The sequence below is a fragment of the Clostridium sp. NkU-1 genome (assembly GCA_001312405.1).
In genome coordinates this window covers 169932-226295 of the sequence record BBDR01000002.1, presented here as the reverse complement: position 1 = coordinate 226295, position 56364 = coordinate 169932, and the positions used below count along the sequence as shown (strand labels likewise).

Genomic DNA, 56364 nt, shown 5'->3' with positions numbered 1-56364 from the left:
TGAGTCAGCAGCAATCCGATGGGGATAGCCAGACCGATTCCGTATTCTGCCCCCTGACCCGAAATAATGGCATAAGCGGTACCCATAATCGCTCCTGATAAGTAGTCCGGAACCGTGGCACCTCCATAAGTAGCAACTCCCAATGTCATGAGCTGCAATGTTGCACCAACGATCAGACCTGTTGGCAAATCCCCCAATAATGCCCCGGTAATCACAGCTGCGAACAACGGGGTATACAATCCGCATTGAATAGAAATCTGATCAACCACAGCAATCACGGTATACAGAATCAATCCAATAATAACCAGCAAAGAAACTCCCTGCATGTTTTACCTCCTTTTCCTGCCTTATGCTTTTCACTCCATAGGCAATGTGTATGGTTTTTTATAGTATAAGCACTTATATTTAGTATTATAGCATATATGTAATCATTTTACAATAAGTTTTAAAAATAAGTTCTAAATGTAATCTAATTACATTATTAATTAAAGTTATTTGTTCATTAAGGGAATAAAAGGGCTTATTCAGGCGTCCTTTCCAGGGCAAAATAAAATAAAATGTTTAGTGCACTACCGTGTGAGAAGTATTAAAAAAGGTATCGTCCGGCTGGACCAATACCGTTTTTAACTGTCATATTGAAATGAAATGATTTTTTATTGTATCTAACCGGTCAAGAATCAGGTTTTTCAAGCTGTCCGGCCTGACAGAGAAAATCATTTCACCGTAAATAGTGAAATAATTGGCAATAAACGGTTCTTCTCCTTTGTTATAAAAACCTCTTACATAATATTTCCCGTTTTCCTGACAAAGCTCCATTGATGGATAATGCTCTTTATAGAATACATCCACGCCTTTAGCAGAAACACCCACCTCAAAGTCAATGGAATCATTTTCCCGAAACATGTCTTTCGGGGAAATAAGAAATTCAGAAAGCGGCTTTGCCATATATTTATCGCAGGACTGTACAAAATGAATTTTATCACAGCGGAATACTTGGGGCTTTTTTTGTCTGGAAATTGTACGCCGTTGCATACCACTGTCCATAGGCAGAGGTAATATCAAAGAACTGAACATAATACTGCTTCTTAAGTTCTCCCTTTGTATAGTGGACTTCACACACATTTTCATCAACTGCCATGTGCAGAATATCCTGCAGGCAGTTACATTCATTCTTGTTTTTGTAACTCCCCAGGCTAAAAATCAATTCCATTTTCCGCAGCTTTTTTATCCGTTCTTCTGATATACACCCTTCAAATTTTTGCTTTAGCTTTTGGACGTTCAAATGAAAAGGTGTGGATTGATAGGCGTTAAGCGTTTGCATGGAAAAATACAACGCGTGAACCTCGTCAATCGTAAAGACAATCGGGGATAATAATCGATTGGGGAGTATACCATAGCATCCGTTCCGTCCGGACTTGGAGTAAATCGGCATGCCGATTTCTTCTAAGGACTGAATATCCCGAAGTGCTGTACTTTTGGAGATAGAATATCTGTCCATTATGCTTTTGAGACTGAAAAACTTTTTATCATTTAAATATATCATCATATCATTGAGCCGTTCTGATTTTTTCATGGTTTTTTCCTCTTTCTGATTAAATGGTTCCACTATATGAAACCATTATGCATTATACTGCAAACATAGTAATAAATAAAGCAAAGGAGATTTTAATCATGAATACAAAACAAGAATTCACCCGATTGATCAACACACAAACTGAAATTGCTCTGGCTACTTGTACTGACGGCCAGCCCAATGTGAGGATTGTAAATTTCTGCTTTGACGAAGCCGCCAAAGTAATGCTCTTTACCACGTTTGGGGATAATGAGAAAGTAAAGGAATTGGAACACAATAATAAAGTAGCATTTACAACCATTCCCCACGCAGGCAATGAGCATATCAAGGCCAAAGGCACGGTTAAAAAAAGCAGCAGCACTGTATTTGAAGCAGCGGATCAATTCATTAAAAAAATTCCTGGCTACAAAGATATGATAGAACAAGCTGGAGATTACCTGGTTCTCTATGAAATTTCCTTTGAATCAGCCATTGTCACCTTAGATTTCGAGAACATAGAAACATACAATTTAGCTGACTGATAAGGAACATAAATACAGAAAGAATGGCGCAGCCTCCCAGCTGCGCCATTCTTTCTATCATTTATTCTATCCTGTCTTTTAAGACCTTCTTTTCAAAAGTCCTGAATAAGCCACTTTTAATATCTTAAGCATAGGCTGATACATTTCCTTTATCTTACAGCTCTTCTCCATTGGTTTCTATCACCTTTTTATACCAGTAGAAGGAATCCTTTCTGGACCGGTTTAACGTACCATTTCCCTCATCATCCTGATCCACATAGATGAAACCATACCGTTTCGTCATTTCTGATGTACCGCAGCTGATCAGATCAATGCAGCCCCACGTAGTATAACCCATTAAATCCACGCCGTCTGTTACCGCCTCCTTCATCTGCTTTATGTGCTCACGGATATAATCAATCCGGTAATCATCATGAATGCTTCCGTCTGCTTCCACCTTATCCCTGGCTCCCAGTCCATTTTCAACCAGGAAAAGAGGTTTTTTATAACGGTCATACATTTTATTCAGTGTAATGCGCAGTCCGATGGGATCAATGGGCCAGCCCCACTCCGTCAGCTTTAAATAAGGATTCTTGATCGGACTGTCCAGTTTTCCGGCCAGTTCATTTGCATCCGGCCTGTCTTCCGTAACATGGGTCATGTAATAGCTGAAGGCGATGAAATCCACCGTATAATCCCTGATGATCTGAAAATCTTCCGGTTCTGTTTCCAGTTTTATGTTCTTTTCATTGAAATACCGTAACATGTAGGAAGGATATTCTCCTCTTGCCTGTACCTCCGGATAAAAGAGGTTGATCTGGTCAGCCTTTAGTGCCTGCAGCTGGTCCTCCGGCTTGCAGGTCTTTGCATAGGACTCAATCCGGTTGATCATACAGCCGATTTTTGCATCCGGCATAATTTCCTTTCCCGCCTTCACTGCCAGAGAGCTGGCCACAAACTGGTAATGAGATGCCTGGTAAGCCGCCTCTTCCAGATGATCCACTTTGTCCGGGAAGCTTCCTGCCCCGGTGTAAAGGCTGTTTAAGTTCATATTCATTTCGTTAAATGTGATCCAGTACTTCACATCATCCTTATAACGTTTAAAGCATGCATTCGCGAACCGGACAAAGCACTGGATCAGTTCCCGCTCTGCCAGCCGTTATATTTTTCTGACAGAACTATGGGCATTTCATAATGGGACAATGTAATGAGAGGTTCAATGTTATACTTTTTCAGCTCGGCGATCACCTTATCATAAAAAGCAAATCCGGCTTCATTTGGCTCTGTTTCCAGCCCTGTTGGAAAAATCCTTGCCCAGGAAATAGAGAACCGGAACACCTTAAATCCCATTTCCGCAAACAATGCAATATCCTCCGTATAGCGATGGTAAAAATCGATTCCCCAGCGCTTTGGAAATTTATATTTTTCCTCGTGGGTCCGGTACTCTTCCAGCTCCTTTGAGGTCACATTGAAGGTAAAATTATTCACTTCTCCCGTTGCATAGGGATCTTTATAGGCAGCATAATCCGATGTGGACATTCCTTTTCCATCTTCCTGATAAGCTCCCTCGATCTGGTTGGCAGCAGTTGCCCCTCCCCATAAAAAGCCTTTTGGAAATCCGTATTTTACTTCCTGGTTCATAATTATTCTCCTTTTTTTGAATATTTTTAATAGTATAAATTGCTTGTTTTTATCGAAATATTACTGGAATACAATCAAAACTTCACTGGTTCCCGCCTGAGCCTGTTCCATCGGAAAATCCAGCACATTCACATATTCATCTGAGTTAGTAACAATCATTGAAGTGATGGGATTTAAGTAATTTTCCTTAATAAGTTCCAGATCCACCTTCATCAAAGGTTCTCCCTGATCCACCCACTGGTCTTCCTTCACCAGGATTTCAAAGCCCTTTCCCTGAAGATTCACCGTGTCAATTCCGATATGGATCACCACATTTACCCCCCGGTCGGAAATCAGGCCGATCGCATGCTTTGTAGGTGCGATCATTTTTACCTGTCCCTGAAAGGGTGCTTTCACTGTCCCTTCATCCGGTATGATCGCAATCCCTTTTCCAAGTATGCCCTCCGCAAACATCTTATCAGGAACCTGGGCAAGTCCCACTGCCTTTCCCGTCATTGGGGCGGCAACCAGTATTTTTGTGATGTGCCCTTCCTGGTTCTGGCTGACTGCTTCAGCCTCCTTCTCTTTATCCTTTGTCTTCTCTTTTTCTTCCAGGGGAAGAGCGATAGTCAGGATAAATGCAGTTAAAAATGAAGCAAGAACACCGGCACAGGCCAAGATAAAGTTATTTAATTCCCCTTCTTTTAAATAAGTAGGCAAAGCGGTAATTCCCGGAATGCTGAATGCATAGGCCTTAACCTGAAAGATGCCGTAAATGGCTCCGCCCACCGCTCCGCCTGTCAACGCGGCATAAAAGGGTTTTTTGTATTTTAAGTTCACCCCATATATGGCCGGCTCCGTAATGCCGAACAAGGCAGAAAGGCACTGGAAAATGCAATGGTTTTCATTTTCCTGTCCTTTATTTTAAAGGCCGCTCCCAGAACGGCGCCGCACTGGGCCATATTGCTTACAATACTCATGGGAAGCAGTAAAATGTCGTAGCCAACACCGCCCAGTCCATCAAAGGTGGACGGGAAAAATGCATAATGCATGCCGGTTATAACGATGACCGACATAAGCCCTCCCATCAGTAAGCCGGCCACAGGTCCCGCTACTCCAAACAGGGAAATGAAAAAGGCCGCCACATATTTGCCAACATAGCTTCCCAGAGGAGCGATGAATACAAGAACCACAGGGGCTGTTATCAGAAGGGAAACCACAGGCGTCACGATCAGCTTTAAAAAGCCGGGCACAAAACGGTCTATGAATTTGTATACAATACTTAGCAGCAATACACCCAGAATAATGGGGATCACCGTGGAATTGTAATCCATTACGGGAATATTTAAAAACAGGAATTTCACCGTACTGATCCCCTGTCCGCTTAAATTCACAAACGCGGGATACATGATGATTCCGGCAAGGGTAGCAGACAGATGTTCATTCACCCCGAATTTCTTTCCCGCTGAAAAAGCAACCAGAAAAGGCAGGAAGTAAAAGGTGGCATTGGAGATCATATCTAAAATAAAATAATTGTCTGACTCCGGATTCAGCATTTTAAGAAATATCAGCAGAGCCAGAATCCCTTTTATAATTCCGGCCCCTGTTATTGCAGGTAAAATGGGGTTGAAGATGCCCGAGATCACACCGAAAACAACGTTGATCGGATTTTCCCTTTTTTTATTCTTCCCAGGCTTTTCTTCCGAAGAAACCACAAGATCTCCCAGCTCTTTCTTTACCCCTTCAAATACTTTTAATACCTCATTTCCGATAATCACCTGAAACTGATCCCCCTGAAACTGGGCTCCTAAGACACCGGTTAAAGTCTGTATGGCCTTCACATCTGCCTTTTCCCTGTCCTTCAGATGAAAACGCAGCCTGGTAATGCAGTTCCACGCCTGGGTAATATTATCCTTTCCGCCGCAATACTGGATAATTTCCTGAGCTAATTTTAAATGTTCCATACACAAAGTCTCCTATTCATTTAATTTTTAGTGGTCAAGCGGATATTCACAATCCGTGACTCTACTTGATTCGGTCAAAATAAACCCTGGTTCGCAGACAATGCCTAATTGAATAGTAACACTCTTGTTTTAATCACTTGTTTGTGACATTTGTTATTCTTTCGATATGAAGCAGTAAATAAATGATTTCATCCTTGGAAACCTCCCAGGAATAGGCGTCAAACAGATATTTTGCAATCTTTACGGCACATTGGTAGCTTTTTTTATAACGGATTTTTACCGTTTCCAGTAAATCTTCGTCGTTTAATCCAATCGTATCCTTCATATGAGTTTTCTGACGTATAATAAAATACCGCAGATGGACAATAAACCTGGAGTAGTATAATGAATCTTCATCCAATATCAATTGAAAATGGTAGCTGACAATATCCAGGATCCGGCTTATGATCTCTGTAATCTTTAAGGTATCACTCATATCCTGACTTTCAAATTGTGCATTTACAAAATGAAGGGCAATAAAGGATGCCTCTTGTGGCGGCAGTTTTACCTGAAGACGTTCCTCAATTAAGTTCACCCCCTTTACTCCGATTTCATATTCCCTTGGATATAAGTGAGGGACTTCCCATTGCAGCGGATTATTTACATTCTGGCTTTTCTTCGCCCGCTCAATAGCAAAATACAGATGATCGGCAAGTATGATCAGGATAGAGGCATGAAGCTGCTTTTCCAATATCCTGGAGCCATATTGAATGATTTCTTCCGTGGCGGAAACAATGTCTTCCGACAGGTTCTGAACCATGGGAGCCAGACGTTTATTGCTGTCATTGATGAAAAGCTTGCTGACAGAAGATTCTGAAACCATATCTCCCTTCTTCCGGTTGAAACCGATCCCGTTTCCAAACAGCACGACTTCGTTATGATTCTCGTCGTAGGCAAGAGCAATGTTGTTATTCAGTGATTTAACAAACTCGAACATAAAACACCTCCTTTCTCGCTAAAAATTATTCTATTAAATTAGTTTCAGGCAGCAATCATTAAAAAAGGGTAAAAAAAATCACCAAATACTGATATCCCCTATTATGCGGACATTTGTATTTGATGATGCCTGATCGAGTCAGTAACACTCACTATTAACTTGTCTTCAATATAGCATTTTTCCGTCATATTGTCAAGATAATGATTCTAAAGTTTAAATAGACCTGACAAAACGTTATCTGTAAAATTATAGGACCTGCAATATTATTGCAGTTTTACCGAAATCTTCCCACTAAACAGCCCTCCTGCAAAATATGCCCCTGCATAGCAGCCAATACATCCCGCTTTCTGGATTTGCCTGGCAGGTCCAACAGACAGTCCAGCGCACATACATTAAATTGATAGAGGTGCGGCCAGTTGAAAGGCGGTTTCGGCCCGCGGTATTTCCTTTGCAAAGGCTTGAAACGATGAACTAACCTGCATTCAATTACCTCCCCCTAATTAATTACTGAAATATTCCTTCCATGCAGGAAGCTTTTTCATGCTGCTTTCGGCCATTTGGGCCGCAGCCTTTTGATCAAATCCCTGTGTCTTGATGATAAAGTTTATCATACCTGCCTTTTTTTCTTCAAACGACTGCATGGAGCCGTCAGGGCGGGCGCAGTGTACACAATAGTCTTTTGTTGTGTCACCGCAGGCAAATTCAGAAGGCTCTGCCATCGGCATACCGCAAGCAATACAAACTTTCATGTTGTATCCTCCTTTTATTTTTTTTAATCAATTCTAAAAAAAGTTTCCGTAAGTTCTGAACCATACCGCTCTAAAACCGGCGTATCCGGTGAAAACAAATCTTTGTTTAACAGATAATAATGGATCAATCCCATCCATGTATTAAACAACAGGTGAACCGGAAGGTTCTTTATTGTGTTGTTTTCGCGTTCAAATACCTTGTTAAAGTGGTAGGCAACAATGGATTGAATATTTGAATATGTTAATCTTGCATCCTCCGGCAATAAACTTCTTTCAGCGATCAGCCGGATATAAAATTTCTCATGGCAGGCTAAAATATCCAAATGTGCCTTCAACAGCTCCTCAATATTATCTTTTGTTTCCGCCAGACGGTGTATCTCCGATCCCAAAGCATCACCGAAATCCTGTATCAGACAGCAAAGCAGTTCATCCAGTGATGAGAAATGGACGAATATTGTGCCGTGAGATACGCCCGCTTCCTTTGCAATAACAGCCGTTGTAGCCGAAAAACCTTGTTCGGAATAAATCTGATATGCTGTTTCAAGTATCTTTTTTTCGCGTATTTTCTTTTTGCAGCTGCCTTTTTGATTTCAAATAATGACCTCCAACTCAATGAGCATGCACTCATTATATTTTATTTTTTTATGAAGTGTCAAGATATGATTTTTAAAGGCTCCTGCAAAATGTTTTCTAATGGCCAATCCCGAATTCTGATTTTAATTTTTCATACCTTGCTTTCTCATGTTCCTTAACATCAAAAAGAGGATTATATAAGCAATGCTGTAAAACATCAGCATCTTTTAATACTTCATCAAAGGGTGATTGTGTTATTCCCTTGCTGCTGTGGTTATATATGGCACTGCAAATAATATCAACTTCATTCTCAGTAAAAACCTCTAAATCAGTCGGAATTTCTCTCGCCATAACCGAGCCTTTATGTGAATGTTCTTTTGTATCCATAGCTCCATAGGAATAAATATCATGCAGCATACCAGCGATTGCTGCCAGTTCCGTATTTTCATTTCTTTTTAATGCTATAAGTACGCAAGCCTGTGAAACTCCATACAGGTGCAGATAGCCACATCTTCTTTCCGTGGTATCAGTCATAGTTAAAAGTACATTATCAACATATTCACGAATTTTTTTCGATTCGATTCACGCCTTCTCCTCCCTGCTCAACCATAGATAATTACAAATCAATACTTAATCCCTCACTTAATTTTAACATCAACCTATTTGATCTTTGTAGTTTTCTCTTGCAGTGATACGTAATGACAAGGATATGAAAACACCTGACAAACCTGTAACTCCACCGCAAATATATATTTGTTTTGAATATTCTACCATATTAATGATCCCGCTGTGTGAATAACCAGTTAAAAGAAATTCCTTCTTTCTTATTAAATGCCAAGGTAGAATCATCAAAGACAAAATCATCCTCTTAAAGAATATCGTATATTTTTGAATTCTTCCACCTTAACATTACAAATTAGTTATATATAATTTTAATTATATAACAAAACAATCATCAAGTATTACATTAAACCATACACACTCCCATAATAATACTTGTCTAAGTACACCATTCCGGCTTCTATGCCATAGTTTTGCATAATGTCAGAATAAAACCTCCCAGGTTGTACATTGAATATTCTGTTCCAGCTGCTCTGCAGTAGAAACTCCCCCAATAATAAAAGTAACCTCCATCTCCTGCCTCAACCAGTTAAAACCAACCTCATTCATTGGTTTTCTATATGCTTCTGCAATCTTCTTAATCTGCTCTGCGCCATTAAAATACTGTGAGAATACTTCACTTATTTACTCATTTTATGGAAGCTGCATCATAAGGTATAATCCCTGCTGCTTTCTCTTATTCCATATATCCCTATAATGCTGTCTTATCAGATGTTGACTCCATGCTGCAGAAGATTTCTATAAATGTTTGTGCTGCTGTGGATATGGGCATTCCCCTTTTTGTTGCTGCCACTAAGTGTCTTGGAGGAATCTTTTCTATTAAAGGAAGTTCAAAAAGCTGTTTACTCTGCAATTTCTTTTGCACATAATCTTTTGCCACACAGGCAATTCCCAATCCATTTACGGCAAATTCCACCATTAAGTCTAAATTACTTAATTCAATTCCCGGAACCAGCTCGGCTCCTTTCGAATGGAAATATTCCTCAATGTATTTTCTCGTACTGCCGCCTTTTTGCAGCATGATAAGGGAATATTCCTTAGCAAGCTTCCGTATGCCTATGGGCTTTTGGCAGAGACTTTCATAAGCTTTACCGGCAACAAAGCAGTCCTGCACCTGAATGTCTTTTATGACATCCATATTATTTTCGTCCAAATTGTGATGATTCAGAATGCCTATATCAATTTCCCCCATGTCCAATAATCTTGCTATTTCTTTACTGGATTCATCCTTTATATCTATTTTGATATTAGGATACCTTTGATGATATTCACTGATTGCTCCCAATAATTCGTATTTGCATACAGCACTGCAAACTGAAATCCGCAAATGCCCTGCATTCATTTGCTTTAATTCGTAAAATTTGCGTTCAGCAGTCAGCATCAGCCATATCCCTGTTCAATATACCGGAATAGGACTTCACCCTCAGCGGTTAGGGTAACCCCTCGTGCATTCCTGTAAAACAACTGTCCACCCAGCTTTTCCTCCAGCTGTTTTATGGACTGGCTGATTGCCGGCTGTGATGTGAACAGCTCAGCCGCAGTCTTTGAGAAACTCCCTGATTTTGCAGTAATGTAAAATATCCGATAAAGCTCTAAATTAATATTCATATAAAATTTTAGTATACCTCCTGCCAAAAATTATTATTTTACTTATACCATTTTCCCAATTATAATGATTTCACAGTAAATGGTCAATGGTTTTATGAGGAGGTGAAGAATATGTCATTACTGTATTATCTGCTATCATTCCTGTCGGGAATTGCGTTGACCTTACAGGCCGGTATTAATGGACAACTCCGGGAAAAAGTAGGAAGCCCCATACTTTCCTCCCTGATCAGCTTCGCCGTTGGCATGTTAAGTTTGGCAATCGTGTTTGCAAATATGTTCAGCGTTGTTTTACTGGTTTCAGGTGTTTATATCATTGAGAAATTTTAACTTATATTTAAGGAGATCTTTGCTATGAAAAGAATATGTGTATACTCCGGTTCAAATGTAGGAAACAGGCCGGAATACAGAGAAGCTGCTATTCAGCTTAGTGATGTCTTTATAAAAAAATGACTTTGAGCTTGTGTATGGCGGCTCCAAGGTTGGGCTAATGGGTGAAATTGCAAACCAAATGTTAGAAAATGGGGCAAAAGTAACTGGTGTAATGCCCAAAGGCCTCTTCCCGGAAGAAATTGTTCATAACCGGCTCAGCAGGTTGATTGAAGTGCAGGATATGCATGAACGGAAAAAAACAATGGCAGATCTGTCCGACGGTTTTATCGCTCTGCCGGGCGGAATTGGTACATTTGAAGAACTTTTTGAAGCGCTCAGCTGGGCACAGCTTGGCATCCATCAAAAGCCTATCGGTGTTCTGAATGCGGCTGGTTTTTTTGAGCCTGCCCTGTCCTTACTGCAAAACACTGTACAGGAAGGCTTTATGAACCAGTCTAATCTGAAACTTCTCCTGGTATCTGCTGATCCAAAAGAACTTGTGAATATGATGAAAAATTATGTTCCTCCTGTTCTGGATACAAAATGGCGTCAGTTAAAAATGAATATTTAATAACTTTTTTATATCAAATGTTATTAACTTCAAAACCTAATTATTTTCTGCCCTGCAGCGTTTTTTTATTGCCGCAGGGCAGATGAAATTATTCAGAATATTTTTACCGTTTCTCTATGTCAATGACCCTTTGTGCCCAGTCCTGATAAAATGCTTCTTCATGTGAAACCAGCAGAACAGTCCCCGGAAATTCCGACAAGGCTGTTTTTAAGGAGTCTTTTGCCTGAACGTCTAAGTGATTTGTCGGCTCATCCATAATCAGAAAATTGCATGGCATTAATGTCAATAGACACATTTTCACCTTTGCCTGTTCTCCGCCGCTTAATGTCCCGATTGATTGCATGGCGTGCTTGCTTGAAATACCGCATCTGGCTAAATTTTTTTCTAACGTCTTTTACTGCCAGATGGGGATAGGCATCTGAAACAATCTGAATGGGTGTTCTTGTTTCATCAGGCCATGACAAATCCTGTTCAAAATATCCAAGAGTTACTTGCTCAGAATATTTATATAAACCTTTCATGGACGGAATCTGCCCGACCAGAGTTTTTAGCAGCGTTGACTTTCCAATTCCGTTAAACCCGGTAATCACTGCCTTTTGTCCGCCTTTTATACTAAAATCAATATCAGACAGCACAGGGTAATGGTAGCCAACTGCTAAGTGCTTAACTGCTAAATGCTCTGTATTGGTCAACGGTAATTCTGGAAAATGAAAATATGGCTTTATTTCCTTCTGCTCTAAGGCTTCTATTTTTTTCCATGCGGTCGAGCTGCTTCTGGCGGCCTCTTGCCATTTTTGACTTTCGCCCGGCAATATTTTTTTCTTATAAACTCCTCTGTCTTTTTGATTTCCTTTTGCTGTGATGAATATTGCCTGATATAATCTTCCCGCAACAGAGTTTTCTTTTTCAAAAATTCCGAATAGGAGCCATAATATTTTGTAATGGTATCATTCTCTATATCACAAATACGATTTGTGATTTTATCTAAAAAGGCAAAATCATGTGACACGATCATAAAAGCATTTTCCAATCTGGATAAATAATCGGCAAGCCATGAAACGTGTTCTTTATCCAAAAAGTTTGTTGGTTCATCAAGCAAAAGAACATCTGGTTTTTCCAGAAGTAATTTTGCCAAAATTACCTTTGCACGCTGGCCGCCGCTCATTTGCTCAATCAGGCGGTCAAGACCGATAGCAAGCAATCCTAATCCGTTTGCCACCTGTTCGATATGTGTATCAATGGAATAAAAATCATGTCTTTCAAGTTCTTCCTGAAGTTTAGCTGCCCGTTCCAGGTATTTCATATCCCCCTTTGCGGCCATCTCATAGAATGCGCCCATTTCATTTTCAATCTCATATAGTCTTGAAAAGGCTGTCTTCAAAAATTCTTTCATAGTTAAGCCATGGTCTATTTCTGCATACTGATCCAGATAACCAACAGAAATATTGGACTGCCAGATAATTCGTCCAGCATCCGGCATCACCTGTTCGGTGCAAATTTTAATCAAGGTGCTTTTTCCAGTTCCGTTCTGTCCAACGATACCAATATGTTCGCCTTTGTTAAGGGTCAATTCCCCATTTTTGTAAAGCAGATTATCTCCAAAAGAATGGGATAATCCGTTAATTTCCAGTAAGCTCATGTTAATCAAAATCCTTTCTTTTATGTTGTTAAATAAGCAGCCATGTGTAAAAACGCAAAAAGGCAGAAGACAATACACACAAGTGTATTTGCCTTCTGCCTTTCAGTTCTATAAAAACTGATATTTTAAAAGCAAAAGGCTACGGACAAAACATTGTCCATAGCCTTTTTATACGCTAAATTTACACACGGAAAGAAGCAATAGCATACCAACAGTATCAGTATGAATATTGCCCTGCTTTCCGATGAAATCTTAATGCGTCATCTATACGCTATACTCTGTACAATGTTTCATCGGCATGAATTGTACAGAGTTGAGTTTCTTAACAAGTTGATTGGTCAAATAGAAGTTCATAGTATTTTCTCCTTTACTGAAACGCAATCATTATAGCACAGCATTTTGGCGCTGTCAATTTTCGGTCTGCTGCAACAGGAAAATCAAACGGATATTTGTAATGACCAATGGGGCAGACCCTATCAAAGGTACTTTTAACACAAGGCCGCTGCTCCCTGGTAATGGCTTACCTGGTCTTGCAGCGGCCTTTGAAAATGATTCCCTGTTTTTATAAATTCCTATAAAGCTGCCGCAAGTCTCATGAACAGAAATACAGCCTGTATCACTACGCACAGAACTGATACGCCCAGGCAGGACGGCAATGGGTTTCCAGGTTTCGGGGAAATCGATCTTTTAATAACAAACGCGCCTCCCAAGGTACCAACTAAGATTCCAAACAAACCGCTTAGGATCCAGCCGATTATGATAATAGCAGCTGTGAATATATAAGCCCAGCGGGGTATTTCATTAAGGGGGACGTATGGCTTCTTTGAATTTAAGTATACATCATCCACAGCCAGATCCACTTTGGAACCGATTGATGTAAGATGAAGTGTTTTTCCCTCCAGCTCGATCGGCTCATCAAATACCCTGATAAATATGCTTTTACTTTTTACAGGCGCAGAAACACCATCCACGATCTTTTTTTCCGCGAAAGGCACCGGATTTAAACATAATCTCATGCTCTTTGCCCTCAATCATTACATTCCATTTGTTTTTCATATCTATGACCTCCAAAATCTATTTAATATTTTTTTAGACCAGATCCCTGGATCCCATTACCGGATGCCGGCCGCAACCAGCTGAAGCTTTGAAGCTGTCTGCCCATCCAGATCGGCGGTGTAATCAAGTTCACTGGGAGACTGATCGTATAACACCTGATACAAAACGCATGCCGCCAGATAAGTTCCTGCCGGCGAAGGATGGTTCCCGTCTTCATCCCAGAGTTCAATTTCCGGATAATGGGACGCACAGCGCATAAATGCGATACCGGCCGGTGCCAGCAGCGCATCCAGCTCATTTGCAATGTTCATGTAATTCTGAGCCATTTGAGTCTGCATTTCTTCTCTTGTATTTTTCAATTCCAACCCTAATAAATCAAAAGAAAAACCTTCTTTATAAGCCCATGTCATAAGAAACACAGATTCTCCCTTTGCTTCCCGGATCATACTGTCAAGCGTTCTTGCGGCAGGATACATGTTCTCTTCTGCCTGTATTGTGGAAACACCGCTTTGTTCCTGCAAAATTACGTAATCCCAATCATAATTCTTCAGTGCATCACACGCCTGTGCCCCAACTTCATCCGTTTCATCCGCAAAATATTCAAGACGGTATGAACCTTCCGTCAATTCGTATACCTCCGGTTCGAACCCTCCGCTCTGGCTTAAATTCAAAAATACCGTTGGAAGATCATTAAAATAGGTCATGCTGTTTCCCAGAAACAGAATGGCCGGGTCAGTTTTTACCTGTGCCGGTTTTCTTAAATTCAGCTCCTGGTCAAAATCCATCACCTGGATCTTTTCACCCTTTAATGCGCTGGAGAGTAAAAAAATACCCGGCCAAAAAAACAATAATCAAAACTGCTAAAATTCCAATTACTATCTTTACTAATCTTGATCGCTTCATACTCCTACCTTTCCCTTTGTTATTCATGACATATATCGGTCAAAGTTGGTAATAAAATAGGTTTTATTATACTATTTTTTTAAATTTCAGTAACTGTATACAAAATTCAACCTTATTTTTGTGCTTTATGGTAAAATTTGGATAACCTATAATTTCAATCTGTATAGTGCCCAATGGAAAGGCGGCTAGAGTCAAAAGCATACCAAAACAAAATAATGTGGCAAAATTGTGGTCTAAAAAAAAGAGACCTGACATTTTTCAGATCTCTTTCACTGGTATTGCCTTTCCTTCATTTACACCACTTTCAACGCAAGTTCTGACAGCTTGCTAAAATTCCAATCCCCGCACCCTGTCTCCGCCGCATATCCCACGGCCGCCGTCTTCATGCCGCAGGCGAGAGCCGCTTCAATTCCGCCTTCGAATCTTCCACCACGATACAGTTCTCCGGCAGGACTCCCAGACGCTTTGCCGCCAATTCAAACACTTCCGGGTCCGGCTTGGAGCGTTTGATATCATTGCCATCCACAATCGTATCAAAAAAGGCACCGTAGCCGATCCGGTTCAGAATAAAACGTGCATTTTTACTGGAAGAACCAATGGCTAACAATAATCCCTGCTTACGGAGACAAGACAGGGCATTTACCGTGTCCTCTGTGATGGAATCGGGACTTAAATTTTCCAGATACTCTTTATAGTAGCCGTTTTTCTTATCCGTCAGCTGTAATTTATCCATTTCGGGCACATGGCGGCCTGGCGGGATAATATAATGTTTAAGCTTTCCAAGCGGCTGACCCCCCGCAGGGCGGAATTTATATTTCTGTCAAAATACAGCCCTGTTTCGTCAGCCAAACGTTTCCAGGCAAGGTAGTGGTATTCATCCGTGGAAACAATTACGCCGTCCAGATCAAAGATAACAGCTTTTATCAAATTCAAATTCTCCATTTCACCCTCCAAAATGTTCTTTCATCCACTCATGGTCAAAATGCCAGCGGCACATCGGAAGTCTTTTCACAAGACCTTCCTCATGTGCCGCTGCTGATAATTGTTAATTTTTATACAATCTCACATCGTCAATGTGTACCGTGGTTCCGCCGCTGGAAGAACAATAAAATCCAATGTCAATGGTACCGTTTGTAACCTGAACATTGCTGGCCTCTATTTTGTGCCACCCGCTTCCAGACTTTGGCATATCCACGTAAACCTCATTGCCCCCGTAGTTTGTGATCTCCATGCGTCCCACGCCCGGAGAGGTATTTACCACCTTTACAAAGGCTTCCACCCGATAGCTTCCGTTTTCCACCTTAAGCCCCTGATGAATGCTTTGCTCATAAGCGGATGCATTGTAAAAATACGCCCGTTTTTCGCCTTCCACCGGAGATTCCGGCGGATTCGTGCCGGATCCGGAATCAATGCCATAAGCCAGGGCCTGGCCGCTGGGATGCCACTCCGTCCAGTTGGAAGTAAAGGAAGTGGGCCGCTCGAAACCGCCATTGTCCAAAAGATTTTCCGGATAAGCACCGGAAGCGGCGGCGGCCAGTGTCAATTTGTCAAGGTTGATGTTGCCGGAATTGCCTGCGTCATAACGAAGAGAAATTCGGTTTCTTCCCTGTGAAAGCTCCAGGTTTGTGCTTACGGTCTGCCAGTTGTTCCAGTTTCCGTCTGCACCGGCAAATTGCAGGTTGCCCGCTGGGTTTCCATTTACATATAAGTTTAAATCCTTCGTGCTTTGGTTCCCGTTGCTGTAACGGAAATCTGCCTTATAGGTTCCGCCTTGCTCCAAATCGACCTCAAAGGCCACTTCCGCATTCTGGGAAACCATGGAATCCACAAAACCGCTGCCGCTGTAGAACCAATGATCCTGGTTTGTCTTTGCAGTCCCGTAAAGAGGGGAATTCTCCGCTTCTATTACCATTCGTTCCGGCTCAAAGGGAACCGCCAGATAGTCGATATTTACAAAGCCTGTATCCCCTGAGTCAGGATCGTATTTGAAGGTAATGCTGTTGCTGCCCGCGGTGAGGGGCAGGAGTATTTTCACATCTCCCCAGGAATCCCAGCTTCCGGTGGAATCGATGTCCGCCTGGCCGCAGTATGTGCCGTTGACGTATGCGGATAAGGTTTTTGCGGTCTTTGCGCCGTTGGAACAGCGCAGGGTCACCTCATAATCCCCCGGATTTGCGGCTTTTGCATAAAAGGTCACTGCTGCCTGGGACCTTTCCATACCGTTTACAAAACCAGTACCGGAAAATCCTGTATGATCCTTGCCCACCTTCGGCTGGTCAGCCACTGTTTTACCGGAAAGGGAAGCATATTCCGCCTCGTATTTCTGATCGGACAGTGTGACTGACGTGTTGCCGGATAAAACCAGTGTGTCCGCATTTGACATGCCCGCCTGGGTTTTTATATAAGTAACTTCCCCGTAAATGTCCTTAGATTTTGCAAATCCTCCGCCGTTTGCGGCAATAAGCATTTAAGTCAGCGTATTCCTGTAACTGGGAGGCATTTTTCGCCACCTGTCCGGCGGCGTTGCATGAACAGCCAGATAGTAGTAATCCACACCGTTTGTATAGCTTCCTGATTTGGCTGATATTCCGATCTGAATCTGGCCGGAATTTTCCTGGCCGGATATGGTCTGAGAGAAATACTTCCCATTTTCGTAGCCATAGGTAAGGCCATCGTCGTCATAATACCGGAACTCCGTCTTCTGGGCTGAAGGGAATATGTCTACAAAAACCCGTTCCGTTTTCTTCTGTCCCACATAGTCCTCAACATCCTGTGAAGGGATAATGGCTCCTTCCTTCACAAAAAGGGGAAGGTCAGACCAGGACTGAGTATCCAGGCTGTAGGGAATATATTGTCCGCCCTTATATGCAGTTCCCCTGTTGTAGTCGATCCATTTTCCTCCGGGAGGTAAATCCACTTGCAGGACTGTCCCCGCTCGGTAACCGGAGCCGTAAGGAGCCAGTCACCCAGCATCCATGCGTCAGAATAATCCTTTACCTTATCATCCTGCGGATAGTCAAACAGCAGCGGGCGCACCAGGCCCAGACCGCTTTCATAAGCCTCTCTTTCATAGGAATAGAAATAAGGAAGCAGGGAGTAGCGTAAATGAATGGCTGATTTTACATTTTCCTCTGCTGTATAGCCGTAATACCAGGGCTGGCGCTGCTGGTTTAAGTTGCCGTGCACCCGGAAAACAGGCACAACGGATTCAAACTGGAGCCAGCGGGTGTAAAGCTCTGGACTGGGGTTTTCGATGTTTCCGGAATTCTGATTAAAGCCACCGCCGTCTGAACCCCATTTCGGCTGTCCGTTGTTTATGGTAGAAAGCAGGGCTGCCTTCTGTTCGTTTAAGCCGGCGGCCCAGGAAACCCGCTCCCCCTTGTAAAACTGGGTGGCAACGTCTCCCGACCATATGCTGGTGGCATAGCGCTGTGTACCCGGATAGTAGTTTCTGCCCGTCTGCCACACGCGGACATTATCCTTGGCATACTCCCGCTGTCCCTCGTAAATAGACTGGGCAAGATGCAGGGTATTATAGTTTCCGAACCAGTACTCAGCTCCATTGGAGGAAACCTTATCTGTTTCATCGTTCCACCAGCCAACGATCCCCTTGTTAAATGCATCAATGGAGTTGTTCCACCACCAGGCCCGCTCACCGGATTTGTAAGGGTCAATACTGCGCACGGTAACAGGATAGAAATAATCCACGTATTCGTTGTGTCCCGGATAGAAATACCCGTTATTGGCCGCGTCCTGCCCCTGGGCGGTTGTTGTACCGCCGGAAATCTTTGTTACAATCCGGGGCTTGGTAATGCCGATCATTTTCACTCCCTTTGCGTCCATGATGTTTTTTTAAGGCACCGCTTCCGGCAGAGGGAAAATTCCCTGTATTCCACTTAAATTCACCATAATTATCCTGTCCGTAAAGCTTCCAGTCATAGTCAAAAGCATAGCTGTCCAGGGGAATGTTTTTTGCACGGTAGGTATCAATCATTTCCATCATTTCCTGTTCATTGATCCCCCACTCAAAATTGGAAAAGCCCTGTGCCCATTTGGGAAGCATGGGAGAGGTTCCGGTAATCCTGGAATAGCCTTTCATAATCTCTTTTGGCTCTCCCAGCAAAATGTAATATTCCACATTATTTTTTTCATACCTGCGGCCTTCCACCGGAGTTCCCCCATAGTAAAATTCCATCTTTTTATCCCTGGAATTGGTATAGGGGTAGCCGCCGTCCGAATCTACCAATAGACCATAGCCTGCTGTGGACCAGAGGAAGGGACCGCCTGAATTGCCCTGCTGGCCAGCCCTGGCCGCCTGTGTGTTGTCATTGCGCAGCAGATTGCCATTGTCGTCAAAACAGTCAAAGCTGTGGATTCCGTATAGGTTGGAGGAATCCTGACGGACAAAACGGACGCCATCGTGGAAAACGCCTCCGCTTTGAGGTTCCCAAAACAGGGTCGTGCCGTCGGCTTTTTTTAACCGTCATCCGGCAGGGCTTTTTGTTGATTTCAACCTGCATTTCGTCCGTCTTTATGGTTATGGGATCGGAAGCCGTATTAATGACGGCAGCACTTGCGTCCCATTTAAGATCAGGATCGATCATGGGTGTCTGCTCACTGGAAGAAACTCCGTCAGGCTGGTAGTTTACCCGCAGAATGTCTTCGTCACAAACCTCCAGCGTCAACTTATCCGAAGGAGAGGAACCGCTGTCCACAGTAAGGACCAGAGTGGTTCCGCTGACCTGTGTGCCAGTTACGTCACCTAAAGCAGATACAGCCGCCCTGGCCGTGACCGGCTGGGAGGCCGGCCACAGAGCGTAAATAATAAGGCAAATACTAAACTTAATGATAGAAAACGTTTTTTCTGTTTCATGCTGCTCCCCCTTATTTAACCATAATACAGTCCAGATTAATACCGGCAAAATCCCCGTTTTCATAGGAGATCCGGACGGTGTTTCTGCCGCTGTTTAGGTTTATGGGAATGTCTGCAGTATTCCAGGCGTTCCAGCCGGAAGTAGCAGGCAGGGCCAAAGTGCCGGTGTTTATCCCGTTGACCTTTACGGTACGCTGTCCGGCGGTCACTCCGGCAGAGTAACGGACTGACAGGGAAGCAGTGCGTTTTTCTTTTGAATACACCTCAAATTCCACCCAGTCGCCATTGTCCGCAAACTGGTCCACAAAGCCTTCCCCGTAATAACCGCTTTTATCCGTGTTGGTTGATACATGGTTGAGGGAGGCGTGTTCCGCTTCATAAGGGGCTTTGTTTACGCCCTTTAATTCGATTTTTTTAACAGAACCGGAGGTCGTTTTGATATAGGTAAGCTTTTCATTTTGGTTATAGTAGTATCCGCTCTGCGCCTTTATAAAGCCGTCCAGAGTATTCACTTCCTGTAATGCCTGACCGTTTACATTTACTCCGCCGGGTCTGGTTCCAAAAACCTGGGTGGTAATGGGAATCTGGCTGGCCGGCAGATCAACGGTCACAGTACCTGCCGCAAAATTCTCGGCTGCCCGGACGGTCATGGTACTCCGGTCACTGTGGGACAAGGTATAGGTGCTTTCTCCTTCAGGTAGATACGGAAGGTAAGGTTCTCGTAATTTTCCACATCATTGCCTATGGAACCGCCGATCTCATAGTTTTTGTTTAAGTTAAGGGGCAGGATACTGCCGGACTTAACGTAAACAGGGATAGAGTTCACATCCACATAATAGTCTTTCGTTATGCCGCCCGGGGTCAGGGCATTGTGCCAGAAATCAATCCATTCCCCTTCCGGTAAGTATACGCTTTTTACGGTCTGTCCCTCCTGAACAACAGGAGCCACCAAAAGGCTGCGGCCGAACATATACTGTTCTTCTAAATCATAGGTATTGGAATCCTCAGGATTATCTAAGAACATGGCCCTCATCATAGGCGTTCCAACATAGGCACTGTTTTGCGCCTCACTGAAAATATAGGGCAGTAAGTTCATGCGGGTGTTGATGTATTTGCGGAACATTGGAACAATACTGTTGTCACCGGTGCGGCTCTGAACGTTCCAGGGAGAGCGTTCCTCACTGGGAGAAGGATTGGACTTCTCTGAGTGGAACTGCATAATCGGGGCAAAAGCAGCCATTTGGGTACTGCGCTTATAGAGCTCGGCAGAGGGGAAATTCCCTGTAAACCCGGCCAGATCCCAGCTCCAGAACGGTACCCCTGAAATACCGGCACTTAAACCGGCACTGAGAGCGTCCCGGAAAGCGGAAAAGCTGGAGGTCTGATCTCCTGCCCAAAAGGCTCCGGAGGTCTGAACGCCTGCGGTCCCTGACCGGCTGAAGGTGATTCCTTCCCCTGTTTTTTTTCTTCACAAAGTCGTTATAGCCCTTTATGTAGGCGTTAGGGTATGCGTTTCGCATGGAAAGGTCAGTACCTCCGTTATGGAAAGAGGTGTCCTTACGCCAAACCATTTCCCCGCCGTCTGTTTTTACGCCGTCTATCTTAATGTCGTCAAAAAGGTAAGCCCGCTTGTTCATCCACCATTCTACAGCTTCGGGATTGGTGAAATCCAGCAGCAGACTGTTTCCGAACCACCCTGATTCGGGTATGCGGTAGGCCCCGTTATGACCGTCGGAAACTGCATATCCCTTCTGGAGCATATAAGCCTCGTCATTGTCTTTCTGCCCATAGGAGTAAGGCGTGTATTTTAAAACTGGGATCTGCCACAGCACAAGTTTTAAGCCATTTTCATGAAGGGTGTCTGTCATGGCCTTTGGATTGGGCCATTTGGATCCATAGGTGAAATCCGAGCTGCTTAAAGCAGCCGAGCCTGAAACAGGCGTATAGGCAGCTTCATTCCAGATATAAAAGGTGTTTTCGTCGCTCCACTGTTCCAGCACTAAAACCGTAGCAGGAATGTCGTTGTTTTTAGACTGGTTCATGGCTTCCAGCGCTTCTGACTGGGTATCCCATTCATTGGCGGACATCCAAAGTCCGAAGGCCCATTTGGGAAGCTCCTGGGGCATACCGGAAATTGTGTTGTATTTCCCCACCACTTTCGCAGGCGTACTTGCGCTGATCAGGTAGTAATCCAAAAGGGGAGAATCCACATGTTCCGTGTCCGCTTCAAACACATACCGGTCCCCATTGGCAGCTGCCATATCGAACCTGGAATAACAGGTGGTATTTAAGTAAATTCCGTAACCTTTGCTGGTAACGAAAAAGGGAACCGATAAATAGGTCTTACTTCCCTGGTTCTGATACTGGTTGTAAATATAGGTTTCAACCACCTCTCCCCGTTTCTCCGCACCGTTATAATGCTCCCCGAAACCGTAGAAATGCTCGTCGGAAGGAGAGAGATACCCATCCCGGAACTGCCCGATCACGTCTTTTCCGTCGGTCAGCCAGGACATCTCCTTACCCATTCCGCCGTTTGAAGTCAAAACCCTGTTGTGTTCGCAGCTGTACACCTCTAAGGCGTATGGGTTCTTTGTGACGGTGAGCCGCAGCTTGCCGGTTTTTATTTCCACTTTTTCGGCATTTTCCGTTACAGTGTAACCGGATATACCGGAAGCAAATTTCCCGTCTCCCTTTGGTGAAAGCTGGAAACGCACCGTTTCCTCGTCCGTAAAGCTAAGAGCCAGCTTAGGGGAGAAATTTCCCGTATCAGCCGTCACATCAAAAACCACAGTTCCGTTATTATAGGAATTCAAAGACACGGATTTGACTTTTTCCCAGTCAGTCACGTGAAAGGTAAAGGGACCGATGGTTTTGGCGTTTGTGCCGTTTGCGTCCCCATGGACCGTATACTCCACAACGTCCCCTTTTGCAAAGGAGCCTAAATCCGCCTCCCAGTAGGAATTATTCCCGCTGTTATAGGACCAGCCTGCGCCTATGTCCGTCTTTTTTACGCCATTTACAGTGTAGGAAATCCAAACCTTTTGTCCGGATTCCACAGGCCAGGTGGTGCTGTGTATCCGCACAGACTGGCCTGCGACTGGGGTTCTTGGCGAACGCTCAGTAGGTTCTATTTCATAAATATCATTTAATCCATAAGGATCGTGCCACGTTCCTTCCAGCGCAAAGGCTGGTGATACATTAAGCAAAATACAGCATATGCTCAGTAAAATGGCCATAAGCTTCTTTCTCATATTTCCCCTCCATTTATCATAAGTGTTATTTCCTTGTGAAATGGTTTCTCTTTCAGTTAAACTAGTTCAAACGCCAGACCAATAGTTCTCCTGCCCGGCATTCTTTGTACAAACGGCATGGACCCACCGTTTGTTCTCCTGTCCAATAATCGTTCCAATTTCCTTTTGGCAGATACACCTGCCTTCCTGTCACTCCTTCCTCTAAAACCGGTGCCACTAAAAGCCGGGAGCCAAACATATACTCGTCATCCACCGCGCAGGCCTCTTTATCCTCCGGCCAGTCAATCACCAGTGCGGCCATAAGGGGACGGCCCGTATTTGCACTTACCATTGCTTCCTTAAGAATATAAGGCAGCAGCCTCTCCCTTTCTTTTGTAAATTTTTGGCAAATATCAAGGACCTCTGTCCTCCCTGTTACCTTTGCCATGTTCCATGGGCTTCTGTCATTGATCTCTTCTTCCGAAGCCGCCAGAAGCTCGGAAAACTGGCCGGAAGCCGGTTCTGAGTGCCACTGCATGACCGGAGCAAAGCAGGCCAGGCAGAAGGATCGCAGATACAATTCGGCGGAAGGCAACTTTCCTGCAAAGCCCGCAAGGTCAAAGCCCCAGAAGGGCAGACCCGACAATCCGGCGTTTAAGCCGCTGTCACCACATGGCGCAGTTCTTCCCAGGTGGACTGCTGGTCCCCGGCCCAGTGCATGGGCGTTGTCTGGGCGCCCGTGTATCCGGCCCTGGAAAAGAGCATCCTCTCATCTCCTATAAAGTCTGTATAGGCTCTGGTGTAAACCATTGCATAACCATTTTTCATCTGGCTTCCTGTCCGCCCGTCAAAGAAGCGGGCGCCATCGTCATATACAAACTCTCCGCCGTCGGTCTTAAAACCGTCCACTCCCATGTCAAGCAGGTATTGCCGCTTTCCAAACCACCAGTCACAGGCCGCCGGATTGGTAAAATCCGGTATCATGGAACCGCCGAACCAGCGACCTTCTGGAATCAGATAGGGAGAGCCGTCGGCATTGGTGACAGCAAAGCCCTTTTGGACCGCTTCAGCGCAGTCTGCCTCGTGCTCCGGACAAGTGCGCCCTGGCTCCAGTTTTTTTAAAACCGGAACCTGCCAGAGAATCAGGCGGATTCCTTTTTCGTGAAGGTCCCGGATCATCTTTTCCGGATCAGGAAAACGCTCTTTGTCAAAGCGGTAAAAGGTGGCTTCATCACTCCAGGCTTCAATTACCACCACAGAGGGCTTCATCCCCTGCCTGACAGCCTCTTCCACCACTTCTTCCACCACCGCCTGACTATCCCAGCGGTTAGCGGACATCCAAAGGCCAAAGGCCCAGTCCGGCGGCAGCCTGGGCCGCCCCGTAAGTGCAGTAAACTCTTTAAGAACCTCTAAGGGCTTCCCAGTAAATGTCCGCACATCGTATTGGTCCGGAAGGGTAAAGACGATTCCTTCATCGGTTTTTTTCCGTAAAAACTGTAAACTTTTCCAGTGTATCCACATAAAGCCCTCCGCCCCCGTCCGTCAAGGCAAAGGGAATGGGCAGATAGGTGGAAGCCCCCTGATTGGTAAAGGTTTCATATACGTGGTTTTCCCGGGCAAGGCCCTCCTGATTCAATGCGTCAAACCGTTCTCCAAATCCGTAAACGGCCTGACCAGCAAGCAAACATTTCATCCTTTCACACCTCCTACCTGTAATCCTGCTGCAAAATACTTCTGTGCCAAAGCATAAACCACCAGAATCGGAAGCATGGAAACCAGGGCCCCCGCCATGAGTAAGTTGTATTCGCTTTTGTACTGCCCGTTTAAGGAGCTTAAAATAATTGGCAGGGTAAACTTTGTCTTTGTGGTCAGCATGACCAGCGGCAATAGATAGTCATTCCATGCATCCATAAAGCAGATAATCGCCAAAGTCGCCAGGCTGGACTTGCACATGGGCATATGATCCGTACAAAGACAGTAAAAATTCCCGCGCCGTCAATGGCTGGCGCTTCTATATAGACATTAGGAATCGTCATCATGCGCTGGCGCAGCATAAACACCGCAAACACCTTGAACACGCTTGGCAGTACCAAAGCCCCCAGGCTATCCACCAGCTTCAGTTCTCCCATCAGTAAGTAAAGAGGGATGAACAGTACCTGGGAAGGAATCATCATGGTTGCCAGGTAAACCAGAAAAACGACATTTTTCCCCTTAAAATCCAGTTTTGCAAAGGCAAAGGCAGCCATAGAAGAACTGATAATCGTCACGACTACAGAGCTAGTGGAAACCACAAGGGAATTAAACATGGAAACGGTCATTCCCTCTTTGCTGAATAAATCCGAGAAATTCTTAAAGGTTGGATTTTTTGGTATCCACTGTATGGGCAGGGCCATGATTGCGCCGTAGTCCTTAAAAGAAGTAGACAGCATCCAGAAAAACGGAAGCAAGGTCACCACCGATAGCAGGACAGCCGTCAAATGGTATAAAACTCCAGATACCGCTTTACGACTCATAATACACCCACTTTCTTTGCAGCACGTTCTGCAGTGCGGTAAAGGCAAAAATAATGACAAACAACACCCATGACCATGCCGCTGCATAACCCATACGGCCAAACTTAAAGGCGTATTTGTAAATCCGCTCCACCATAACCATGGTGGCCCCGTTAGGTCCTGCGTCGCCGTTCTTGGTCATGACCATGATCTGCGGGAAAAGCTGAAAGGCATTGATCAGGGACAGCATGATGACGTAGAACAAAATCGGTGACAGCAGGGGCAGGGTAATACTTTTAAACTTCTGAAAATATCCCGCCCCGTCAATGTCAGCGGCCTCGTAGTACTCGGGATTTATGGCCAAAAGGCCGCTAAGGAGTATCATTCCGTAAAATCCCATGTCCTTCCACACGCTGGCCAGGACGATGGAAGGCATTGCCCATACCTCGCTTTGGAGCCATAATGGCCCCTTAATCCCCAGGCCTGCCAAGCATTGTTGATCGGCCCGTACTCCGGACTTAACATCCATTTCCAGATCAGGCTCCCGCCACCCAGCTGGTCAGAACCGGTATGTAGTAAAGCATCCGGTAAACGGGGGCCATGCGGCTCTTTCGCTGAATGATCAGGGCAACCATTAAGGAAAACAGCAGGACCAGCGGAAGGTACAGCAGAATGAAATAGGCGTTATGCCCCAAAACCGCCCAGAATTCAGAGTCTTTGACAAGCTGGGAGTAATTGGAAAACCCCACGAACTTGTCGCCGACAAATTGGAAAAAACCGTGGAACAGCCTTACCCTGCTCATCCCCGACCAATCGGTGAGACTAAGCAGCAACGAGGCAAAAATCGGAATCAGATTAAACAGCACAAGTCCGGCCATACTTGGCAAAAGAAAGAAAAAGGCCTTTACCCCCTGTTTTTTATACATAGCAGTTCCCTCCTGTCAGGCACGATAAACGTCAGTCTAATTTGATCTTCTGTTCCAGTTCCGCCTGACACTCATCCAGTGCGTCTTTAGCGGTAACGTTCCCGGAAATGGAGTTGTTTAAGTGCTTTGTGATGATTTCCTGCATTTCAGACTGCTGTTTTACCACCGGCGGTGTTACCAGATAATCCAGGGATTTAAACACAGCTTCCCGGTTCTCCGGCGGAGTGACCTCTAAATAGGAATCCAGTACGTCCGAATAGGTAACAGGCGGAAGCTCCCAGCTTGCATCCACGCGGATTTGTGCGGCTTCCTTGCTTCCTGCCAGGAAAGCGGCCAAAGCGGCAGCGGCTTCAGGATTGGCGGTTTCTTTGTTTACCACGTAAGCATTTGAGAAAAAGTGAGTGGCTTTTGTGGTATTACCCGGCTCAAGCGCTACGTCCCAGGCAAAATTGCAGTTATCTGTAAAGTCACTGAAGGCCCAGATTCCGGTTACAATCATGCCAAGACGTCCGGTCTTAAACAAATCCCAATCGCCCATGCCGCCCATTTGTGCGTCTGAGGGCATAACATTGCTGTCCTTCACCCAACCGGACATGATTTCCAGCGTTTCCACATTCTGCGGTAAATTGACCGTAAATTTCTTTCCATCCTCGCTTAATAAGCTTCCGCCGTTCTGCTTCACCCCTTTGTAAAATTCATGGAAGCTTACGGGACGGTACAAACCATAGGTGTCCTGGGAAAGGGCGCGGATTTTCTTTGCAGCCTCTAACATTTCCGTCCAGGTCCAGTCGTCGGTAGGATATTCTGCTCCTGCCTTGTCAAATAAATCCTTGTTGTATATAAGCACCACATTGGAGAAGGAATTCGGAATTCCAAATTGTTTTCCCTCGTACTGGAAGGCTTTCAAAGCCGTCTGATTAAAGCCTGAAGCCTCCCCCATTAAACCACCCACATCCAGAAGTACATCTTCCGACGCATAGGCCACGAAATTCTCAAAATTCAGTTCAAATACATCCGCCGCACTGCCGCCGACGATTTTGGACTGCAGCTGAGTGAAATAGTCGTCATAGCCAAAGCTTTGCAGTTCCACCTTGATGTCCGGATACTGCTCGTTGAATTTCGCAATCATCTTTTTCAGTGCTTCCTCAGACGCGCCACTGCCGGAAAACTGATCCAGCCGGATTGTAACTTCTTCTCCGGCTGCGGGTTTTTCTGCAGTTTTGGAACTGCATCCGGAGAGTAAAACTGCTGCACATGCCATTGCACTTACGGCCCATTTATATCTTTTTGCTAACTTCATCATAATAAACTGTCTCCTTAATAGAAAGAATGGATGTTGCTTTGTTTTCGTAAAAGGATCAGCGCACTGATCCCCTTTCTACCAAAGTTAATGGAAATACCTTGTTTTGTAGTGTGTGGTTCTCATTTATCAGGAGTTTCACCGCTTCCATCCCCTTTGCCGCCACATCCTGATGTATGGTGGTAAGAGACGGATCACAGGTTCTGGAAAGCAGTGAATCGTCAAAACCTATGACGGAAATATCCTTTGGAATCCTTACGCCCCTCCCGCGCAGTCCCATACATAAGCCCACCGCCAGAATGTCTGCACAAACAAACACTCCGTCAGGCCGCTCAGCCAGCCCCGCCAGATATTCCCCCATTTTACAGCCGTATTCAAAGGACACCTCTCCCGACAATAGCAGGGATTCCTCTGTACTCAATCCGTACTCTCCCAGGGCCTTTTCATATCCTTTATAACGCAGGAAATTCACGCCCCTGTCTTTGACATGCCCGGTCACGTGGGCAATTCTTCTAAGCCCTTTTTCAAGCAGATACTTGGTAGCCATGTACCCGCCCTGCATATCGTCCACGCTGACCCTGTGAAAGCCGGAAGCTTCGCAGTAACTGTCTACCAGTACCACAGGGATGTTTAAGTTTTTTTAACTGACGGCATTCCTCGTCATCATTCATTCCCACCACGATCACGCCGTCCAGTCCCCGGGTCCTGGCTACTTCCGCGTAAGTCTGGCCGGAATCAGCTCCGGAAATCATAATGTGATAACCGCTTTTGCGGGCCGTATACTCCGCCGCCGACATGAAATCACCGTAAAAGGGATTGGAAAACATTAATTCTTTTCCTGATTCCGTCTGGGGAATCAGCACTCCTAATAAGTTACTTTTGTTGTTTACCAGGGTGCGGGCCGCCAGATTGGGAATGTATCCCAGTTCCTTTATGGCGTCATTCACCCGCTTAATCGTTTCAGTGCTTAAGCTTTGGGAGGGCGTATTATTAATGACATAAGACACCGTAGCAATGGAAACCCCCGCCATTTCGGCCACATCCTTTAAACCGGGCCGCTTCATAAAATCACCTTCTTTCTTATTATTTTTTATTATCTTCTGCTTCTATCCTTCCGCCTTTTTCATCAATTACTGCTAAGTACCGCTTTCCTTTTATATAAAAGTGAAAAGATAAACGTTCCCAGTCCTTTGGAAGCCTTGGAGCCAGCTCCGGCCTGCCGCCCTTTCCCAGTGACAGACCTGCGAAACCAAAAACCACTGCCTGCCAGGTAGCGCCTACTGCTGCCAAATGAATGCCTTCCCGTCCCGTATTCTTCATCCGGTCTTCCAGATCCAGAAACAGGCTTTTATCAAAATATTCACAAGCCTTCTGCTCCAGGCCTAAATATGCCGCCGCCCAGGCGTGAATCCCAAAGCTTAAGCTGGAATCATGAAGCGTCAGCGGTTCATAAAAGTCCCATATAGCTTTTTGCTGCCGTTTCGTAAACAATTCCGGCTTTAAGACCATGAGCAGTATCAAATCCGCCTGCTTTATCACCTGATACCTTTGGAGCCAGTCGAAATCGTACTGGTGGTATGCTGCGCTTCCGTCCCCGGCCTTTCTCCCTGGAAATGCCTCCAGCCGGAGGAAATTGTCGTCCTGAATGTATAAATCCCTGTCAGAATCGTATTCAACCTGGCTTTTTTTCTATGATATCCCGCCATTTTTTCATTTCCGGAGCACTGGCTTCCGCTTCCTTTCTCCGGACCGCCTCCAATGCCAGCCAGAGATTATGGCGGGCCAGAAGTACCGTATAGGCGTTGTTTCCCGAGACGCCGCAGTATTCATCGGGTCCCTTAACAAAGAGCAGGTTATAAACGTCCTTTCTTGGGTCATAGGAAAATCTTCCGGCCCAATACCTGGCAGTTTCCACATACAGCTGCGCCGACTGGTGCCCCAGGGTTTCATCTCCTGAAACCTTTAAGTAGTTGTGGACGGCATAGGCCACATCTGCGGTAATGTGAATCTCACAGCGCCCGATGTCCCAGCTTTGGCATTGTTCTACGCTCCTATGGAGCACATCCACGGATACCTGGCTCCCGGCAGATTCAGCGCCTCTGCGTTCTTCTTTGCGTCCGGCAGGGTGTTTAAGCGAAACAGGATCAAATCTCTTGCTGCCTGCGGGTCCGTATACAGGTAAAACGGCAGCAGAAAAATGTCCGTGTCCCAGAAGCAGCAGCCTTGTACCGTCCATGGGTCAAGCCTCTTGCACCAATGCTGGCCGTGGGATTGTCGTATGGGCAATTCTGAATAAGCTGAAATAAGTTGTACCGCAGGGCGGACTGAATGGAACTGTGGTTCCTTTTTGGGTGATCTGTATGTCAGCCTGGTCCCATCGGGATTTCCAGGCCTCTTCGCTGTCTTTAACAATTCCGCAAAGGAATGGTTTACGACGTGGGGGCGTAAGTCCTGCCCAGCCTTAGGGAGTGTTTGGGAATCTTTGGAAGCTGCTTTTAAATCCTTAAAAACTGCTTCCGTATATAGAATCTTTTCGATTCTCACCATTTCCCCTTTTACCAGCGGAATGTTCAGTTCTTTCGCCGGGCAGTCGGTCACCGAAGCGTCCTTTGCCGTGCCCTTGCTTTGAAAAATGCGGGCAGTCATGGCTACATGCAGACGGCCGGAAGCTTTGCTGTCAGCCTTTAAAAAACAATAGTCCTCTCCTGTTTCCGTCTCTGAAACAGAGAGCAAAGACACGGTATCCAAGTTTTCCTTTGTCTGGTCGTCATCCACAGGCAGGTTCACGGTTTTCCCGTCTATCCCCATGAAAACTGCTGCATTTCCGCTGTAGTTTAAGGCCGTAAGTTCCAGAGAAAGGGCCGATAAGTGTTTGTTATCCATGCTGATAAAGCGGGAAATGTCAATTTGCGTTTCTCTTCCTTCCTTATCTTTCCACACCGACTTCCTCTCAAAAAGGCCGTTACCCATATCCAGGGATTGGGAAAAGGATAGGTAATCTCCTGTCCCCAGGGAAAGCTGAAAGTGAAACAGATCCGGCAAGTTCACCATGTCCGTAACACCGGGACCGATATACTCAAAGCCGCCTGCCAGATAGTTACAGCGCTCGTGGGCCTTTGCCCCGTCCATGTAAAATGCACAGCGGGACCCCAGATAGCCGTTTGCCTGGCTGAATATGCTTTCCAAAAACTTTGGGTCCTCTCTGCCCTCACAGCGTATCTTCCATGGCTCATATTGAATCATTTTCCACACCTCCCTCATTCAACCCTTCCATTAAGCAATAAGCCAAAAATCCGGCACAGGTCGCAAATGCTGCTCCCGTGGTACATTCGCCGGTCATTTCATCCACACTTTCACAGGCAATTCCATTGTCCATGGAAGCCCTGCGCAGAAAGTCTAAAGACGCTTCCTTCCTGCCGCTGATCAGCCCGTTGGCAACGCTCAGTATCCAGGGGTGGGGCGCATGGGGACAGCCAATATCGGAAAAAGGCTTTCCTGCAAAAGAGTATGCATAATCTGGACTCCGCAGGATCTCAACTGTGTTTTGCCAAATGGAATCCTCTCTGGTACAAAAGCCTAAAAAGGGCAAAAGCTCCAGACTTCCCGGCGGTTCGTCGTACACATCCCAGTTCCCTTCCTCGTCTACGGACCAGACAAAAATCTTTTTCCCCTGATACTCCTTAATACAATGGGTGCAAATGGCGCGAAACAAGGTTGAAGCTTCTTCTTCCAGCCACTTAAGCGTTTCAGTAGGCCACAAATTCCGGTACAGTTTCTCCAGATCCCGCAGGCACCGCCAGGTCAGAACATTGTCATATGTGCCATAGGGATAAACCGCATGTCGTCCGTTGGCTGTAAAAAGGTTTCATACAGATGAAGGGCCTCGCTTCGCTTGGTCTTTAAAATCGAAAGGATTTTCTTTACTCCTCTCTCAATATGGCTTTCTTTCAAAATGGAAACCTCTCCCGTAGCATTTACGTAACGGCTAAGGGCCATTAAGGGAGCGCACAACTCATCCAGTTCAAAGCCCGGTTCCAACACTGTCCCGTCTATGTAGCGGCTGTGAATGCCGATTTGTTTGATCTGACGGGTAAATACGTAATCCAGAAGTTCCTTTGCATACTGGGGGTCCGCCTTAAGAATAGAAGGAAAACTCCACAGCAGGCTGTCCCTGTCCCAATAGGCTGCGCTGACGTAATACCTGGGGCTTCTGGAGGTGACCATGACCACTTCCTCCGTATCCATGGTCATGCCCGTGGCATAAAAGAAGTTGAAAAACAAGTTCCTGTTTAACAGGGAATCCACATCCGGTATGCCCACGGTTTTCTGACGCTCCCGCAGCCAGCACAGAGTTTCCTCGTAAACCGCATCAAAGTTCTGCCGCAAAAGTTCTTTTGCCGCCGTGGCCGCGGACACCTCTTCAAAGCCAATGCCCCAGAAAATGTCAAACACCACTGATTCTCCGGATTTTAACCGGCAATCATGGGTTCCCTTATAGCGTATTTCCTCTCCCTGTTCAAATTCCCATTTAACAGGCAAAGCCGCCATGGGCGCAAATGCCATAACCGGCATTCCAATGGACAAATCAAAGACCGGGCCTTCATTCCAGCCGGAGTGATATACTTTTCTCTGTCCCGTAACCGTCTTATCCTCGTTGACGCTGTGAGTCACTTTTCCCCAGGCCCCGCTGAGACCGCAGGAAATCTCCCTATCTTTGCCGGAATGATTCGCGACGGTCAACCGTATGGCAAAGGCCTTCTGACCTATGGGAGCCAGGAAAATGCCCTCTGTGCAAACGCCGTCCTTTTCAGATTCAAATCTGGGAATCCAGTCACATTCCCGCTTCCATTTTAAATCACAGAGCAGATCCCCTTCCTCCGCCCGCACAAAGGGCCGTATGAGAGGTTCGCTTTCACCACCCCAAAAAGCCAGCATCCCTTTGTAGCCCATATGCAGCACCGTAAAACTTTCTATGGACGCTGTGGTCTGGTCCAATGTCGGCAGGCTGACAAATTCATTCCCCGTGGGCATATAGCAATCTTGCATAAAAACACCTCCCCGATTTTCACTGAAACGTTTAAGTAGTCAGTACAAAACTATTGATATTGTATAGTAATTATATACTGTGTTTTCTTTTTTTGTCAATATGTTTTAGTAAAAATATCTTTATTTATATGGGAGTTTTATGCATAAAGAAGATAGTCAAAAGAACCCCCGTTTTTGCAAATCTCCTCTTATCATCATGGCATGGATATCAACTGCAATAGAGAACGGGAAAAGCAATGATGGAATCATTCCCCTGCCTTATTGATATATCCGTAACCGCTGGTCTCACCCGTAAACTACGCTTGGCTTTTGATGCTCACTAATTTAAAGCTGCTGTCATTTTCAAGCTTTTCTTTCACATCATCAATGGAAATAATATATTCCAGATGAGCTGGAACTGTTGTTCCAAATCCCTTTTCTGCTGCTTCCGGCTTATTGCTGCCTTTTTCCGTGCCGTATCCGGCCTTTGCCCAGGCTTCAAATCCGCCATCTAAGTATTTTACATTTTCTCCCCCTGCCCAGAGCAGAATAAATGCGACTCTGTCGTCCGCAGAATTTACTCCGTCCGCTCCATAGCAGATTACAGTGGTATCCTTTGTAATACCGTAATCAGCCATCAGCTTTTCTATTTCCTCCGGTGTGCGGATGTTCCAGTATTCTTCTGATTCTATATAATCCGTATTCATATGATAAGCCCCCCTAATATGTCCTTCTGTATATGCATATTGTAAGTACATCATAAGAGCTAATATTTTTATCTATGGAGCTTGGATCATATTTACTGCCGGGCTGGTATGATTTCTTTTGACGATTTCTTAAAGTCTGCTTGTATATTGTATAACCTTTCTTTTCTGCTTTCCTTTACTTTTAGAAAAAGGCCGTTGCAGATCAGCTTTGCAACAGCCTTTTAAACAAATTATTAAAGTAATGTTCCACATAATCGTCCATCGTCCAATTAGTTGATAAGATGGAGGCACTTGGAAGAGGGTATAGAGTAAATGCGGTAAATAATCTCGGTAATTTATTCTTACCCTATAATTTTATATTTTCCTCTTCCTTATTAACCGGCTAATAGACTGATATGAAACTCCCCTTACCATCTATTATTTCTGCTATTTCTATTATTTTTGTTATTTCTGCTATTTCTCTTCTTTCCAATTATCCAGAATCTGCTGAATTTTTTTCTCCGCACCGTTTTCCTTTACAGCTGCCATTGCCAGTATTCGTCATACTCCATACTTTCTCAACGGTGTCTGCACCTTCTGAAATTGCCTTTTTTATTGTTTGTCTGGAAACGCCTTTACAGATACATACCTTCGTTAATTTATCAATGATTTCCTGATTGTCCATAGATAGATTTTTCCTTCCTTAATCTAAAACTTCATCGTTGATGTTCAATCATGTTAGCACGAAACCTCAGAGAATTGCCAGTAGCTGCACCTCCCCATGCGGCTGCCAGTGCTCTGTAATTAAAATCATCAGCTGCCAGTGTGATTCTTACATTTAAATGGATAATACTACATTAGTTTATCTAATTAATTATAAAAAGGGCCCTGGATATAATAAATATTTTATCATATCCAGGCTTATGTTTCCAACTAAACTTTATATAGAATATTGGTTTTCGATATATCATCATATAATCTTTTTTAATTGACCTTTTACTTACGATCCCAATTACAAACTTATAATCCTCATTGTCTGATAACTGCCGCATTTTATTAATACCTATCCCAGAATAGATAACAGGTTAGATGATAATATCTATATCCTCGATAATGTCAATAGATACAGCATCATACATATTACCATAAGCATCAAAAAAAGCGCTCTGTACCTAAAATTGGAAATTCTCCTGCTTGTATTTTTTTGGAAATAGCAGTCTGCAGTATCCTTTCATACTCTCTAATACTGCCTTCTTGTCCACTTCCAACTTAATATAGAAATAGAGCCACATAATTAATCCTGCAAAAACTGCAATATTGATATGTTATGTAAATAACCAGGCCATAATCCATATGAAAGAACCACCAATCAGAACCAATTCACAGGATAAGTTAAGATAGAAAGTAACCATTCAATACCCCACATCATGCAATTACCGCCATACCATCAACACCGCATGTCTGAGCATACTCACCGCTATTGGTACGATAAAGTTTACCAGTAATGTTTTAAACTCTATCTTTATTAAACTTTCCTGCTGTGCAATCTGCTCCTTAGCTAATGCATTTTTAGCTTCAACAACCTTTATAGTTACTTTTTCATAATGATTCTTATTCATGATAGTTTCGACCTTTATATGCGTAAGGTTATTTATTCTCTTTCCATCTGCTTGTTCATAGCCGGAAGCTACTCCAACGGCAAGCGCTGTTCCTTCCCCTGCATCGCAAACCTGTTTGGTTGTTAAAGTAATATTTGTAATTTTCATATAATTTACCTCCATGGTATTGTGAGTGTAGTATTACTCTGCAACAAAGTATTTATAGTTTCTTAAAATCGTACTGCAATATAAACAGGGAATTCAATACTTAACTTACTAGCCATATGCCTTAAAGCTAACCATTTGTTGGTTAGCATATTATATTCTGATGTTCCAGAACATCTGCCTCAAAATACCCAATTGCGCAGAAACCGTTCGATAAATACTTTCTGCAAGAGTTCTTTTTCTGCAAATATTAATTCCATTTTCTTTTTCTCCTTTTTCTGTTATTATGTTTATAAACACTATTTTGTCTGAGCTCAATTACATGATATGCCCTAATTAGAAATTTCTCAAAGGTCATATATTTTCCGTAAAAAATGAGTAAAATATATGACCTTTGACAAAAAGGAGATATGCGTTGTTTGATGAAAAAAGGGAATATTAAAATTATTACTTCCCAAATCGCCCATAACTGATTCTTTGAATAAGTATGTTTATCTGGAAAAAGCTTTATTAGCAAAGCGAGAAAACAAAAGAAATAATGGATTTTTTTACCAGCAGTGATGCCTTAAAACTAATGAATGCATTTAACATTAGCAAAACTGAACTCTTTGAGACATATTGTAGAATATATTACATAAATGAGAGTACTGACGAACAGGATATACGCCCTAATTTTGATAAAATGTTAAATTCAAAGCGTAACCCAACTGTCCTTTTTATAGAAGCACTTATTGACTTGATTTTAAATGGCGAAGTATTGCAAGATAATGTGGGGAACTATTATTCCACAGATGCAAGAATTCAACGTAATAGTTTATCTTTTCGTGAATATTGTAAAGTAAATTCATATCTTACTTTTTGTTTAGCAATTTCTAAACTCGAAAATAAACATCTTAAACCTTATGAACTTGAAGTCGGAACACGTATACTTACAGAAAAATCTCTTGAAGACATAGAAAGTATTAGACCTCTTCTTCGAACTAATACATTAATAAGCGAATATATCTATCCTACTGATATTGATGAATGGGAGCCACATTATAATGACTATTCAGAATACTATAATGATTTCTGGGAACCATTCCCCTGGGAATCTCCTGATAAGATCATTGATTATATTTCTATTTGCGATGAATGGAAAAATAATGATTCGAACATGTACAATTATTTTGATGATGCTTCAAACGGTTTATTACTATTTTTAAGAAATAATATTTACATGTTGGGAAAACTTGATAAAAATTTTTGGCAATTACTTTTTCTGTTACAGTTCCTTACATATGATAATTTAGGAAGATTAATGAAATATCAGCCAATGTATACGTTTACTGTAAAAAAAGAACATTGCAATGATTATTACAATTATGTTAAACAGATTATTGAGCTTCCAAATATCGAAGAAGTCTTTCCACTATCTTCTGATGTTAGAGATGCCGCCATTAAAGCCATTGTTTTGTCCAAAAAAAGATGCACAACATCTACCTGATTGGACATATTTTGTCATGCACAACATTTCGCAACAGCATTTAACGACTGCTAAATACTTATATTTAACACTTGTTTTAGGATATAGATATAGGCATACAGAACAATATAAAAAAATTACCACAGGAATTATTAAATTTATTTATTGAACTGAATAATATAAATATAAAAGAGTACATTGATGAAATTGATAATCTGAAATTTGATCTGTGATGTATAAAATCTATGAAACTAAGAATCGGGCATCTCTCCAAAAGCCACTTTAATTTATCCCTAGAATGGGAATACCCCTGACAAACATGTATCCTCACATTTCTTTGAAACCTTTCCAATAGAAAGGCCTCTGTAATCTGATGATTCATATCCATCCTGTATTGTGATTTTAATGGAAGATGTCATAACTGGATGGTCAAATACAATCATATCTAAGTATCCTGTATAAGAAGGATCATAGTAATTCGGTGAATACGTATTCCGGGATCCATGCTGTCTGCTCATTCTGGCCGAGTACCTGATCCGGTCCATAAGTATTGGCCGCCCCTGACATCGCAGATGAAAAAAATAACGTTATTTCCGCACTTTTAGCGGAATTGAACAGGGAAAAACGTTTGAATGCAGCTACATCTGTTACCATTGGCGCTGAGCCTTACACGATTGGACTTTCCACTGAAAAACAATGGCTGCTAGACAGCATATGTTTTCCAGGTTCTAGTATTACGAAAGAGAGGGTAACGCCCTTATGAGTACAGATGAAGTTTTAACCTTATTACTCGTGGTTTTTGCGGCTCTGCCTTACATAGACAATCATAACAACAAAAAGAAATAGCATCCCACCGTCCAAAGCAGATGCTATTTCAAAAAAAGATATTTTTACTGAGGGTAATCGGAAAATCAATTCCCATAATCTTTCTAAGTATATACCGGGCCTCCTCAGCCCTTTAAGGCGGCGCCGATTGCACCGGCAAAGCGGGATAAAGGCGAGGCTTCCACCGGATGCTTTATCTGCTGTTCAAGGGCGCTCTTTAACCCGTCCAAGTCAGCCAGCCCTCCGGTTAAAAACACAGGCGGCTCAATCTCTATGCGTGCAGCCAATGCCATCACTCTGGCCACCATGGATTGGACGATTCCGCCGGCAATTTCTTCACGGCTTTTTCCGGCTGCCAGCAGGGATACGATTTCAGAATCGGCAAACACGGCGCACATGCTGCTGAGGGAACAGCACTTGCCTGGTTTCAGCAGGCTGGGAAAATCCGATAAATCAATTCCCAGCCTGTGGGCAGACATTTCTAAAAATCTTCCTGTGCCTGCGGCGCACTTGTCATTCATTTGAAAGGACACCACTTTACCGTTTTCTACTGACATTACCTTTGAGTCCTGTCCCCCAATATCAATAACCGTGTGCACGCCATGGTAAAGATATTCCGCACCTAACCCATGGCAGGTGATTTCAGTTACCGCCTTATCGGCAAAATCAATTCCAACTCTGCCATATCCTGTGGCCACAACAGAGACTTCCTCCCGGGCAGCACCCGTCTGCTTTAACAAATCCTCAAGAACCTCCCGGGCAGTTTCTTTGGGACTCCAGCCTGTGGGCCTTACACACATGGCCGCAACGGATTGATTCCGGAGAAGAACTCCCTTACAGGCGGCTGAGCCGCAGTCAATTCCTACTGCTATCTTATCCATTTCCTATAACATCTCCACAAAAGCACCTGCCCGGGTGGAAAGCTGTCCGATATCAGCGGTGCCGTAATCAGTTTCCAGCTGAAGGTAAGGAATATTTCTCTCTTTCAGGAATGTCTTTACCGTATATGCCTCTACCGCATAGGTATGGCAGGCCTGCAAGGTCATTTCCACTACTCCGTCTACTTTAAACTGCTTGCATAACCGGTCTAAAAGTTCAAATCGGTTGGGATTTGGGGTCATAACCGAGCATCCGATCTGCAAATAGTGGTCTGCAATATTTGTAATGGGATCCCCCTCTTCCTTACACTGACGGTCCATCTGCTTTGCACCTGTGCAGTTTTCAAAAGCAACCACAACGGCTCCGGCGTCCTCAATTGCCTTTACAACCTTTTCTGTCACTCCCCCCATGGGGCATCCGGTAATCAGAATGCGCGGGGCCTCCTCTGATATGAGATGCTCTCCGGCATAGTAGGCTTCTTTTATGCCGTCAATTGCATTTTGGATTTCATCCACTTTCTCCTGCCAGTCAAATTTATACTGTGCGCCAAAGAGAATCTGAAGCTGCCGCAAACCGCTCATAGGCGGAGGGCATAATGTGCTGAGCTCGTACAGTTCTTTTAAAAGCCTGCGTTCAATATTACGTTTATGTATGGCTTCCCTGAGCATATCATCGGTAATGGTAACACCGAAATCCTTTTCCACACGGAACTTTAACCTCACCAGCTCCGCCCGCCACAGGGCCTTGGCCTCAGGCGTATCCTGCCGGTGGGGTAGCTCCAGAACATGGACGTTTTTCTTCTGAGCAAGCAATTCATACATTTTTATCTTACCGTCACAGGTTGTTTCCCCCACCACCAGATCGGCAAAATACATATATGGACATTTGTCCGTAATCGCAAACCCATAGCTGGATTTTATAAGAGGACATAAATTACTGGGCAATACCTTTTCCGCATCAGGAATTGTCTCATCACTGGTTGAGCACAGGCTTACGCTTACCAGGCCTGCTGCCATAAAAATTTCAAGCGGAGTATAAGTGCAGAACTGGCCTACCACTCCTTTCCCCGAATCCTTGATCTTTTTGATGGCAAGGAATCCGTTTTTTCTTGCTTCTGCAAAGCTGTCAAATACCTGGGGTAATTCTGTTTTCATCTCAATCATTGTTTATCTCCCTTCTATACACCAATACATTTCCTCTCCCAGTAAAGCTTCTTCCATCCGCAAACAGAAAAACTTCTCCCACCCGCGGATAACCCTTTTCTTAAAACTGCTTTTTATAACTTAAAAACCGCCGGACTCTCTCATCCTTTGGGGAATCCAGTATCTCCTCCGGGGTTCCGTCCGCAGCAATTGTACCATCGTTCATAAACAGAATACGGGTGGCAACCTGGCGCGCAAACTGAATTTCATGGGTGACAAGAAGCATTGTCGTCCCTTCCTGTGCAACTGTCTGAATGGTATTTAAAACCTCTCCCACCAGCTCCGGATCCAGAGCGGAGGTGGGCTCGTCAAATAAAAGAACATCCGGATTGACCGCCAGTGCCCGGGCAATACCCACGCGCTGCTGCTGTCCGCCGGAAAGCTTGGACGGAAAAAAATCCTGCCGGTCCATCATGCCCACCTTTTCCAGTAAGGAGAGGGCTATTATCCGGGCCTCCTCCTTATCCTTTTTTTGATACGGTAAGCAGGGCTTCCATAACATTCTGTTTTGCTGTTTTATTTTTAAAAAGATTATAGCTCTGGAAAACCATGGAGGAGTGCTTCCGCAGCTCCAATATATCCTTTTTTTGTGTGCTTTTGGGCATCGATTTCTGCGGAACCGATTCTTATAATCCCTTCCGTAGGCTTTGTCAAATAATTCATACATCGAAGCAGAGTGGATTTCCCGGTTCCGGAAGGACCCAGAATTGCAACTACCTCGCCTTTTTTTCACATTTAGATTAATGTCTTTTAAAATGGCGGTCTGCCCATCAAAGGATTTTGATAAATGTCGTATTTCAATCACTTAAAGCACCTCACCCGGCCGTCTATTCACGAATCAGTCCGGTCATATCAGAATACATCCATTTGGTGATGATTTTAGAAGTTGTTCCGTCCTTCATCATTTCATCAAGGACCTTATTGACCTCGCCGCAAAGAGCCTGGCCCTCATCGTTTTTCTGGAAAAAGTAAGCAACGTTATTAGACAGCAGACGTGTATCAAGAATATGGAACTTCATATTCTGTGAATTCTCATACTTATATACAAGGCTGTCTGTAGTTGCCATTGCATCAATTCTTTTTAAATTAAGGTCCTGGAATCCGGTATCGCTTGTTTCATAAACCACTACATCCCAGTCATAGGATTCAGCCATCTTCTCAACAGCCACCTGGGACGCCTGGCCCTGAGTGACGCCGATGGTGACGCCCTTCAGCTGCTCAAAAGCATTGATATCGGACTTATCTTCATTAACAATAATGCACTGGGCATCTCCATAGTAAGGATTGGAAGTAATGTATTTTTCCATCCTGGCTTCTGTGACAGCAAAACAGTTTGCAGCCACATCCACCCGTCCGGTATCCAATTCGCCGAACAGGGAAGAAAACTCCACCTGTTTCGTTTCAATTTCCCAACCGGTCCGTTTGGCAATTTCACTCCACATTTCCGCATCAATCCCTGTCCAGGTCTTGCCGTCACCGCTTAGCAGGCTGTAGGGCTCTCCTGTTCCGCCGGTCGCAATAACAACTTTACGGGACTGCCCCTTGCCCGCTGCTTCACTTGCCGTCTCTTCACTTACCGTTTCTTCACTTACCGTTTCTTTTGCTGCCGCCGTGTCAGACGCGCTGCCGCAGCCTGTCAGCAGTACTGTTGTCACAGCCAGCAATAATGGTATAAATTTTTTTCATTTGAATTTCCTCCCTATATCTTTCATATTAAAATTAATAAATTTAATACATTTTAGAACATTTCACATCCAGAACCTTATGTACCTGAGTAAGCGCCAGAACCAAAATCCAATAGATCAGCATAACTGCCAGATAAATTTCAAAATATCGGAAAGACTGGGCGCCCTCGCTTTTCGCCTGCCCCATAATATCCCTTATTCCCAGCATAAACGCCAGGGAGGTGGCTTTTAACAAATTAATCAGGTCGTTGAACAGGGCCGGCAGCGCCGCACGGAAAGCCTGAGGCAGAACAATCCGCACAATTGTCTGGGGTTCTGACATTCCCAGCATAGCAGCCGCTTCCTTTTGCCCCGGATCAACAGAAAACAGGGCGCCGCGAATGCTTTCGGACATAAACGCGCCCGTATTAAGGCTTAAAACCAGGCTACAGCCGTCATGGGCTTCATGTTCAGCACGATTTCACTGATGCGGGCCAGACCATAATAAAAGAAATACAATTGTGCAACTAAAGGGGTCCCCCGCAAAACGGATAAATATAAGCGGGTAACAGGGTAAAAAAACTTGATTTTGTAATAACCAATAACCGCAATAATAACACCGATGATCAGAGAAAAAACAGCAGCCGTAAGGGTCAGAGTCAGAGTCACCTGCAGCTTTGAAACAATTTTGGGAAATACTTCGAGAAAATAAGAGAAATCAAACAAAATTAAATTCTCCTTCGGAATGTAATAAGAACATTTAGGGATTATAACATCCGCTTATAATGAAAGCAAATTCAAAATCTTGATAGGTATTCAATTTATCTATAAGTTCTCCAGGCTGCAGTCTATACGTAAACGTTAAATAGCGAGAACCTATACTCTTCCTGATAATTTTGAGATAATGAACTCAATTATTATTACTTGGTATAAAAAGTTGAGTCCTGAACTTTTTGTACCGGTCAGGAGGAACCAAATGAAATCTACAACTAGTATGATTGCTGAAGAATACCGTATTCAGCAATGGGCTACCGATATCCAGGCTTGCCAGATCTCCGGTCTTTGCCCAGCTTCCCACCGGATCAGCTGTTGGAAATTCAATGGAGCCGGATGCAATCATTCGCTGCACCTATAAACGCCGAAAACAGAAAGGAAAGCGTGAGGAATACTTAAAGGGCATTGAGACCATGGTAAAGGCAAAACGCCCCTATGATCTTCTGCGCAGCAGCATTGTGACTCCATCTTTAGAAGCTGCCATTATAAACTCGAAATATGTGAATTCCATTGTACCGGTTAGAGCAGGAGTTTGCCCGCAATGAGATCCATCTGTCCCGGCAGAGCATGGCAAACTGGACCATTCGGTGTGCAGAACGCTATCTGTCTCTGCTTTGGGACCGTATGCATAAGGAAATGTGCAGCTGCCCGGTCATTCAGGCAGATGAGACACCCGTCCTGGTCAACAAAGACGGAAGAAAGGCAGGCTCTAAGAGTTATATGTGGGTCTATCGGACGGGAAAACTATATGACTCACCTCCCATTGTCCTGTATGAGCACCAAAAGACCCGTAATGCCAGCCATCCGAGAGAATTCCTCAAAGGCTATCAGGGGATCTGCGTGACAGACGGGTATCAGGTATACCACACCCTGGAAAACACACTGTGCTTTTTGCATTTGAAGTGAGGCTTTTTCTCTGTACTACTTTATTGCAAAATACTCTATTGAAAAAAATAGGAAAGCAATATCATTACAACACACTGACCTATGTTTTCAATTCTGAAATAGCAATCACTCTTAATATGCTGACCATCAAGCAGGCTACTGACGGCAAACGATAATATACTCTACTATTTGAATGCGAAAATCGCGGAATTTGTCAGCGGGACTACGGTTGCAATAGATCAGGTAGTTTTTCGACCCATTGATAAAGAGATTTCATGTTATCAACAATCTCATATATTTTATCAAAACTATAATTTTTAGTATTATATTCATGTCGGATACAATTAAAATCATCGAAGTAAAAATTTCCCGTCAGATCACAATTCACAAAATAATCATTATCAAAGAATATATAAAAACTGTTATCGTCAAATCGCTGAACAAATTGATAGCCACCGGTTTTAGGGCCTTCTTTAACTAAATAAGGTAAATTCTTGCAATCATCAGCGTTATTACATATAATTTCTGAAATATTATCAAACGGATGTCCACTACAACAAGCTATTGTCCGATATCCTTTTTTATTTAGTAAAGCAATGGGCATTGCGATGAGATCGTCAACCTCAAAATATTCATTTTCAGCACCTTCGCCATCTTCTATATTGGTTCCAGCGATAATATCAAATGTTTCATTATGTATTAATGCCATGATAATCTCTCCTTTTTTTCTGTCCTATTTAGTATATTATTCAAGATCAGACTTTGATAAATAGTATAGTGCGTCAGCGACGGAGTTAAACAAACTTTGATCAACTTTACTATATGATCGTGAAGCGAATCCCTTTGCACCGGCTTCCATTACTCCTGCTTTATAACAATTGTGTACTACAGATATATCAGCCATGCATTCATTCAATGATTTAGAAAGATATTTATATTCCTCATCTATATCCTGTTTCAACTCTTTATACTTCCGTCTATTATACCCCCTGTGTTTCATCAGAAAAATCAAACTATAGCACTTATAAAATCATACCACGTCTACAAAAGAAAAATAGGCATATCAGATATTTCTATCCAACATGCCATATAAATTCAAGGTTTTCCTTAATACTATTTTATTCTTCTAATTCTAGAGCACTATCTAATAATTTTTCCGATTCAACTGAAGGAAGTTCAGATACCTCTCTGAGCTTACTATTTATTTTTCTTGTTCTGACACCAATAAGTTTGTCCAGCTCTTCTCCTGTTTGCTCTATACGCTTCTGAGCTGCGGAAAGAACAGTTTCAAACCTAGTAAATTCTGTTTTAACAGCACCTAGTACATTCCAAACTTCGCTAGAGCGTTTCTGAATAGCAAGAGTTTTAAATCCCATTTGTAAGCTATTTAATAATGCTGCAAAGGTTGTCGGTCCCGCTATGTTTACACGATACTGCCTCTGCAACGTATCTATAAGCCCCTTACGTACCACCTCAGCATACAAACCTTCAAATGGTAAGAACATAATTGCAAAATCAGTTGTATATGGCGGATCTATATATTTATCGTGAATATCTTTCGCGCAGCCTTTAATTCTTGTCTCAAGAGCAGCTTGCGCAGACATAATAGCATCATTATCTCCTGACTCATAGGCATCAACTAATTGACTATATGTATCACCTGGGAATTTGGCATCAATCGGTAGATATACACAGACGCCATCTTCTCCACCTGGTAGCTTAATTGCATATTCAACACGATTCATCGAGCCTTTCTTTGTGACTACGTTCTCCTCATATTGTTCTTTTGTCAGTATTTCTTCAATAATAGCCCCCAATTGATATTCACCGACAATCCCCCTTGTCTTAACATTGGATAAAACCTTTTTCAGATCACCAACACCGGTAGCAAGCGTTTTCATTTCACCAAGTCCCGTATATACCTCCTGAAGTCGATCATTAACCATTTTAAATGATTGTGTAATTCGATCATCCAGGGTCTTTTGCAGCTTTTCATCTACTGTTGCTCTCATTTTTTCAAGCTGCTGATTATTATCGTTACGTAAAGATTCCAATCGTTCCTGTACAGTATTTCTGATACTGTCTATGGACTCTTTATTTTGTACTGTAAAAGTTTTAAATTGCTCATCTACCGATTTCAGTCTCTCAGATACAGAAGTTTCTAAGCTTGTCTGCGCCTCCTTTAACATTCGAGATATTTCACTCAATCGTTTGTCCTGCATCTCAAACTGCTTATTCTGTGCAGCTGAAAGCATTGAAGTTGTCTCTTTCACACTATTCTGAAGCGCTGTAATGCTCTCTGACTGACTAACCTGAAGCAACGATAACTTTTCAACAATATCTATTTTCATTACGTTCTGATTCTTTGAAATACTATCGGTCAGTTCTTTTAGCCTGATATCCTGTCTATCGGTAGTCTGACTTTGAACAGCTGTAAAGGAATCCGCGAAACTCTTCATCGTATTTTGTACTGTTGCGCCCATCTCTGCCCTAGAAGAACGTATTTCATTCAAAATTTCACTTTTCATAGAGCCAATTAACACTGTTTGCTGATTGGCAAACTCACTTAATAATTCTCTCTTGATTTTTTCAGTATCTACAGATATTGATTTTTGCATTGTTAAAACAATGTTGATAATAATTGCAATCAGAATGATAATACACAAAATCATTAATATAGCCATACTCTATTCCCCCTTGATTTTATTCCATATATTTAATTAATTTGTTCCAATCATTGCATTCCCTGATTTCATTTAAACACTTTACAAAAACATCATGCTTTTCTTGGTCATTAAGTCCAGGAAAATAGTTATCAAAAAAACCATCTCCCAGAAATGTAGAGCCTTTTTTACATACAATGGCGGTCAAATATGGTAAAGCAAGTTCTTTACAAACATCTGCAATAGCATACAAGTGACTTCTTAAATTACGATGAAAGATAGCATTATCGGTTAATCTAGACACCTCTCCATATGTAATAATTAAATTATCTTTATTCTCAGATACATGCTTCACCAAAATTCTGGCTACCAACTTTGTCTTCGGATTATCCATAAGTGACATAATTTACCCCCATAAAACATTTTAATTAATCATACCACATCCATAATAAAAAAACAGGACATATCAGCTATTTCGCATTGTCCTCCCTTTTGCAAATTTGCTCTGTAGCTCTCTAAATAGTAAAGCCACGTTCATGTGTTTTCTTATTCATTCTTATCCTCCTGTAATTTATTATCCCGTATAAAATTGCCATTTGAACTTGTGCCTATATATACCCCATGTGAAGCACCAGAATGTCCATATAGCCATGTGCAGCTAGAGGTGATTGTTTACGTTTGTAATTTAAGGCACTAAAATAAGCCCACATACTCATATTTTTTATACAAGCATATGGACTTATTTAGATGTCCAAATTATATTAAGTTTACGTTTTTATCTTACCAAAGCTCTTGTGTTATTGGTGTCAAAACATCATTTTTACTGTTTACCAAGTTAAAAGAACCCTGTAAGGTCAAGGGATGTAAACTATTTTAAACGTCTTTGCTCTTCATCGTCGGGAACAACAACACATCCCTGATCGCATAAGAATCCGTAAGCAGCATAACAAACCTGTCAATACCAATTCCAATACCGCCAGTCGGAGGCATACCGATCATAAGTGCATTTACAAAATCATCATCCATAGAATTGGCTTCATCATCTCCCGCCGCAAGAAGTGCCTCCTGAGCCTTAAAGCGCTCAATCTGATCCAGAGGATCATTTAATTCAGAGTAAGCATTTGCCATCTCACGCTTCGTAATGAACAGCTCAAAGCGCTCCGTATACTCCGGATCATCAGGCTTTTTCTTGGTAAGAGGAGATATCTCTACCGGATGGTCCATAATAAAGGTAGGCTGAACCAAATGCTCTTCTACAAATTCCTCAAAAAGCAGGCTCAAAATATCGCCCTTCTTATGGCGTGCCTCATACTCCACATGGTACTGGTCTGCCAGAGCCTTAGCCTCTTCGTCCGTATGAATGGTAGTAAAATCAATGTCCTTATATTTCTTTAAAGCGTCTACCATGGTAATGCGTTCAAATGGCTTTGATAAGTCAATTTCCACACCATCATAGTTTACAACAGCTGTTCCAAGAACCTTAAGGGCAACAGACCGGAATAAATTCTCCACCAGGTCCATCATGCCGTGGTAATCGGTATAAGCCTGATATAATTCCATCAAGGTAAATTCCGGGTTATGACGGGTATCCACGCCCTCATTTCTGAAAACGCGTCCGATTTCATAAACTCGTTCCAAACCGCCTACGATCAGCCTCTTTAAGTAAAGCTCAAGAGAAATACGCAGCTTTACATCCTCGTCAAGAGCGTTATAATGAGTTTCAAATGGTCTTGCCGCTGCACCGCCTGCATTGGCAACCAGCATTGGCGTCTCCACCTCCATGAAGCCCTGGGCATCCAGGTGGTCACGGATGGCCTTGATGATCTGGGAACGCTTTACAAAGGTATCCCTTACCTCAGGGTTCATGATCAGATCCACATATCTCTGTCTGTATCGAATGTCCGTATTGGTCAGGCCGTGGAACTTCTCCGGAAGGATCTGAAGGCTCTTGGTAAGTAAGTGAACGCTCTCAGCATGGATGGAAATTTCTCCCGTTTTTGTTGTAAACGCAATTCCCTTAATGCCTACGATATCACCGATATCCAGCTTCTTGAATTCCTTGTATTCCTCTTCTCCGATACTGTCTCTGGCCACATAGGACTGAATATTGCCCTTTAAGTCCTGTACATTACAGAAGGAAGCTTTCCCCATCACGCGCTTTGACATAAGGCGTCCTGCAATGGATACTTCCTTTCCTTCCCATGCTTCATAATGTTCCTTGATTTCACCGCTGTGTACGTTAACATCGTACTTTGTAACTTTAAACGGGTCTTTTCCTGCTTCCTGAAGCTCTGCCAGCTTTTCCCGGCGGACCTTCAGCAAATGATTTAAGTCCTCTTCTTTCACCTGATTCTGGTTTTGATTCTGCTGTTCTGCCAACTGTTTGCACTCCTTTGTGAACTATGTTAAGGAAGTTCGATTCGCCGGCTGGCTCATCGAACCGCTATTTTTCTAAGATACTCTCTGGATCTCCAGAACTTTATACTGGATCACACCGGACTGTGTCTCTACGTCTACCACATCTCCCACTTTTCTGCCGATCAGCGCATGACCTACCGGAGATTCGTTGGAAATTTTATTCTGAAGGCTGTTTGCCTCTGTGGAACCCACGATTTTGAATTCCATCTCTTCATCCTCATCAACATCGTAGACTTTTACCTTGCAGCCAATGTTAATCTTATCTAAATCAATCTCATCCTCAACCACTACCTCTGCATTTTTAAGGAGCTTTTCCAGCTCTTCAATACGCAGCTCAATGTCTCTTTGTTCATCCTTTGCGGCATCATATTCAGCGTTCTCGGACAAGTCGCCTTGTTCTCTGGCTTCCTTGATTTTCTGGGCGACCTCTTTCCTTTTTACTACCTTTAAATTCTGAAGCTCATCCTCGTATTTTTTTAAGACCTTCGTAGGTTAAAATATTTTTCTTGTCTACCATGGTTTTTGATTCCTCCTGGTTTCATACTCGCTCATTCGCATTCCAAATATTATAGCGTAAACATCTAAAAATGTCAAGAATGTAACTATTCCTGATTCTATTTCTCTGACCGGGAATTTCCGATCCTTTCTTCCGCAAAACGCCTTAATTCATCCATGGTTCCCACCTGGTTGATATCATTTCTAAGCTTTGCGGAATGAGGAAGTCCGGCCGTATACCATGCCATATGCCCACGCATCTCACGCATGGCCACTACTTCCCCTTTATGCTCCATCTCCAGGGCACCGTGGCGGATGATCATCCTGGAAATCTCCTCCCTGGTGGGCCCTGGAAGCAGTTCTCCTGTTTCCAGATAGTGAAGGGTTCTTTTAAAGATCCAGGGATTTCCCTTGGCTCCCCGGGCAATCATCACCCCGTCACAGCCGGTTTCCTCCATAAGGGCCTTTGCATCCTCCGGCTTAAATACATCGCCGTTTCCAATGACCGGAATTGCGACAGCTTCCTTTACCTTCCTTATAATATCCCAGTCAGCTGTTCCTGAATAATACTGCTCCCTGGTCCTGCCGTGAACAGCCACTGCTGCCACTCCGCAGCTTTCCGCCATTTTGGCAAACTCCGGGGCATTGCAGTCCTCTTCTGCAAAGCCTTTTCTGAACTTTACGGTCACAGGCTTTTTCACTGCCTTTACCATGCAGTCAGGATGCGCTCTGCAAGCTTCATATCCTTCATAAGCGCCGACCCTTCCCCGTTATTTACGATCTTGGGCATGGGGCAGCCCATGTTCACGTCAATGAATGCATAGGTCCCTCTTCCACCTGGGCCGCAATATCCGCCATGATCTCCGGATCAGAGCCAAAAAGCTGGAGGCTTACAGGGCCTTCTCCTTCGGCCACCTTAAGCAGCTCATTTGTATTTCTGTTCTTATATAAAATTGCCTTGGCGCTGACCATTTCCGTTACTGCCATACCGCAGCCCTGTTCCCTGCAAAGAAAACGAAATGGCAGGTCCGTAACTCCTGCCATCGGTGCCAGTATGAGGTTATTGTCTAACGTCAAATTTCCAATTCTAAGCTTCACGTATCCTTTTCTCCGCCTTCCAATTCTTCTCCCAGATAAAACACCCGGAAATACATTTCCAAAGCTTCCAGAAGTTCCCTTTTCTCTTTCCGGTACTGTTTGATCTTCAGCACGCTACCGATCTCATCAAACAGATAATCTCCTTCCTCTGCCGTTACCTTAAATTCCAGGGTGCCATCCTCATCGTATTCCATGACAAGGATTCCTCCCACATCTTCGGTATAAAGCACGCACATGATCTGAAGCTCCTGCTTAATGCTTTCCGGAAGGCCCACAAACTGCTGGTTAAAATAATATTTCTGCTCATAGGAATTGGCGCCGCAAAGCACCACATTGTCTCCATCATGCTCCATCGTTCCTGCCACCGCACTTTCCTCATTATTGCTCATATTCTTCGGGCAGGGCCAACCCGATTTACCGGGTGTAAAGGGATACCCACAGGGTATTTCCTCATTATCGCCCATGCTCCTTGGATATTTCCATTATTTACTGACAATATATTTTAGCATACCGGAAAGGAAATGACAATAGGTCAAAAATCAGTGGTGCACCGCTTGATCAGCCGGCAGGTCACCCGGTTGTTCCTGTTTACTTCCGTTTCTTCTCCCAGAAGAATTTTCATCATATTGTCAATGGAAATATTGCATAATTCCTCGACCCTGTTGTCAATGGAAGAAAGCTCAGGATCGCTGCAGATCGACAGTGCAGAATTATTAAATCCGGTGATGCACAAATCTTCCGGAATCTTTAAAAGCTTTGCATTGGCATACTTGATCGCGCCTACGGCAAGACCGTCATCTGTGGCAACCACGCTGTCAAATCTTAAATCACGGCGCTCTAAAAGGATATCCCTTACCGTATGGATCCGGTTCTTTACATAAAGCTTTAAATCTCCCAGCACCGGAAGCCCGCTGGCTTTTAAAGCGGATTCGTAACCCGCCAGCTTCTGATTCGCGCTGTAAGAGTGGGAGTCACAGAGAAACAGGATTCTCCGCCGCCCTGTCTCAATCATCTGGCTGGTCACATCATAGGTTGCCTGATAATCATCTCCATAAGCGCAGTAAATATTCTCCCCTTCCAAATATCCGTTAATCAAAAACACTGGAACCTGTTTTGCTGCATTGCGGACATACTGTGTATTTTTATCCGCTTCCCCCATCCCTGCATAGGTTGAGCCAACCATAATGAGGGCGTCGATCCGCTTTGCAAGAAGAAGGCTGACATACTTTTCCTTTACGGACTGTTCAAACCCGCTGCAGCACAATATGCAGTCGTAGCCATGCTCGTGCATACGGCTTTCCAAATGGGCTACCGCTGTAGCCATATAGGCATCTGATACATCCGGACATAAAATCCCAATGGTCTTCATGGAATCAAGCCCCAGACCCCTGGCAAATACATTGGGGGTATAGCCGTTCTCTTCCATAACCGTCCTGACCTTTTGTTTTGTTTTCTCACTCACACGGGGGCTGTCGTTCACCACCCGAGATACGGTAGCGATGGAAACTCCTGCAAGTTCTGCAATGTCATAAATGTTCATTCTAGTAGTCCCTTTTATTCATCAAAATTTCCACACACAAAGCAAGCGTAAGCGCTTACACTTTTCTTGCTCCATTATACAGGATAATTTTCCGTAACGCAACTGTTATTACTGATTTTATCTATATAAAAATCAGTTTTATTTCTTAATTTATTCCCTAAAATAAATAGAAAAATCTCTTTTTTTTCTTTCCCTATTGACGTCTGCGCTAAAATAGTGTATGTTTTATGTAAGTACTTACATTACATATACCAACGGAAACTGGTACCAAGAAAGGAAAGGAAGCTTATGCAGGATTTTATCAAAATTAATTCCGGAGATAATGTTGCAGTTGCATTAAAGCCGCTTTCTTCCGGCACTGCCGCAGAGATTGACGGAAAACTCATCACACTTCTGGAAGATATCCCACAGGGCCATAAATTCGCCCTCACCGATATACCTGCCGGCTCATCCGTCATCAAATACGGCTGTGCCATTGGCATGGCAAAGGAAAATATTAAGACAGGGGCCTGGATTCACACGCATAATTTAAAAACAGGTTTGGGGGACTTACTGACTTATACATATGAGAAACAGGAAACGGCGATTGCCTCAACAGCAGAACGCTTCTTTCACGGTTACCGCAGGCCGGACGGAAAAGTGGGGGTTCGCAATGAAATCTGGATCATTCCCACGGTTGGCTGTGTCAATAACATAGCCACTGCACTGGAGCGCATGGCAAAGAAATACATAGGCGGTACCATTGACGAAGTTGCCGCTTTTCCCCATCCCTACGGCTGTTCCCAGATGGGTGATGATCAGGAATATACAAGAACCATTCTGGCTGATTTGATCAACCATCCCAACGCCGGCGGCGTTCTGGTTCTGGGGCTGGGCTGTGAAAACAGCAACATTTCCGAGCTAAAACCTTATATCGGTGATTACGATGAGAACAGGGTCAAGTTCCTGGTAACCCAGGAGTCTGAGGATGAGATGGCTGATGCCATGGAGCTTATCGAAGAGCTGTCTGAATACGCAGGTACGTTCCAAAGACAGCCTGTAAGCTGCAGCGAACTCATCATCGGTATGAAATGCGGCGGTTCCGACGGTTTATCCGGAATCACAGCCAATCCGGCGGTAGGGGCATTTTCCGATATGCTGGTTTCCAAAGGCGGAACCACCATTCTGACAGAAGTTCCGGAGATGTTCGGCGCGGAAACTCTTCTTATGAACCGCTGCCAGAATAAAGAAACCTTTGAAAAAAACCGTGGATCTGATCAATGATTTCAAGAACTACTTTACAAGCCATAACCAGACCATTTACGAAAATCCATCTCCAGGCAACAAAAAAAGGTGGGATCTCCACCCTGGAAGACAAATCCCTGGGCTGCGTCCAGAAATCCGGCAGTGCTCCGGTGGCAGATGTATTAAAATACGGGGAACCGGTACATACCAAGGGCTTAAATCTCTTAAGTGCTCCCGGCAACGACTTAGTGGCCTCCACAGCACTGGCTGCTTCCGGTGCCCACATCGTACTGTTTACCACAGGCCGCGGCACTCCGTTTGCCTGTCCGGTACCGACCATGAAGATTTCCACCAACACCGCCCTGAGCACAAAGAAAAATAACTGGATTGATTTTAACTGCGGTGTTCTTGTTGAGGGCACGGATATGGACACTCTGAAAAATGAATTCTTTGATTTTGTGATTGAGACAGCTTCCGGCAAAAAGGTAAAATCCGAAGAGGCAGGCTTTCACGACATGGCTATCTTTAAGCAGGGCGTGACCTTATAATTCAACTACTGTGTCATTCTATGTTCCTGTACGAATGCAGAATACGGATGGAAATATGCAATGAAGAAAAAAAGGAGATAAATTCAATGGAAAAGTTATGTTATGAAACACTGGAAAGGCTTGGGTTTGACGGATATCTTTTAAAGGAGGCTCCTGAACGGGTGCTGCAGTTCGGCGAAGGTAACTTTTTAAGGGCGTTTGTAGATTATTTTATTGATGTTCTGAATGAAAAAACCGGATTTAATTCCAAGGTTGTTTTATGCCAGCCCATTGCACCGGGCCTTGCAGATATGATCAACGAACAGGACGGGCTTTATACTCTTTTCCTCCGCGGATTTGAAAACGGGCAGAAGGTGAATGCAAAACGGGTGATCTCCTGTGTAAGCAGATGCTTAAACCCTTACACGGATTATGAGTCTGTATTGGCATGTGCGGATAATCCTGACCTGCGTTACATTGTCTGCAATACCACTGAGGCAGGTATTGCCTACGATCCCTCCTGCCAGTTTACAGATATTCCGGCTGACAGCTACCCCGGAAAACTGACCCAGTTCCTTTACAGAAGATTTGAAAAGTTCGGAAAGGAAGCCGGAAAGGGCTTTGTCATCCTCTCCTGCGAGCTGATCGACGACAACGGAAAAGAGCTGGAGAAATGCGTTTTAAAATACGCCGGGCAATGGAACCTGGGTGAGGAATTCATAGGCTGGATCAAAACGGAGAACATCTTCTGCTCCACTCTGGTAGACCGTATCGTGACCGGATATCCGAGAAATGAAGCTGCTGCCATCTGTGAAGAATTAGGCTATCAGGATAACATCATCGATACCGGTGAAGTCTTCGGCTTCTGGGTCATCGAAGGACCGGACAGCTTAAAAAAAAGAACTTCCCTTTGAAGAAGCCGGCCTTCCGGTTATTATCTGCAGCGACCACAAGCCATATAAGCAGAGAAAGGTCCGCATTTTAAACGGTGCCCATACTTCCTTTGTATTAGGCGCTTATCTTGCCGGGCAGGATATTGTCCGCAGCTGCATGGATGATGAAGTGATCTGCGGCTTTATGAATAAGACCATTTATGATGAGATCACTCCTACCCTGACTCTTCCAAAAGAAGAATTAATGAGTTTTGCAGCCTCTGTTACAGAACGTTTCAAAAACCCATTTATTGATCATGCATTATTATCCATTTCCTTAAACTCCACTTCTAAATGGAAAGCCCGCGTTATGCCTTCCCTTAAGAGCTACGTGGAAAAAAACAGGCACACTTCCCAGATGTATAACAGCCTCCTTTGCTTTTTACATCGCATTCTACAGCGGAAGGAACCTTACAGCTGACGGCCTTGTTGCAGCACGTCCCGCCGGTGACGAGTACACCATCAAGGATGATAAGCCGGTTCTTCAGTTCTTCTATGACCACAAGGATGATGATACAGCTTCCCTTGTTCATGGGGTTTGCTCCAATGCTGACTTCTGGGATGAGGATTTAAGTGAAATTCCGGGATTTGAAGAAGCCGTGGCTGGTTATTTAACAGGTATCAAAGAAAAAGGCGCATATGAAGTTATGAAGGAATGTTTAAGCTGACCGGAATAATGGCTACCCATTCATAAAGCGTATAGACTTGAGGAAACAAACACCGGTGTCACCTTGATTGGTGATACCGGTGTTTTACAGTCACATTGCTTGCCGTTTTGCAAAGGCAGCCTTAAGAAGCATAGAACTTTACCACCTTATTATATTCCTTCATAATACTATGTAAAACATCTGCATGTTTAAAATCGCTGTGATATAGAATGTTGATTTCCCGAATCATGCTAAGATTCTCTATAGGTAATGCAGTGATTTTTCCTTTCTTTAGTTCGTCCAGACATACGCTGCGTGAAAGTATGGAAACTCCTATATCCCGCCTAATAAGATCTTTAATCGTTGCAATATTGTCGACTTCTAAAATGACATTAAAATCATCCAGTGACATGTTATTACTTTCTAAGTGGGCGGTAAACAGGTTTCTTGTCCCCGATGAGGTCTGCGAAGAATCAATGGCTCCTTCATTAATTCATTTATGGTTACCATGCTCTTTTTTGCCAGGAGATTATTGTTTGATACAACCAGCATCAGTGAATCTGTGTCCAGCAGAAGCGAGTTAATGCTGTCATCTTGAACTTTCCCCTCTACAACAGCTAAATCTACCTCATAATTTTTCAGCATTTCATAAAGATTATTTATAGAGTCAGAAATAATTGTTATGCTTGCACCAGGGTTTTTGGAGCTGTACTTTCCTAACACTTCTGCCACTGCATTACTTTCAGCAGTATGGGTAATCCCAACCGTAAGCCGTCTTATATGGCGCTGCTCATCCAAAATATTTTGTTCCATCCTCTGATATAGGGCTATGCTCCGACGTGCATACTGAATTACAATATTCCCTTCATTTGTAGGCTTTATATCACTTCCAACACGATTGAAAATTTTAATATTTAATTCCTTTTCCAATTGCTTTATGTGTTGAGTTACCGCTGGCTGCGTCAAAGAAAGATGTTCTGCCGCGCGCGTGTAACTGTTAAATTCCACCACTGCTAATAACGTATAAAGTTTAGTATCAATCATCTTATCCACCTCCAAGTATAATAATTTCTTATGACGTACTAAATAATCATAAATATACATTATGCAATTTGTGATTATAATAGTAGCATGAATCAAGAAAGGAGGCAAGAATAATGAGACAAAAGTTTTTATTTGTATGGCACGTTCTTATTTTTAATGTGATTAAACCACTTCCATATTCTTCATACTATTTTAACAATCATTTCCGGTCACCGACACAAAGTATTGCTGATTATTCAATTTCGCGCTACATGGGGATTGTCAACTTTGGAAAGGAACAGTCAGGTTATACCGGAGTAATCTTAGCAAATATTGCACTTATGCTTTTCTTCTTACCGCTTTGTTTTTCAGTAGATTGGGTAAATCATGCAGTACACCTGCTTTCGGTAAAAATATCAGTCAATGTAATTCTTGTCCTAATGGCTATGATCAAATTTGATATGCTTTGCCTTCGTGACAAGCGAAATTATTTAAAACTTTTTTTATCTTTTTAGTTGTCTGGTTACGTCATCATATTGGACTTTAACATGCGCGTTTTTAACCGCATTTGAAAATATGGGATTATAGAGGAGGCTTTATCAATGGATCATCTTTTAAGTCATTTAAATGACACAACAATTATTCTTTTATCTTTATCAGTAATATTGCTTTCCGGATTTCTGCTTACTCGTATTACAAAGCTGGCAAAACTGCCAAATGTAACTGGTTATATTATTGCCGGAGTTATAATAGGGCCATATGTTTTGAACTTGATTCCACATGAAATGGTTGAACATATGGGTTTTATCAGTGACATTGCATTGGCCTTTATCGCGTTTGGTGTTGGGCGTTTTTTTTAAAAAAGAGGCTTTTAAAGAAACCGGATTTGGAGTAATCGTGATTACTTTATTGGAATCTTTATTAGCCGGAATACTAATAACGTTATCCATGCACTACATTTTCCATTTAAATTGGAGCTTTTGTCTGCTCTTGGGAGCGATTGCAACGGCAACAGCTCCGGCAAGCACTATGATTACAATCCGGCAATATCATGCACGTGGGAATTTTGTAAATATTTTATTACAG

Annotated in this window: 62 protein-coding genes and 11 pseudogenes (2 of these 73 running past the window's edge); 12 read left to right on the top strand and 61 right to left on the bottom strand. The window is 43.5% G+C overall.

What is annotated here, in order from left to right; genetic code table 11:
- The 3 genes from JCM10519_RS03775 to JCM10519_RS26105 form a co-directional block, all read right to left on the bottom strand.
- Positions 1-326, bottom strand: partial view of a PTS sugar transporter subunit IIC gene (locus JCM10519_RS03775; RefSeq protein WP_054737994.1) — the beginning only. The gene continues 463 nt to the left of window position 1, outside the view; only the first 326 of its 789 coding nucleotides appear in the window; its start codon is at positions 324-326; its stop codon lies beyond the left edge, outside the window.
- Positions 327-630: 304 nt separating this feature from the next.
- Positions 631-1032, bottom strand: coding sequence for a WYL domain-containing protein (locus JCM10519_RS26110; RefSeq protein ID WP_347843047.1), 402 nt, complete (start codon positions 1030-1032; stop codon positions 631-633).
- Positions 980-1573 carry an HTH domain-containing protein gene (locus tag JCM10519_RS26105; protein WP_347843046.1) on the bottom strand — a complete coding sequence of 198 codons (594 nt, stop codon included), beginning with the start codon at positions 1571-1573 and terminating at the stop codon, positions 980-982. Before JCM10519_RS26105 ends, JCM10519_RS26110 begins: the two co-directional genes overlap by 53 nt.
- A gap of 98 nt (positions 1574-1671) precedes the next feature.
- Here JCM10519_RS26105 and JCM10519_RS03765 point away from each other — a divergent pair, with 98 nt between their 5' ends.
- Positions 1672-2094, top strand: coding sequence for a pyridoxamine 5'-phosphate oxidase family protein (locus tag JCM10519_RS03765; protein WP_054737993.1), 423 nt, complete (start codon positions 1672-1674; stop codon positions 2092-2094).
- A 154-nt stretch (positions 2095-2248) separates the two neighbouring features.
- Here JCM10519_RS03765 and JCM10519_RS03760 read toward each other — a convergent pair.
- The 9 genes and pseudogenes from JCM10519_RS03760 to JCM10519_RS03730 all read right to left on the bottom strand — a co-directional run bounded on the left by JCM10519_RS03760 (position 2249) and on the right by JCM10519_RS03730 (position 10184).
- Positions 2249-3714 (bottom strand): annotated as a pseudogene (locus JCM10519_RS03760) (family 1 glycosylhydrolase).
- 60 nt (positions 3715-3774) lie between these two features.
- Positions 3775-4533 (bottom strand): glucose PTS transporter subunit IIA, encoded by a 759-nt coding sequence (locus tag JCM10519_RS26100; protein ID WP_347843045.1) that lies wholly within the window; start codon positions 4531-4533, stop codon positions 3775-3777.
- The gene (locus JCM10519_RS26095) at positions 4530-5657 is read right to left on the bottom strand and encodes a PTS transporter subunit EIIC (RefSeq protein ID WP_347843044.1); all 1128 of its coding nucleotides are present in this window, start codon (positions 5655-5657) and stop codon (positions 4530-4532) included. The genes JCM10519_RS26100 and JCM10519_RS26095 overlap by 4 nt, the downstream gene beginning before the upstream one ends.
- A 133-nt stretch (positions 5658-5790) precedes the next feature.
- Entirely contained in the window at positions 5791-6633 is an 843-nt protein-coding gene (locus tag JCM10519_RS03750; protein WP_054737992.1) for a PRD domain-containing protein, read from the bottom strand.
- Between the two features lie 274 nt (positions 6634-6907).
- On the bottom strand, positions 6908-7087 hold the full coding sequence (locus tag JCM10519_RS26090) for a hypothetical protein (RefSeq protein WP_347843043.1): 180 nt from the start codon (positions 7085-7087) through the stop codon (positions 6908-6910).
- A 46-nt stretch (positions 7088-7133) separates the two neighbouring features.
- Complete coding sequence (locus tag JCM10519_RS03745) at positions 7134-7382, bottom strand: zinc ribbon domain-containing protein (protein WP_054737991.1); 249 nt, start codon at positions 7380-7382, stop codon at positions 7134-7136.
- A 23-nt stretch (positions 7383-7405) separates the two neighbouring features.
- Positions 7406-7771: a hypothetical protein gene (locus tag JCM10519_RS26085; RefSeq protein ID WP_347843042.1), complete on the bottom strand. Its 366-nt coding sequence runs from the start codon at positions 7769-7771 to the stop codon at positions 7406-7408.
- 301 nt (positions 7772-8072) lie between these two features.
- Positions 8073-8489: an HD domain-containing protein gene (locus tag JCM10519_RS03735; RefSeq protein ID WP_054737990.1), complete on the bottom strand. Its 417-nt coding sequence runs from the start codon at positions 8487-8489 to the stop codon at positions 8073-8075.
- A gap of 778 nt (positions 8490-9267) precedes the next feature.
- A pseudogene (locus JCM10519_RS03730) lies at positions 9268-10184 on the bottom strand (LysR family transcriptional regulator).
- 111 nt (positions 10185-10295) lie between these two features.
- On the opposite strand from JCM10519_RS03730, the pseudogene JCM10519_RS03725 reads away from it, so the two are divergent.
- Both JCM10519_RS03725 and JCM10519_RS03720 read left to right on the top strand, forming a co-directional pair.
- A pseudogene (locus JCM10519_RS03725) lies at positions 10296-10451 on the top strand (DMT family transporter); the annotation flags it as partial.
- A gap of 84 nt (positions 10452-10535) precedes the next feature.
- Positions 10536-11124 (top strand): annotated as a pseudogene (locus tag JCM10519_RS03720) (TIGR00730 family Rossman fold protein).
- Positions 11125-11227: 103 nt separating this feature from the next.
- Here JCM10519_RS03720 and JCM10519_RS26080 read toward each other — a convergent pair.
- From JCM10519_RS26080 to JCM10519_RS03610, 33 genes and pseudogenes are all read right to left on the bottom strand, one after another.
- Positions 11228-11380: an ABC transporter ATP-binding protein gene (locus JCM10519_RS26080; protein WP_347843228.1), complete on the bottom strand. Its 153-nt coding sequence runs from the start codon at positions 11378-11380 to the stop codon at positions 11228-11230.
- A 42-nt stretch (positions 11381-11422) separates the two neighbouring features.
- A pseudogene (locus tag JCM10519_RS26075) lies at positions 11423-11714 on the bottom strand (ATP-binding cassette domain-containing protein); the annotation flags it as partial.
- A gap of 155 nt (positions 11715-11869) precedes the next feature.
- On the bottom strand, positions 11870-12694 hold the full coding sequence (locus JCM10519_RS26070; protein ID WP_347843041.1) for an ATP-binding cassette domain-containing protein: 825 nt from the start codon (positions 12692-12694) through the stop codon (positions 11870-11872).
- Positions 12695-13335: 641 nt separating this feature from the next.
- On the bottom strand, positions 13336-13779 hold the full coding sequence (locus JCM10519_RS03710) for a hypothetical protein (protein WP_347843040.1): 444 nt from the start codon (positions 13777-13779) through the stop codon (positions 13336-13338).
- Positions 13780-13875: 96 nt separating this feature from the next.
- On the bottom strand, positions 13876-14667 hold the full coding sequence (locus JCM10519_RS03705) for a DUF4886 domain-containing protein (RefSeq protein ID WP_054737987.1): 792 nt from the start codon (positions 14665-14667) through the stop codon (positions 13876-13878).
- Between the two features lie 437 nt (positions 14668-15104).
- On the bottom strand, positions 15105-15455 hold the full coding sequence (locus JCM10519_RS26065; RefSeq protein ID WP_347843039.1) for an HAD-IA family hydrolase: 351 nt from the start codon (positions 15453-15455) through the stop codon (positions 15105-15107).
- The gene (locus tag JCM10519_RS26060; RefSeq protein ID WP_347843038.1) at positions 15437-15664 is read right to left on the bottom strand and encodes an HAD hydrolase-like protein; all 228 of its coding nucleotides are present in this window, start codon (positions 15662-15664) and stop codon (positions 15437-15439) included. Before JCM10519_RS26060 ends, JCM10519_RS26065 begins: the two co-directional genes overlap by 19 nt.
- 103 nt (positions 15665-15767) lie before the next feature.
- Entirely contained in the window at positions 15768-17189 is a 1422-nt protein-coding gene (locus JCM10519_RS26055) for a CBM35 domain-containing protein (protein WP_347843037.1), read from the bottom strand.
- Positions 17190-17477, bottom strand: a complete 288-nt coding sequence (locus JCM10519_RS26050; RefSeq protein WP_347843036.1) for a DUF5110 domain-containing protein — start codon at positions 17475-17477, stop codon at positions 17190-17192.
- A 41-nt stretch (positions 17478-17518) separates the two neighbouring features.
- Complete coding sequence (locus JCM10519_RS26045) at positions 17519-18544, bottom strand: TIM-barrel domain-containing protein (protein WP_347843035.1); 1026 nt, start codon at positions 18542-18544, stop codon at positions 17519-17521.
- Complete coding sequence (locus JCM10519_RS26040; RefSeq protein WP_347843034.1) at positions 18462-18968, bottom strand: TIM-barrel domain-containing protein; 507 nt, start codon at positions 18966-18968, stop codon at positions 18462-18464. Before JCM10519_RS26040 ends, JCM10519_RS26045 begins: the two co-directional genes overlap by 83 nt.
- A gap of 115 nt (positions 18969-19083) precedes the next feature.
- Entirely contained in the window at positions 19084-19644 is a 561-nt protein-coding gene (locus JCM10519_RS26035) for a DUF4968 domain-containing protein (protein ID WP_347843033.1), read from the bottom strand.
- A complete protein-coding gene (locus JCM10519_RS26030) occupies positions 19607-20269 on the bottom strand; it encodes a CBM35 domain-containing protein (RefSeq protein ID WP_347843032.1) in 663 nt (220 codons plus the stop codon). The genes JCM10519_RS26035 and JCM10519_RS26030 overlap by 38 nt, the downstream gene beginning before the upstream one ends.
- On the bottom strand, positions 20242-20619 hold the full coding sequence (locus tag JCM10519_RS26025; protein WP_347843212.1) for a hypothetical protein: 378 nt from the start codon (positions 20617-20619) through the stop codon (positions 20242-20244). Before JCM10519_RS26025 ends, JCM10519_RS26030 begins: the two co-directional genes overlap by 28 nt.
- Before the next feature lie 105 nt (positions 20620-20724).
- Positions 20725-22831 (bottom strand): annotated as a pseudogene (locus JCM10519_RS03685) (TIM-barrel domain-containing protein); the annotation flags it as partial.
- Positions 22832-22907: 76 nt separating this feature from the next.
- Positions 22908-23471 (bottom strand): TIM-barrel domain-containing protein, encoded by a 564-nt coding sequence (locus JCM10519_RS03680; protein ID WP_054737985.1) that lies wholly within the window; start codon positions 23469-23471, stop codon positions 22908-22910.
- Between the two features lie 8 nt (positions 23472-23479).
- Positions 23480-24346 carry a TIM-barrel domain-containing protein gene (locus tag JCM10519_RS03675; protein WP_054737984.1) on the bottom strand — a complete coding sequence of 289 codons (867 nt, stop codon included), beginning with the start codon at positions 24344-24346 and terminating at the stop codon, positions 23480-23482.
- Positions 24297-24518, bottom strand: a complete 222-nt coding sequence (locus tag JCM10519_RS03670) for a hypothetical protein (RefSeq protein WP_054737983.1) — start codon at positions 24516-24518, stop codon at positions 24297-24299. Before JCM10519_RS03670 ends, JCM10519_RS03675 begins: the two co-directional genes overlap by 50 nt.
- On the bottom strand, positions 24515-24736 hold the full coding sequence (locus JCM10519_RS26020; RefSeq protein WP_347843031.1) for a hypothetical protein: 222 nt from the start codon (positions 24734-24736) through the stop codon (positions 24515-24517). Before JCM10519_RS26020 ends, JCM10519_RS03670 begins: the two co-directional genes overlap by 4 nt.
- Positions 24694-25338, bottom strand: a complete 645-nt coding sequence (locus tag JCM10519_RS03665) for a carbohydrate ABC transporter permease (RefSeq protein ID WP_347843030.1) — start codon at positions 25336-25338, stop codon at positions 24694-24696. Before JCM10519_RS03665 ends, JCM10519_RS26020 begins: the two co-directional genes overlap by 43 nt.
- Positions 25328-25846 carry a sugar ABC transporter permease gene (locus JCM10519_RS26015; protein WP_347843029.1) on the bottom strand — a complete coding sequence of 173 codons (519 nt, stop codon included), beginning with the start codon at positions 25844-25846 and terminating at the stop codon, positions 25328-25330. Before JCM10519_RS26015 ends, JCM10519_RS03665 begins: the two co-directional genes overlap by 11 nt.
- Positions 25847-25853: 7 nt before the next feature.
- Positions 25854-26243, bottom strand: a complete 390-nt coding sequence (locus tag JCM10519_RS26010) for a hypothetical protein (protein ID WP_347843028.1) — start codon at positions 26241-26243, stop codon at positions 25854-25856.
- Between the two features lie 31 nt (positions 26244-26274).
- Entirely contained in the window at positions 26275-27546 is a 1272-nt protein-coding gene (locus JCM10519_RS03655) for an extracellular solute-binding protein (RefSeq protein WP_054737982.1), read from the bottom strand.
- Positions 27547-27601: 55 nt separating this feature from the next.
- Positions 27602-28114 carry a substrate-binding domain-containing protein gene (locus tag JCM10519_RS03650; RefSeq protein ID WP_347843027.1) on the bottom strand — a complete coding sequence of 171 codons (513 nt, stop codon included), beginning with the start codon at positions 28112-28114 and terminating at the stop codon, positions 27602-27604.
- Positions 28068-28607 (bottom strand): LacI family DNA-binding transcriptional regulator, encoded by a 540-nt coding sequence (locus tag JCM10519_RS03645; protein ID WP_054737980.1) that lies wholly within the window; start codon positions 28605-28607, stop codon positions 28068-28070. Before JCM10519_RS03645 ends, JCM10519_RS03650 begins: the two co-directional genes overlap by 47 nt.
- Positions 28608-28626: 19 nt before the next feature.
- On the bottom strand, positions 28627-29166 hold the full coding sequence (locus JCM10519_RS03640; RefSeq protein WP_347843211.1) for a glycosyl hydrolase family 65 protein: 540 nt from the start codon (positions 29164-29166) through the stop codon (positions 28627-28629).
- 49 nt (positions 29167-29215) lie between these two features.
- The gene (locus JCM10519_RS03635) at positions 29216-29611 is read right to left on the bottom strand and encodes a hypothetical protein (RefSeq protein ID WP_054737978.1); all 396 of its coding nucleotides are present in this window, start codon (positions 29609-29611) and stop codon (positions 29216-29218) included.
- The gene (locus JCM10519_RS03630) at positions 29587-30786 is read right to left on the bottom strand and encodes a hypothetical protein (protein ID WP_054737977.1); all 1200 of its coding nucleotides are present in this window, start codon (positions 30784-30786) and stop codon (positions 29587-29589) included. Before JCM10519_RS03630 ends, JCM10519_RS03635 begins: the two co-directional genes overlap by 25 nt.
- The gene (locus JCM10519_RS26005) at positions 30773-31324 is read right to left on the bottom strand and encodes a glycoside hydrolase family 125 protein (protein ID WP_347843210.1); all 552 of its coding nucleotides are present in this window, start codon (positions 31322-31324) and stop codon (positions 30773-30775) included. Before JCM10519_RS26005 ends, JCM10519_RS03630 begins: the two co-directional genes overlap by 14 nt.
- 20 nt (positions 31325-31344) lie before the next feature.
- On the bottom strand, positions 31345-32589 hold the full coding sequence (locus JCM10519_RS03625) for a hypothetical protein (protein WP_347843026.1): 1245 nt from the start codon (positions 32587-32589) through the stop codon (positions 31345-31347).
- A 296-nt stretch (positions 32590-32885) separates the two neighbouring features.
- The gene (locus JCM10519_RS03620) at positions 32886-33326 is read right to left on the bottom strand and encodes a rhodanese-like domain-containing protein (protein WP_347843209.1); all 441 of its coding nucleotides are present in this window, start codon (positions 33324-33326) and stop codon (positions 32886-32888) included.
- Positions 33327-33747: 421 nt separating this feature from the next.
- On the bottom strand, positions 33748-33939 hold the full coding sequence (locus JCM10519_RS03615) for a (2Fe-2S)-binding protein (RefSeq protein ID WP_054737976.1): 192 nt from the start codon (positions 33937-33939) through the stop codon (positions 33748-33750).
- Positions 33940-34687: 748 nt separating this feature from the next.
- On the bottom strand, positions 34688-35020 hold the full coding sequence (locus tag JCM10519_RS03610; protein WP_054737975.1) for a hypothetical protein: 333 nt from the start codon (positions 35018-35020) through the stop codon (positions 34688-34690).
- Positions 35021-35555: 535 nt separating this feature from the next.
- On the opposite strand from JCM10519_RS03610, the gene JCM10519_RS03605 reads away from it, so the two are divergent.
- The gene (locus tag JCM10519_RS03605) at positions 35556-36503 is read left to right on the top strand and encodes a hypothetical protein (RefSeq protein ID WP_054737974.1); all 948 of its coding nucleotides are present in this window, start codon (positions 35556-35558) and stop codon (positions 36501-36503) included.
- A gap of 272 nt (positions 36504-36775) precedes the next feature.
- Here the strand turns inward: JCM10519_RS03605 and JCM10519_RS03600 are convergent, their stop codons facing one another.
- From JCM10519_RS03600 to JCM10519_RS25995, 7 genes and pseudogenes are all read right to left on the bottom strand, one after another.
- Positions 36776-37027, bottom strand: a complete 252-nt coding sequence (locus JCM10519_RS03600; RefSeq protein ID WP_054737973.1) for a hypothetical protein — start codon at positions 37025-37027, stop codon at positions 36776-36778.
- Between the two features lie 405 nt (positions 37028-37432).
- Positions 37433-38188, bottom strand: coding sequence for an acyl-CoA dehydratase activase (locus tag JCM10519_RS03595; RefSeq protein ID WP_054737972.1), 756 nt, complete (start codon positions 38186-38188; stop codon positions 37433-37435).
- A gap of 3 nt (positions 38189-38191) precedes the next feature.
- Positions 38192-39349: a double-cubane-cluster-containing anaerobic reductase gene (locus tag JCM10519_RS03590; RefSeq protein WP_054737971.1), complete on the bottom strand. Its 1158-nt coding sequence runs from the start codon at positions 39347-39349 to the stop codon at positions 38192-38194.
- A gap of 100 nt (positions 39350-39449) precedes the next feature.
- A pseudogene (locus tag JCM10519_RS03585) lies at positions 39450-40193 on the bottom strand (amino acid ABC transporter ATP-binding protein).
- Between the two features lie 22 nt (positions 40194-40215).
- Positions 40216-41043: a transporter substrate-binding domain-containing protein gene (locus tag JCM10519_RS03580; RefSeq protein WP_347843025.1), complete on the bottom strand. Its 828-nt coding sequence runs from the start codon at positions 41041-41043 to the stop codon at positions 40216-40218.
- 73 nt (positions 41044-41116) lie between these two features.
- Positions 41117-41467: an ABC transporter permease subunit gene (locus tag JCM10519_RS26000; RefSeq protein WP_347843024.1), complete on the bottom strand. Its 351-nt coding sequence runs from the start codon at positions 41465-41467 to the stop codon at positions 41117-41119.
- A 20-nt stretch (positions 41468-41487) separates the two neighbouring features.
- The gene (locus tag JCM10519_RS25995) at positions 41488-41778 is read right to left on the bottom strand and encodes an ABC transporter permease subunit (protein ID WP_347843023.1); all 291 of its coding nucleotides are present in this window, start codon (positions 41776-41778) and stop codon (positions 41488-41490) included.
- Positions 41779-42050: 272 nt separating this feature from the next.
- On the opposite strand from JCM10519_RS25995, the gene JCM10519_RS03570 reads away from it, so the two are divergent.
- On the top strand, positions 42051-42371 hold the full coding sequence (locus tag JCM10519_RS03570; RefSeq protein WP_054737970.1) for a hypothetical protein: 321 nt from the start codon (positions 42051-42053) through the stop codon (positions 42369-42371).
- Positions 42337-42732 carry a transposase gene (locus JCM10519_RS03565; protein WP_054737969.1) on the top strand — a complete coding sequence of 132 codons (396 nt, stop codon included), beginning with the start codon at positions 42337-42339 and terminating at the stop codon, positions 42730-42732. The genes JCM10519_RS03570 and JCM10519_RS03565 overlap by 35 nt, the downstream gene beginning before the upstream one ends.
- A gap of 202 nt (positions 42733-42934) precedes the next feature.
- On the opposite strand, the gene JCM10519_RS03560 is transcribed toward JCM10519_RS03565, so the two are convergent.
- From JCM10519_RS03560 to JCM10519_RS03520, 8 genes and pseudogenes are all read right to left on the bottom strand, one after another.
- A complete protein-coding gene (locus JCM10519_RS03560; RefSeq protein ID WP_054737968.1) occupies positions 42935-43420 on the bottom strand; it encodes a hypothetical protein in 486 nt (161 codons plus the stop codon).
- Positions 43421-43829: 409 nt separating this feature from the next.
- Entirely contained in the window at positions 43830-45395 is a 1566-nt protein-coding gene (gene rmuC, locus JCM10519_RS03550; RefSeq protein WP_347843022.1) for a DNA recombination protein RmuC, read from the bottom strand.
- A gap of 19 nt (positions 45396-45414) precedes the next feature.
- Complete coding sequence (locus JCM10519_RS03545; RefSeq protein ID WP_054737966.1) at positions 45415-45777, bottom strand: hypothetical protein; 363 nt, start codon at positions 45775-45777, stop codon at positions 45415-45417.
- A gap of 470 nt (positions 45778-46247) precedes the next feature.
- Positions 46248-47753, bottom strand: coding sequence for a lysine--tRNA ligase (gene lysS, locus JCM10519_RS03540; protein WP_054737965.1), 1506 nt, complete (start codon positions 47751-47753; stop codon positions 46248-46250).
- A gap of 72 nt (positions 47754-47825) precedes the next feature.
- Positions 47826-48309 (bottom strand): annotated as a pseudogene (greA, locus tag JCM10519_RS03535) (transcription elongation factor GreA).
- A gap of 97 nt (positions 48310-48406) precedes the next feature.
- Positions 48407-49385, bottom strand: a pseudogene (gene dusB / locus JCM10519_RS03530) (tRNA dihydrouridine synthase DusB).
- Entirely contained in the window at positions 49382-49738 is a 357-nt protein-coding gene (locus JCM10519_RS03525) for a DUF6145 family protein (protein WP_054738188.1), read from the bottom strand. Before JCM10519_RS03525 ends, dusB begins: the two are co-directional and overlap by 4 nt.
- A gap of 179 nt (positions 49739-49917) precedes the next feature.
- The gene (locus tag JCM10519_RS03520) at positions 49918-50925 is read right to left on the bottom strand and encodes a LacI family DNA-binding transcriptional regulator (RefSeq protein WP_054737964.1); all 1008 of its coding nucleotides are present in this window, start codon (positions 50923-50925) and stop codon (positions 49918-49920) included.
- Between the two features lie 288 nt (positions 50926-51213).
- Between JCM10519_RS03520 and JCM10519_RS03515 the strand changes: the two are divergent.
- The 3 genes and pseudogenes from JCM10519_RS03515 (at position 51214) to JCM10519_RS25985 (ending at position 54029) form a co-directional block, all read left to right on the top strand.
- A pseudogene (locus JCM10519_RS03515) lies at positions 51214-52697 on the top strand (altronate dehydratase family protein).
- A gap of 86 nt (positions 52698-52783) precedes the next feature.
- Positions 52784-53590: a tagaturonate reductase gene (locus tag JCM10519_RS25990; RefSeq protein WP_347843021.1), complete on the top strand. Its 807-nt coding sequence runs from the start codon at positions 52784-52786 to the stop codon at positions 53588-53590.
- Between the two features lie 19 nt (positions 53591-53609).
- On the top strand, positions 53610-54029 hold the full coding sequence (locus JCM10519_RS25985) for a hypothetical protein (protein WP_347843208.1): 420 nt from the start codon (positions 53610-53612) through the stop codon (positions 54027-54029).
- A 368-nt stretch (positions 54030-54397) separates the two neighbouring features.
- Here the strand turns inward: JCM10519_RS25985 and JCM10519_RS03505 are convergent.
- Positions 54398-55299: pseudogene (locus JCM10519_RS03505) on the bottom strand (LysR family transcriptional regulator).
- Positions 55300-55412: 113 nt separating this feature from the next.
- On the opposite strand from JCM10519_RS03505, the gene JCM10519_RS03500 reads away from it, so the two are divergent.
- The 3 genes from JCM10519_RS03500 to JCM10519_RS03495 all read left to right on the top strand — a co-directional run.
- A complete protein-coding gene (locus JCM10519_RS03500; RefSeq protein WP_054737963.1) occupies positions 55413-55793 on the top strand; it encodes a hypothetical protein in 381 nt (126 codons plus the stop codon).
- An 87-nt stretch (positions 55794-55880) separates the two neighbouring features.
- A complete protein-coding gene (locus JCM10519_RS25980) occupies positions 55881-56138 on the top strand; it encodes a cation:proton antiporter (RefSeq protein WP_347843020.1) in 258 nt (85 codons plus the stop codon).
- On the top strand, positions 56089-56364 hold the start of the coding sequence (locus tag JCM10519_RS03495) for a cation:proton antiporter (protein ID WP_347843019.1). It continues 795 nt past the right edge of the window; 276 of the gene's 1071 nt are visible here — the first part of the coding sequence; the start codon lies at positions 56089-56091; the stop codon falls past the right edge of the window. Before JCM10519_RS25980 ends, JCM10519_RS03495 begins: the two co-directional genes overlap by 50 nt.

Excerpts from the sequence above, each read along its gene's own strand:
- JCM10519_RS26110 (WP_347843047.1), bottom strand. The coding sequence starts at position 1,032 with ATGCAACGGCGTACAATTTCCAGACAAAAAAAGCCCCAAGTATTCCGC.
- JCM10519_RS26105 (WP_347843046.1), bottom strand. The coding sequence starts at position 1,573 with ATGAAAAAATCAGAACGGCTCAATGATATGATGATATATTTAAATGAT.
- JCM10519_RS03765 (WP_054737993.1), top strand. The coding sequence starts at position 1,672 with ATGAATACAAAACAAGAATTCACCCGATTGATCAACACACAAACTGAA.
- JCM10519_RS26095 (WP_347843044.1), bottom strand. The coding sequence starts at position 5,657 with ATGGAACATTTAAAATTAGCTCAGGAAATTATCCAGTATTGCGGCGGA.
- JCM10519_RS03750 (WP_054737992.1), bottom strand. The coding sequence starts at position 6,633 with ATGTTCGAGTTTGTTAAATCACTGAATAACAACATTGCTCTTGCCTAC.
- JCM10519_RS03745 (WP_054737991.1), bottom strand. The coding sequence starts at position 7,382 with ATGAAAGTTTGTATTGCTTGCGGTATGCCGATGGCAGAGCCTTCTGAA.
- JCM10519_RS03735 (WP_054737990.1), bottom strand. The coding sequence starts at position 8,489 with ATGACTGATACCACGGAAAGAAGATGTGGCTATCTGCACCTGTATGGA.
- JCM10519_RS26080 (WP_347843228.1), bottom strand. The coding sequence starts at position 11,380 with ATGGATGAGCCGACAAATCACTTAGACGTTCAGGCAAAAGACTCCTTA.
- JCM10519_RS03710 (WP_347843040.1), bottom strand. The coding sequence starts at position 13,779 with ATGAGATTATGTTTAAATCCGGTGCCTTTCGCGGAAAAAAAGATCGTG.
- JCM10519_RS26065 (WP_347843039.1), bottom strand. The coding sequence starts at position 15,455 with ATGGATAAATTACAGCTGACGGATAAGAAAAACGGCTACTATAAAGAG.
- JCM10519_RS26060 (WP_347843038.1), bottom strand. The coding sequence starts at position 15,664 with ATGGAGAATTTGAATTTGATAAAAGCTGTTATCTTTGATCTGGACGGC.
- JCM10519_RS26055 (WP_347843037.1), bottom strand. The coding sequence starts at position 17,189 with ATGCTTATTGCCGCAAACGGCGGAGGATTTGCAAAATCTAAGGACATT.
- JCM10519_RS26045 (WP_347843035.1), bottom strand. The coding sequence starts at position 18,544 with ATGATCGGCATTACCAAGCCCCGGATTGTAACAAAGATTTCCGGCGGT.
- JCM10519_RS26025 (WP_347843212.1), bottom strand. The coding sequence starts at position 20,619 with ATGTTCTTAGATAATCCTGAGGATTCCAATACCTATGATTTAGAAGAA.
- JCM10519_RS03675 (WP_054737984.1), bottom strand. The coding sequence starts at position 24,346 with ATGTGGATACACTGGAAAAGTTTACAGTTTTTACGGAAAAAAACCGAT.
- JCM10519_RS03670 (WP_054737983.1), bottom strand. The coding sequence starts at position 24,518 with ATGAAATGTTTGCTTGCTGGTCAGGCCGTTTACGGATTTGGAGAACGG.
- JCM10519_RS26020 (WP_347843031.1), bottom strand. The coding sequence starts at position 24,736 with ATGGATGCATGGAATGACTATCTATTGCCGCTGGTCATGCTGACCACA.
- JCM10519_RS03665 (WP_347843030.1), bottom strand. The coding sequence starts at position 25,338 with ATGAGTCGTAAAGCGGTATCTGGAGTTTTATACCATTTGACGGCTGTC.
- JCM10519_RS26015 (WP_347843029.1), bottom strand. The coding sequence starts at position 25,846 with ATGGATGTTAAGTCCGGAGTACGGGCCGATCAACAATGCTTGGCAGGC.
- JCM10519_RS26010 (WP_347843028.1), bottom strand. The coding sequence starts at position 26,243 with ATGTATAAAAAACAGGGGGTAAAGGCCTTTTTCTTTCTTTTGCCAAGT.
- JCM10519_RS03655 (WP_054737982.1), bottom strand. The coding sequence starts at position 27,546 with ATGATGAAGTTAGCAAAAAGATATAAATGGGCCGTAAGTGCAATGGCA.
- JCM10519_RS03645 (WP_054737980.1), bottom strand. The coding sequence starts at position 28,607 with ATGAAGCGGCCCGGTTTAAAGGATGTGGCCGAAATGGCGGGGGTTTCC.
- JCM10519_RS03630 (WP_054737977.1), bottom strand. The coding sequence starts at position 30,786 with ATGATTCAATATGAGCCATGGAAGATACGCTGTGAGGGCAGAGAGGAC.
- JCM10519_RS03625 (WP_347843026.1), bottom strand. The coding sequence starts at position 32,589 with ATGCAAGATTGCTATATGCCCACGGGGAATGAATTTGTCAGCCTGCCG.
- JCM10519_RS03620 (WP_347843209.1), bottom strand. The coding sequence starts at position 33,326 with ATGTACTTACAATATGCATATACAGAAGGACATATTAGGGGGGCTTAT.
- JCM10519_RS03615 (WP_054737976.1), bottom strand. The coding sequence starts at position 33,939 with ATGGACAATCAGGAAATCATTGATAAATTAACGAAGGTATGTATCTGT.
- JCM10519_RS03610 (WP_054737975.1), bottom strand. The coding sequence starts at position 35,020 with ATGAAAATTACAAATATTACTTTAACAACCAAACAGGTTTGCGATGCA.
- JCM10519_RS03605 (WP_054737974.1), top strand. The coding sequence starts at position 35,556 with ATGGATTTTTTTACCAGCAGTGATGCCTTAAAACTAATGAATGCATTT.
- JCM10519_RS03600 (WP_054737973.1), bottom strand. The coding sequence starts at position 37,027 with ATGGACCGGATCAGGTACTCGGCCAGAATGAGCAGACAGCATGGATCC.
- JCM10519_RS03595 (WP_054737972.1), bottom strand. The coding sequence starts at position 38,188 with ATGGATAAGATAGCAGTAGGAATTGACTGCGGCTCAGCCGCCTGTAAG.
- JCM10519_RS03590 (WP_054737971.1), bottom strand. The coding sequence starts at position 39,349 with ATGATTGAGATGAAAACAGAATTACCCCAGGTATTTGACAGCTTTGCA.
- JCM10519_RS26000 (WP_347843024.1), bottom strand. The coding sequence starts at position 41,467 with ATGTCCGAAAGCATTCGCGGCGCCCTGTTTTCTGTTGATCCGGGGCAA.
- JCM10519_RS03560 (WP_054737968.1), bottom strand. The coding sequence starts at position 43,420 with ATGGCATTAATACATAATGAAACATTTGATATTATCGCTGGAACCAAT.
- rmuC (WP_347843022.1), bottom strand. The coding sequence starts at position 45,395 with ATGGCTATATTAATGATTTTGTGTATTATCATTCTGATTGCAATTATT.
- JCM10519_RS03545 (WP_054737966.1), bottom strand. The coding sequence starts at position 45,777 with ATGTCACTTATGGATAATCCGAAGACAAAGTTGGTAGCCAGAATTTTG.
- JCM10519_RS03525 (WP_054738188.1), bottom strand. The coding sequence starts at position 49,738 with ATGGAGCATGATGGAGACAATGTGGTGCTTTGCGGCGCCAATTCCTAT.
- JCM10519_RS03520 (WP_054737964.1), bottom strand. The coding sequence starts at position 50,925 with ATGAACATTTATGACATTGCAGAACTTGCAGGAGTTTCCATCGCTACC.
- JCM10519_RS25990 (WP_347843021.1), top strand. The coding sequence starts at position 52,784 with ATGGAAAAGTTATGTTATGAAACACTGGAAAGGCTTGGGTTTGACGGA.
- JCM10519_RS03500 (WP_054737963.1), top strand. The coding sequence starts at position 55,413 with ATGAGACAAAAGTTTTTATTTGTATGGCACGTTCTTATTTTTAATGTG.
- JCM10519_RS25980 (WP_347843020.1), top strand. The coding sequence starts at position 55,881 with ATGGATCATCTTTTAAGTCATTTAAATGACACAACAATTATTCTTTTA.